Here is a 57,671-nt window from a genome sequence, read left to right on the forward strand (position 1 = left end):
TTGGGATAAGGTCGCGGCTATGCGCGGCCTATCCTTATTTGTTAGGTGTTTTTACTAGTTTGCTTTCCTTGTCGATAGATACGCCGAATCATTTCATTTGCTTCGAACGTAGTACCCGAAAGATTTTCTCCTGTCCAATTTGGTCCGATACGTATATTTGACGCAACCAAATCAAGTACCCATTCAGCTTCAAATTCATCGAGTTCTATTGAAGTCGGTACTCCGCTATCAAAATCTTTAAGGAGCTCAATCACTTTTGTTACTCTGGATTCAGAAGACCAAAATGGAAGTACCTGTGAACCATCTTCTTCAAACCACTGCAATAAAGATTCATCTTCAAATTCAATAGTCCAAAGCAGTTTCGTCTTGTACACCTCTCTGCAGAATGCTGCCACCTGCGACATCATACTCATAAGAACACCTAACAGTGTATTACCCGCTCTTCTACTAGAAACCAACGAATAGAGTTGAACATTGGAATTAGCTGAGTAAATAATTTAATTATTCTAAGAAGTTAGCATCAACCTCAGTATGGTATCAACGTTTTTCATCCTGAAAAATCGAGTCCCTATTAACCGAGAAGCATTTTGGCTTGTTAAAAAAGGAGGTGGATATCATTTGGTATTTCCTCTTACTTAGGAAATACAGTAAGGTGTAACAAGAGTTTGTTTCCTTTGACCAAAAACCAGCGTAAATCAGCTTCTTAGAAAACGTAGAGAGGGTTCGACTCCCTCGATACGTTTCATGCATTCAAGATAGGTTTTCAAATCAATAAGAAAGATGGAATAGGCACAACTCTTTTGGGATTAACAGCCAATACCGAGACTACAGAAGTTCATCCTCCCCTCGGAGTTGCCGCTGGGCATTTGTGTTCGTTGCGTGAGCGAGGCATGGATGCCGAGATAGCGTTAGTCGAATCAGGGACGAGCGTCTGACGCGATAGCATAAGGACGCTAAATGCCCAAGGGGCTTTCAACTCCGTTAGGGGCGTCTTGGCTGATGTGAAAATAATAGGCAAGGAGGATAGGACGAGCAGTCCTCCTTGGTCGGCTCTTGATTTAACATCAGGGGGTGAAGCCCCACGACCTTGATTCACCTCGGCCGTAAGGCCGCCGAAAGATGACGAAAGATGGGACAGGCAGAACTCTTTCTATTTATACTGTCCTCGCTACTTAGTCTTGAGCTATTTACTCAAAGTGCTATAGCTTGGACATTTAACGCAGTGATAAGCGGGCTACACGACGTGTTTCGCAGCTCCGCTTATGTGTGATGCATAATTATAAATGCTAACCCGTGGTTAGACTAATTAGGGACAATGACATTGACATGTCCATCTGGAACAAACTCACATGTTCCACCATCAAAAGATAGTGTCAATTGTCCGGTGAGGACCATACCGCCAACAATCTGGGCAGCGTCTTCAGGTTTCATGTCTGGTTGTGCGTTATTAATATCCTGCGCAATGACATAATAAGTCCACAAACCGCCATCCTTTGTAGAGAAATACATTCCTCCTGTATAAATGCCGTCATTCGCCTTTTGATCATCACTTTGACCATGATCCTGTAGCTGAAACCTCCGTAGCTCGCCATTGGGACCTACCGCATAACATTGGACGAAAAGCTCAGAACCTTTGAGTATTTTTTCATTCTCATCAAAAAATGAAGCCTGCACTATAAATCGCTCGCGTTTATACACTTTAATGACATCTGGAGCATCAATATCGTAGTGCGTAAGAACATGAACGTTTTTATTCAAATCTGTTGCACTATACGTATAACTGGCACCTGTTGTGATCCGCGTATAAAGCCATTTCAAGCCGGCGACAAAAGCCGTTCCAGCCTTGACGGGTTCTGGGTATGCAAAAGACATTTCCAGTGTTTCACCTATCGTGATCTCTCCGGCAGCGGGTATGGTATTTTTTTGACCACGCCGGACAGGATCGATTTTATCAGAAGCTGCGGCAATCGTAGCTACTACTGCGGCCGCAGCTAAAAGCCCGGCGGCAACATAGCTACTACCGCCTCCACTGACCGTCACACCGACATCACAACAGTCGTCAGGAATGCCATCACCATCGATGTCCGTCGCGGTTCCAGTTCCGCTAGTAGTTAAATCACCTGAGCCATCAATAGCTTCGGCAATTGCTGCACCAAGTGCCAGCAATGCAGCAATGATTGCAATCAGAACTTTCCACCATGGGTCCTGAAAGGGCAGATCACCAAATTGACCGCTAAAAGATGGCGTAGGCACAATACTGAGATGCAGTTTACCAGGCAAGTAATAGGGTGAGCACAGTTTGAAATCGCGATCAAAAGTACCTTTTTTGGCCACTTCGCCTAGAATCGCAATGACATTTGGTTGCTCTTTTCGCTGATGTTTGTCCTTACAACAACTATTGTCTGGCTCTTTGGGGCTGTTAGGGCGTGGTGTACAACACCCGCGACTTGAAGGACCAAAGATAGTGTCAAAGACAACCGTCATTGCGCCTTCAGGAGTCACAGCGGTAAATTCTTTAGTCGCAGTGTTAAAAGATACGTGAGTCACAAAAATTTGCTTGATGATACGCTTTTTACTTGCACCACTTTCGACAATAAAGCTAACCAAATGTTTACCAGGGCTACACGCACTAAAATCAGCGTCCCAACCAAATAAGTGCGCAACATTGCTTTGTACATTATTCAGAGGAAAGGTTGCAGGTGTAATTACAATGCCCGGATGAGAAACACTTTCAATATAAACTGTTGCATTCGCGACAGGTGCCGCACCGCTATTTGTAAAATGGGCATTAATACGTTGTTTTCCGAGTGAAATTTCAAAAATACCATCAGGTAACATCATGCCTGTAATTGGTTCTGTAGAAAATGGACGGTTGGGTATAATCATTTGCAGGGCCATGACTATTCTCCTTTATTGCAGGCGTGCGCTGCTTTTTCAGACAAAACTAATACACTAAGACCACCGATAATTTGCTCGCCATCTTTTTGCAACACGTGGATAAGTGCACCATCACCTTCCAGCTTACCGACGAGTGTCATTCCTTTACGGCTACCCGCAGCTACTTCTATCGCCTGAACAACTGGTTTTGCGTTCTTAAACTCGGCTTCAGTAGGACAATGTTTGTCAATAAAGCCGACGAACTCAACTTTGCCTGCTTTTGGCGGAAGTTTCACATCGGGTAAAACTGTTTGCAAAGTACGAAGCTCTTCAAATTTTCCGAGCTGTGTCGCTACTTCAAAACGACGTGGTTTGCGACCCGGATTGTGGATTTCGAAAGCCATGTGGAACATCGAGTTGGCTGCTACAACGACCGATAGATTACGCTGTGCAACATGACGATCGGTTGGAACATTGAACACGGGGCTGGCAGGAAGTGGATCCGCACTGGGATGAAATGCCTCAGCTAAAATGCATTCATGGCCATTGTTGACAAAAACAGGGACCCAAGGTGTTAAACACAGTACTTCAGCTACTTCAGAAGCGGCAAGCGAGACAAAAGCCGTGCCAATGAAATTAGCTGTGTTGCGGTCAAAACCTACTGATGGGTTTGCCCAATAAAACCGAACTGTTGCATTACTTACAGGCGTAGTACCGTTATTATGAACTCGAGCCCATAGATAACAGTTATTTCCGACGACAGGAACTCCCGGCGAACCTTCAGGGTTATCACCCGGCACCGTCCATACATCATGACTAAGATACCAAGCAGGGTTGCCATCTTCTATTTCAAGTTGTATAGCCATTTTTAATTCTCCTCTATTATGAAACGTGAACAACCAATTGAGCTAGGCCCTATTGATCTTAAGGCTGTTTGGTAATGCGCTACAGCCCAAAGCGCTACAGAGAAAAAGCTTAAAATATGTCGAACCTTGAGTCTGAATCTGTCCGTTATTCAGGTAGACAAGATGACCGCCAATTTCACCATAAAGAGGGCGAAGGGCTACTTTTGTCGGATTGATATATACCAGATGACAGATTTGTAATGCTTGCAATGTCAGACTGATAACTCAGACACCAACTACATTCCCTATCCGGTCTGCAGATAACCATCAGGTAAAGCAATTGACACCCCGGTTGGGTAGAGTTTCTGAAGCGTTCTGTGTGTCGGTCGTTTAATTGCGGTAATTGAAGGGATAAAAGTTGAGCCGTAATAGTGCGCATGAAAATCTGCGATATCAGGCATCGCGGTGAGTAAATAACCATTGGCTGTTATGTTGAGATGAGCCATAGCAACACTCCTGTTTGACTAGATGAACCTCCATGTTCTCTTCGTTTTCGCTCGACGTAAAACGAGCTAAATGACTTCGCAGGACAGCAACAGCTAAAGTTATAGTTCATCCAACAGTACATTGCTAACATTTAAGTTAACTTTTAAGGTTAAATTTGCAGCTATATTAGTTTAATAAGCTAGTTTAATGAGCCACCATGGCTAAATTCTCTGTATTTTAAATCAAAGATGACTCAGTACAATTGACCAACACATGTTTGACCAATAAAAAAGCCAGCAAGGCTATAGGCTTACTGGCTTTTCTGCTTTATTTATTAACTCGCTTTATTTCACCGCACGAGCACTTAATCAAAGCGACTCAACTATGACTTCTTAGGGAAAATAGGATAGGCCTGAGTGCCTAGCACTTTGCCATCGACCTCGACACCATAGTAATCGCTGTCATTGTGGTATTTCTCCTGCGCCTGTTTCACATCACCCTTGTTACGTGGGTCCTGTGGACGTTCATGGGAGTTGATGTAAGCGGCAACGTCCCAAGCCTGTTGGTTCGTTAGCTGCATACTCTTACCAAAGGGCATGTTTTCATGGATGAAAAATGCGGCAGTATTGACCCTGTGCATGCCCGCCCCCCAGTTGTAACTTTGAGGTCCCCACAGCGGCGGCAACGCATACACGCCTGCAATCGCTTGACCTTGGCCATCGACACCATGGCAAGTCTGGCAATGGGCGACATAGACGGTTTTACCACGCTCGGGTGAATAGGCTTGCTCGGGTTTTGGGATCTCAGGATAACCACGACCCGGCAAGCTAGCACGCTGCTCGACGGTCATTGCTTTAGCTAATATCTCAGGTAGCGGAAAGTCTTCCCGTTTGCCACCTTTGACCAGTTCAGCATCGCTTAGCTCTGGCACTGAGTCATTAAGATTAGCTTCATCCATCAAGCCCCCCATGCCTAACCAATAGGCATAGGCAGAAAGTGCCACTAACTCAGGGCTACCCGCTGGCGGTGCTTTACCATTCATTGAATAGTTAAAGCAACCCTGAATGCGTTCTTCAAAGCTGCTGACTTTATTGTCTTTTTTTCGATAAGCCGGATAAGCAAAATACGCGCCCCATAGGGGTGATGCATTGGCTTTACGGCCCGCATCCATATGGCAGTTAGCGCAGTTAAGCTCGTTACCCACATACTTATCACGCAACTGTTGGGTATTCACAAACAGTTGATAACCCAAACGCACTTTATCACCAAAGGCACCTTCGGGGATCGCGCTCAAAGGCCTAGGGGTTAGATAGGTTTGATCTGCAACCTTAGGGAAAGAAGGCAGCGGGGCTTGTTTATCTGGGCGCTCTTGCACCGGATCCGTTTCGGCTTGCGCCTGCACGGTTAACGACCCCAGCGCGGCCAGTAATAACATTGCGGAATATTTCATGGCCAGCTCCTTATTTCAAATTAGCAAAGTAGTTCGCTAAGGCATCAACCTCGGCGGCGGTCAGCTTGTTGGCCACGTTCGCCATCATGCCATCGACATCACCTTTGCGCGTTCCCGACTGCCATGCCAATAATTGCGTTTTGATATAACTCGCCTGTTGACCTGCTAAGCGGGGAAATAAGCCGCCACCCAGTGCCGAAGGACCATGACAGGTCACGCAGGCGGGTAAACCACGGGACCAATCACCTTGGTAGGCCAAACGGGCGGTATCATCACTGAAAGTGACCTGTTCGCCACGGATAACGGGTTTGACATCATTGGTTGGCTTAGCGGAAAAATAACTGGCGACTTGTGCGATACCATCACCTTGAAGCGTCATCGCCATCGGCATCATGGTCGCATTTTGGCGCACACCAGCCTGAAAATGCTGTAATTGCGTCGTGATATAGTCCTTTGATAACCCAGCTAATCGAGGGCCGAGGGGTTCAATTCCCTCACCTTCCATTCCGTGGCAAGTCACACAGATTTGTGCAGGTTGTGGGATGGCGGTTGCTCCTGCGGCGAGGGCAACCGATGCCATAGCATAACCGCTTAATAGTGTTACGCCCGTGGCTAATATTTTAATTTTAATGTTCATTTTCTATCCTTGAAGAGAGTTAAGCTCTAAGCATAGGAGGTTGTATAACGTTAAGTGCTCACACGCCTAGCTGACGCTAAACGAATGCCAAGTACCTTACTACTCGAAGGGCCGAGGGACAAGCATTAAAAAAATCTAATATTAGTTTATTAATAACCAAACCTTGTCGATTCAAAACTATTCAATAACTTATGGATCAAATAACAGAGGAATAAGGTGCCGACTATCGCCACAAAAATACTGCTTACCCGATAGAGCGCACTGAAAATCAGGTCATTACCCGGAGTCAGATATTGGCCAAACAGGATACCGAGCATGGTCATAGCCCCGAAACCGACACCAGAGCCACTGGCCTCCCTGACATGGGCTTGACTAAAGATCATCAGTCCAATCCACAGCAGAGGTACAATTAATATCAATAACCCTGACCAATCATAGAGTAGCAACTGCACTAATACCCCAAACGACACGCCCAGCAGAGTCCCTATGGCACGCTTACGGGCATAGTCGAGTGCTCCATTCCAGTGCATTGGGAATAGCAACAACAGAGTCGTTGCCTGCGCCGACATCGAGTCCCGTAGATCAAATATTTGAAATACCAAAAATGATGCAGTAGCAATACTGGCACCGAGCAACGCTTCGTGGCGCATTCTATGTGGCGCCTTAGGTCCAGGTTTGTAAGCGGCCCTTGGCTCGATATCGGGCCAGAGTACCGTCATGGCGTAGGCGATGACCCCCGACAGTGCCGTTGCCCAAAAATTACTGAAGATTAAATCGTTTAAGTCAACACCGGGATAACTAGCAAAGTGCAGCATGATACTCAGGCTCAGCACACCGTTGGCGCCAAAGAGGAACAAACTGCCGCGGGACATGGCTGCAAAGCGGTAAAGAAACAATAAAAACACTAGGGGAGTCATCAAACCGGGATGGCTGCCAAAGAAACCGCCGAGTAACCCAACTTCAACCCCAGCCATCGCCGATGAGGCCAATAATTGGCGCATGGCGTGACCACTCATCACGGGCACTAAACCCAGTAACAACATAGGGGTGACAGTGAAAAATACCCCGTTACTCCAGCCAAAAATCTTACACAGGGTAAAGCCAATCGTCCCCCCCGTCGCAATGCGCAAGCACTGGCGTAAATCATTGGCCGTCAATGGGCTATGGCGTAGTAACATGCTCTTCGCCCTATATTAATAGATATAGTGCAACAGGCTAATCACCTTAATCTGCACCTTAGCAAGCAAACCAAATAGGCCGTTATCTGGCAGCAATTGCACTGTGGCGCGCGCCCCCGCTGGTAGATCTTTCATCCCATTGCCATCCAACATTAAGTGCAATCTGAGTCTTTGGGCATCTCGTACCCAACGATCCGATTCCTGCGGCGCCGCTAAACGGCCATTTGCATCGAATTGCCCTGCACTCACCCCCGCATCGACACTGCTCACCGTCGCCCGATATAAACGGCCAGGCTCACCATCGAACGCGATCAAAGCGGTCGAAGATGCGTTAACTCCGCGTAGGCTTTTTTCTCGGAAATCGGCAATAATATCAACTTTATCAGAAACTAATGCGAGCAAAGGTTGCCCCACAGTCGCAAAACTCCCGACTTCTAACTGCAGGTTAGTCACTATCCCATCCTGATCGGCATGGATTTGGGTATAGGACAAATTAAGCTCGGCTTGGGCTAGATGGTTTTGCGCCTGACGCACCTTAAGATTCTCTTCGCCATACATCCCACGGCTAACCTTAAGTTTTTCTAGGCGGGCATTGGCCGCTAGCAGATTGGCTTGTGCCGCGTCGGCATCGCTATCGGCCTGATCCCGCTGTTGCTGCGATACACCATGGGTGGCATACAGGGCATCGAGGCGCTTTGCTTCTCGGCGTTTTTGTTCTGCCGTAGTTTGGCTCGCATTCACCTCCGCCTTGGCGGCTAAGAGTGAAGCATCTAACTCGGCATTGTCTTGGCGGGCTTGCTCTAAGGCCAATTTAGCCTGTGATACGGCCAGCTCATAGGGCGTTGGGTCGACTTGAAACAGCAAATCGCCCTTGGCAACGGCTTGGTTATTCGTCACGGCTATAGTTTGAATTTTGCCACTGATCTGCGGTGTCACTTTAGTCACCACTCGGGTGGCCATCGCTTGGGGCGTTAATGGCATCATAGTGTCGGCAAACATGAAATAGCCAAATATCAGCACAAAACCGAGCATGGCAATTTTGACTAAGCGGGCAAATTGTTGATCCGGTGTCATTTTATTTCTCATTAAAGGTTTCGGTAGTCTTGGTCAGTTTGGCTAAGGCGTTATCGCTGATCAGGCCAATAATGCGTTCAAATTCGCTGAGCTCACTGGCACTGATCCCTGAGAGCAACTCACGCCGCACTTGAATAATCCGCGCTTCCATTTGCTTTAACACATCCCGCCCCGCGGGTGTCAGGCTCACAATTCTGGCCCGCTTGTCCTTGGCGCAGCAATGGCGCTCGACCAAACCTTGCTCCTCCATTTGGCCTAAAGTCCGCATCAAAGAGGCCAGTTCAATTTCTAACGCATCGGCCAACACTTTCTGGCTGATATTGTCGCCAAGGCGCAGCAGCTTCCACAGTGCCGTCCATCTAGGATGGGTCAATCCGAGAGGGGCGAGTTCAGTATCTGCGACCGTACGCCACAGCCGATGCAGACGCCCTAAATGTTCCGCGAGGGATAATTCCTTTAAACGCTCTAATTCTGTTTGCATCACGCTCACCACTTTACTTAGCCTGCTAAGCATTATACTTAGTTAGCAGGCTAAGTAAACTAAGATAAAAGCTACCATAGCCCATTTTCAGGGATATTTTTGAGCTAACTTAATGAAAAATAATTCAATTAATTTTTTTGAATATTATCAAAAATACGATTAGCAAGAAAAAGAAGAAAAGGTAAAACCGATACAATAGAAATGAATACCCAAGATGAAACATACATTTTGTTAGATTTTAAAAGCAAAAAAGCACCGATGAGGATCGGTGCTTTTAGCATAGTAACTTATTAAACAATCACTTATTTAGGACGCACACCTAAAGTGTGGCAAATAGCATAGGTTAGTTCGGCGCGGTTTAGGGTGTAGAAGTGGAAATCCTTCACACCTTCACGGGATAAAACCTTCACCATATCGATGGCGACATTGGCCCCTACTAATTGACGTGTTCCCGCATCGTTTTCTAGGCCATCGAATTGCTTATGTAGCCAGCTCGGCAAACTCACATTGGTCATGCCCGCGAAGCGTTTTAGCTGGGTAAAGTTAGTCACAGGTAAGATACCGGGGACGATTTCAACGTCGATACCCGCCGCGACGCAGCGGTCACGAAAACGCAGGTAAGATTCCACATCGAAGAAAAACTGGGTAATGGCGCGGCTCGCACCCGCATCGATTTTACGTTTAAGGTTGATCAAATCTGCCTGTGCATTGCTCGCATCGGGGTGCACTTCTGGATAAGCCGCCACCGAAATATCAAAGTCCGCCACTGAGCGCAGTAAACGTACTAAATCCACCGCAAAGCGGGTTGGCTTAGGGCTGCCCGCGGGTAAGTCACCCCGCAGCGCCACTATGTCACGGATGCCCGACTTCCAGTAATGCTTAGCTAGCTCTAATAGCTCTTCATCGCTGGCATCGACTAAGGTTAAGTGCGGCGCGGCAACGAGGTCGGTCTCCTGTTGAATACGCTCAATCACGCCGTGGGTGCGATCACGTACGCCTGAGTTAGCACCATAGGTCACAGACACAAACTTAGGGTTAAGCGGCTCTAAACGACGGATAGAATTCCACAGTATTTGTTCCATTTCGGGGGTCGATGGCGGAAAAAACTCAAAAGAAACATTAATATCGCCATTAAGCTCAGACAAGCTCTGGTTCAGCGAATGTGAATGTTGTGCGTGATGAAAAGCCATGTGTAATTCCTCAACCGCCCTTGGCACGACACTAACCGCCCATGGCACGACTCTATTGTTCAGTGGTTCTAATTAAATGGACGTTTGGACGTCCATATGTCCATATACTAGAGAAACTGAGGTGTAAGTCAAGCCCCAAAATGCCCATAAACCGCATTTAATCTCTGTTAACTCGATAGATTTATTCTAGCCAATAAAAAAGGACTCGAATGAGTCCTTTAAGTTTTTGAATTTAAATCTATTCCTGCAATAGATCGCGGCAGATCTGCGTCAGATCCGACTGCACCGCTGCCGCCGTCACTTCCCGCCCTGCGCCCGGTCCACGGATGATCAGAGGGTTGCCTTGATAGAAGGCGCTGCGGATCACAAACACGTTATCCCCCGGCGTTAAATTAGCGTAGGGATGATGGGCATCGATCCATTGCAAACCGACTTCAGCTTTAAGCTCTGGCCCGCTATTATCTAAGGATGCCACGTATCTGAGCACCTTATTTTGCTCCGCCGCCGCGCCATATTGTTGTTGTAATTCATCGTCTAATTCAGCGATCCGCCCAAGGAATTGCTCTAAGGGAATATCCGCCAAATGTGCAGGTACTAATGAGCGCAGTTCAATATCTTCAAGCTCGATTTCAAGACCGATCTCGCGGGCCAGAATCAACAACTTACGCTGCATATCACGACCAGACAGGTCGTCGCGGGGATCCGGCTCAGTAATACCTAAGCCTCTAGCTTCAATCACTAATTCAGAAAAAGGCTTACTGGTATCGTATTTCTCAAATAACCAACACAGAGTGCCAGAGAAAATCCCGCCTACAGCCTCAACGCTATCACCGCTATTACACAGATCATTTAACGCATGCTGGATGGGTAAGCCCGCACCACAACTGGCGTTATAGCGCCAAAATAAGCGACGATTACCCAATTGCTGCTTTAACTCACGGTAGAAGGGCAATGGGCCAGAACCTGCGAGTTTATTCGCGCTCACCACATGGATGCCGCGCTCAAACAGCTCTGGATATTGCAGCGTTAAACTGGCGCTGGCACTGATATCTAAGGCCACCAGCTCATCGCAGTTAACTTGCTCTAACTGTTCGAACAAGTGCTCATACTGCCAAGGCGTTGCTTGCGTATCGAACTCAGCCTGCCAATTGGCTAAGTTAATGCCGGCAGATTTGATCAGAGCCTTGCTCGAGCTAACTAATCCCACTAACTCAACCTTAGCCTCCAACTCATGGTCAAGTGAGGGCGATACCGACTTAAACAGATTGACCCAAGCCTCGCCGATATTGCCCACACCGAGCAGCAGGACACCAATGCGTTTACGCGGCCCCGCACAGCGGCGGTGCACCTTTTGCGTTAACAGATTCACCTGCGACTGTGGCACTAGCGTTACTAAACTTAAATCACCACTAAACAAAGGTTTAGCATCGCGGCTCAGTAAACGGGCAAAACCGCGGCGATAGTGTTCGGCATCGGCACTGACTAATGCCACTAGGCCAAGATCGGTATTGATCTGCTGATCGCTGATCCCTAACGCTTGTGCCTCGGTATCGAGTAATCTTTGCACTTGTTTTTGATTCTCAGCGGTATAGGCAAGCTCAACCCTTTGGTGAGCAGAGGTCCAATGGGCTAATGGCGTTAAACCCGCGGCGATCAATAGATCTAATAGGCTTGTTAATTCGCCCGTGAGCTTAAAGCCGAATAAGACGACTGCATTGAGGTTAGTCACCACGGGCGCGCTCGCCGACGAGCTGTGGGGCGCGATCAAGGTAAAGTCAGTGTGGGACGCATAACTTGAACGCACCGCTAAGCTCACTTCAGTATTAAACAGCGGCTGCAGAGTGCGCGAATGCAATACTGGCGAGCCTAAACGCGCTAGGCGATCGGCTTCGGCAAGTGACATGCTTTTCAATAGCTTGGCATCGTTGATTTTATTCGGATCGGCGTTGAACACCCCTTCCACATCGGTCCAAATGGTCACCCGCTCGATATCGGCAAGGCTAGCAATTAAGCTGGCACTAAAATCTGAGCCATTACGACCGAGTAACAAGGTATCGCCACGCTCGTTAGCACAGATAAAACCTGTGATCACTAAGCGTTCATTGGGATGGGCGGCTAATAGGGCTTGTACTTTAGTGCGGGATTCCTGCACCCGAATTTGCGGCACGGCAGCTTCATCGGCCACTAAGATTGAGCAGGCATCCACATGGCTTGCGGCCACGCCAGATTCGCGCAGCAGCGCCGCCATTAAACGCGCCGACCAACGCTCGCCAAAACTCACCACCTGGTTAACTTGGTAGTCATTACGCTCGTCTAAGGACAATAAACTGATAAGCTGCGCTTTATCCGTGGTTAAGCGCTCACGCAGATCCCGGGCCTGTTCATTCGACAATAACTGCTCAATCAACCCCTGCTGGTAACTGATCAGCACTTGTAATTCTTCCTGCCATAGCTGACCCGCATCACGCAGCGCTAATAATTTATACAGGAAATTCGTGCTCTTACCCGCCGCAGAGACCACCACAAGATCATCACTATGACCGTGGGTTAACAGGATATGGGCGACTCGGCGATAACAATCGGCATCCGCTAAACTGGAGCCACCAAATTTATGTAAGTGACAACGTGCCATCTATTATTCCTCTACTGACAAGCCGCAGCGGCGGCTAATCCTGCTTGAATATCTGCAACTAAATCGGCGGCATCTTCAATACCCACCGATAAACGCAATAGGGTGTCCTTAATGCCCGCCTCGAAGCGCGCCTGCGGCTCCATCGCTCTGTGGGTCATAGTTGCGGGCACGGCCACTAAACTTTCGACGCCACCTAAACTTTCCGCCACGCTAAATAAGCTGAGTGCACCTAAAAAGGCCACCACTTCGGCCTCGCCGCCCTTGAGCTCAAAACTCAGCATAGCGCCAAAGCCCTTCTGTTGCTTGGCTGCAATGGCATGGCCCGGGTGATCCGCAAGCCCTGGGTAATAGACTCTACTCACCACAGGGCTTTGGGTTAATACCTCAACAATGCGCTGGGCATTGGTTTGATGTTCGCGAATGCGCACCGCTAGCGTACGTAGGCCGCGCAGGGTTAAGTAACTGTCGAAGGCCGAGCCCGTTAGCCCTAGAGTATTCGACCACCAGTGTAAGCTTTCACCGATTTGTGCATCTTTGGCGACCACAGCGCCGCCAACCACATCGCTGTGACCATTGATATATTTAGTGGTGGAGTGGATAACGATATCCGCGCCTAACAATAGGGGTTGTTGCAATATCGGCGATAAAAAAGTGTTATCGACCACCACCAGCGCGCCGACACTATGGCTCGCCTTAGCAATGGCCTCGATATCCACCACTCGCAATAGCGGGTTAGACGGGGTTTCGAGCCACACCATCTTAGGATTTTGCGCAATCGCGGCGGCTAATGCCTGACTATCGGTTTGATCGACCACAATCAGCTTAAACTGGCCTTTCTTCGCCAAGTTAGTAAATAAACGGTAGGAACCGCCGTAACAATCGTGAGGCACGACCAATAGATCATCGGGGCCAAGCAAAGTGGTCACTAAGGTGATGGCCGCCATGCCAGTGCAGGTCACTATACCAGTCGCGCCCTTTTCTAATTGGGCTAATGCTTCACCTAAAATGCAGCGCGTTGGATTGCCTGAACGGCTGTAATCAAACTCACGGGGATTTTTATGACCATCGAAGGCGTAATTAGTCGACAAATAAATCGGTGGCACAACTGCGCCATATTGAGTATCGCTTTCGATACCCTGACGCACTGCCAGTGTGGCTAATTGACGCTCTGCCATGGGTGGACTCCTAAATTCGGTAGACTGATAGAGATGTCTGGACGTCTAAATGTACCTAAGCCCAACCCTATCGTCAATAGGCGTTAAGACGTTTAGACGTCTAAACATAAAGAAATCTGTTTGCAATCCCCAAGAAATAGTAGCAATAATTTGACTGTTGTTTGTAAGGGTTTAAAATCTGCCCCGAATTTAGCGTTATAACAGGTGAGTCAATGACTGAATGGAATGGGGAATACATCAGCCCCTATGCTGAACATGGCAAGAAGAATGAACAAGTAAAAAAAATTACTGTGTCTATTCCGCTCAAGGTGCTTAAGGTCCTCACGGACGAACGCACTCGTCGTCAGGTCAATAATTTGCGTCACGCCACCAACAGTGAACTGTTGTGTGAGGCATTTTTGCATGCCTATACAGGCCAGCCTTTGCCTAACGATGAAGATCTGTCAAAGGACAGCCCCGACAGCATTCCCGCCGAAGCCAAGTTGCTGATGGACGAAATGGGAATCGAGTGGGAAGACATGGAATAGCGACTCGTCGCTTCCAAGACTGCAGTTACTTTCAAGATCACAGTGCTCATCAATAGGGATCGTTAACGATCCCTATTTGTTTATATGGAACCCTATGTTTTCTATGATAGATCCACAGACACTCGCCTTGGCCTCGCTGATTGTGTTTCTGGGCGCCTTAACCCAGAGCCTGATTGGCTTTGGCCTTGCGGTGGTCGCCAGTCCTTTGCTGTATATCGTCGACCCCGATCTCGTGCCCGGTCCCGTTATTGCCATGGGCTTTTCGATCTCCCTATTGACCCTGATCCGTGAACGAGGTCATTTAGAATTCAATGGCTTGCAATATGCACTCCTAGGCCGCGTGCCCGGTGGTTTTATCGGCGCGAGCCTATTGCTGTTTGCGCCTCAGCCCATACTCGGGTTATCCATTGCCGCCATTGTGGCTGTCGCGGTGATCCTCAGCCTGTATAAATTCAGCCTGCCCGTGAATAAGAAAACCCTCTTTGGAGCGGGGGTGATTTCAGGGATTTTTGGCAATATCGCCGCTATTGGTGGCCCGCCGATGGCAATTTTATTATCGGGTAAGGATGTCTCGCAATTTAGGGCCGCACTATCGGCATTTTTTATTTTTAGCTCCACCATAGCCATAGTGATTCTCGCCGTAACGGGTCTGCTCGAGATCAAACATGTATGGCTATCCCTACTGTTATTACCCTCGGTGCTCCTAGGTTATCTGGTGGCCGGTAAACTGGTAGGCAGAGTCGATAAGCATAAAACCAAAATAGCGACCTTATTGCTGTGTGTGATAAGCGCACTGGTGCTGACCATTAAATCTGTACTTGAACTATTACCCCAGTAGTTGCCACACGCCCTATAAAATCCTATTAAAAAAGCACCAATAGCATTGGTGCTTTTTACTTTATATCAATCAGTTAACTGCATTGCATTCAGCTTAAATAGCTTTGCCCTGCGTACACAATAAAGTGCCTTAAGGCGAGTACGCCCGTTAAGCTCGCGCAGGCCACCATAATCATCGCGCCCTTAGTGTGGCGAGTCGCGGCGGGTAGCAGCATAAACAGCAATGGAATACCAAAGCCGATACCGACAACGCCAATCCAGAACACGCTTGCCCATAGCCCAGAGGTTAACGATGCCAGCGCCGCAGCCGCTGCGCCGCCCTTGAAGTACAAGGCGCAGAACAACATAAACAGAAACAGAATTTCAATCGCCATCACAGGCAATTCTAAACCGTGCATCTTCACTAAAGTTTTGTCGTGGCTGTCAGTCTTAAACATCAGCAACGCCAGTACCGCATTGGCCGCAGCGCCCGCCGACAAACCCGACACTAAAAACAGCGCAGGCAGTACCGCAGTGTTGAGCATAGGATAGGCATTCATCGCCGAAATTAAGAAGCCAGTGTAAGCCCCTACGCCAATCGCGAGGACAAACAACAATACTTCAATCAGCTTTCGAAATGGCATAAGTAACTTAGCGATAGGCGTGAGGAAACCCAAACCCCATTTTGGTAAGTCATCCCGCAGCACAATAATGGCGTATGCAAAGGCCAAGGGAGAATACGCCAGCAGCGCCAGCACCCCGATTGCCATCACAGACTGGAAGTTATAGTGAATTAAGATCAACCAGAAGTGGAATGGTTTGGTTAAGTCAAACACTAAGCAAGCTAGACCTAAGCTAATTGCCACAGGCCCAATAATGGCTGCCGCCTTAAGAATGCTGCTTTCGGCTCCCGCGCTGAGCTCCTTATTCGCCCAGCGCAAACCAATGCCAATCAGTAAACTGCCCGCGGATAACCCCGCCATAAACAGGTAAACGGCGATGACCCAGTGCCAAGTGACAGGATCATATTGCGCCATGTCGCCCCAAGTATTGTTCATAATCAAATCCCCCCTCTTTTGGTAGGAACGCGATATACCCTAGGTTTTGTGCCCAAATGGGGTTTATCTTGGTAAGTGATTTTTGTGTTGAGCATGATGGCCACTTCACTGCGTGGATCATTAGCATCACCAAACACTAAGGCATCGGTTGGACACACAGTCACACACGCTGGCTCTTCGCCCCGTGCTAAACGACTGTCTTTACAGAAGTTACACTTATCCGCCGCCTTAGTTTCTGGGTTCATAAAGCGCACTTTATAAGGGCACGCTGCCACACAGTACATACAACCGACACACTTATCGGTATGGATAGAGATAATGCCATCTTCACCCACATAGGCCGCGCCTGTTGGGCACACTTTAACGCAGGGCGCATCTTCACATTGCTGGCAAGATACCCTGTGATATTTGAAATGCAGATTGGGCATCTCACCAAAGGGGCCTTCCACACGCACTTGCAGACGAGTTACGCCTTCGGGTACGCCATTTTCACTGCGACACGCCACGTTACAGGCTTGGCAGCCGATGCACTTATTCTCGTCGTGCACCATTACATATCGTTTATTCATTTAAGCCTCCGATTAGCGCTTTGCCAGCGTGACGCCCGTGGTGTGCACTGTCATGCCACACACAGGAGCCGTCACGTGCGGCAGTAAGTTACCGCAGTGGATACCTTTGCCCGTTGCTCTGACCAACTCTTTGTTTTTAGAACCAAAGCCCATGTAAGCAAACACAGTATCCTGGCGAATACCCGGCGTGACTAAGGCATGGCCTTCTTCTGTGCCAACACTGCTGGTGAGGCGGATTGGGTCGCCATTGCTGATGCCTAATTTGCCCGCAGTGACGGGGTGAACCCACACAGCGTTATCCGACATCAGGTTAGCGAGCATAGGCACATTGTGGGTGGCGCCATTGGTGTGCACCGCCACTTTGCCTTGGATAAAGTACAGCTCATCTGCTTTTTTAAGATTCACTTCGCGGAACTTGATCACCCCACGGCCCGGTGCCATGGCTTCGACTTTCGCGGAGGTGAGTTCAATCTTGCCACTCGGGGTTTTAAAGGTGAGTGCACTGGCGTAAGTGCCGTCTTCATCGGCAGGTCGCGCATTGGGGTATGCCTTAATAAACTCGGCAACCATCTTAGGCTCGCACAACATAATTGGCTTACCAAAGCTCACAAAACCTTCGTTTTTGATACGGCGCAGCAGGTCAGTGTCGCGGTTCACCTGCAGCATTTGCAGGGTTTCCATGTTTTCCCATGGATAGAACTCGCCAAGGCCCATAGCCACACCCACATCCTTAAAGATCTGCCAAGAAGGCTTAGTATCACCTAAGGTTTCAACGACCCGTTGGCGCACATAATAGGCGGGATTTTTACCTGACTTATCGGCGATTTCTTCATCACGTTCAAGATAAGTCGACTCAGGTAAAATCACGTCCGCATAGGCGGCGGTTTCGCTGATATACACATCACACACGGCGATAAAGTCGAGCTTTTTCAAAGCTTCAACGACACGCGCTCTGTCTGTCATGGTTTGCATTGGGTTAGTGCGTGACATCACCCAGCCGTGTAACTGGTAGGGCACTGCGCTTAAGGTGGCATCGAGAATGGTTTGGTAAACGCCGCCCGATGTCCACATCATGGCGTACTGCTCTTCCACCTGATCGATTCGTTTCGCTGCTGGTTTTGGCATGTCTTTCACGCCAGGTTTTGCCAATACGGGCGCAACCGCTTCACCGGCAAGCTTGTTGTAATCACCGGGTTTCTGGCCGATATAAATCCCGCCCTTACGCTCAATATTACCAATCAAGACGTTGGCGGCGTACAGGGCGCGGCGCATCTCAAACTCTTCGGTGGTGAAGGTGGCTCTGTGACCAAAATCGACCACGGCATGGGGCGCTTTAGCAGCATATTCGTGGGCGATACGACGAATGTCTTTGGCAGGCACATCGGAAATGGTTTCGGCCCATTCAGGAGTATAGGCTTTCACTTCGGCGGCAAAGGCTTCGAAGCCTTCTACATAGCGCGTGACAAAGGCCTTGTCGTAAAGATTATCTTCAATCAATACATGGCATAACGCCAATGCGACGGCCACGTCGGTACCGGGACGAATGGCGTACCATTCATCGGCCTTGTCGGCCACGACGGAGAATCTTGGCTCGAACACCACTAGCTTGGCACCTTTGTCCATTTGCGCCGCCATCATGCCGCGGGTTTCGGACATATTGATGCCTTCGTACAGGTTATGGCCGAAGTTAATGATGTATTTAGAGTTACTTAAATCTCGTTTGACCTTAGTGCCAAAAATAGCCTTAGCGGCAATTTCATAACCGCCGGGGCAAGTCGACGCGTGGGTAAAGGTATTGGGACTGCCAAAGGCGGTCGCAAGGTGAAACAAATGCTTTTCCTGTGAGCCAGATTTTGACGAGAATGCCACGGCTTCTGGGCCATGTTCTTTTTTGATTTTATTGAGGTTTACAGCGATTAATTGATAAGCCTCATCCCAACTGATCTCGGCCCATTTGCCTTCGCCGCGCTCACCGACCCGCTTTAACGGTTTAACGATACGCTGTGGATCGTACAATAAACTATGGCCTGCGCCGCCACGGGCACACACTTTACCGCCAAAGGATTTAGCGGCCTTATTGCCACTAATGAATACGTTTTTGCCCTCAATCACCCGCGCCGAAATCGGGCAGCGAGTCGAACACATCTCGCAAATACTGGCAATGTCTTTGCCTATGCCCTTTAGCTGCTTATTCTCTAATGCCGCTAAGCTGCCCGGCAGCAGGCTGGCCAACGCACAGGTGGCGCTGCTCGCTCCCGCTCCCTTTAAAAAGGTTCGCCTATTAAGCTCAATCATGGTTACCTCCATCACGCTCATCCCACCCGTCAGTCGCCATTTTTGGCGCCATCGAGCCGAGGTTTGCTCACTGATTTGATTACTTTTTTAGTTATAAAAGCGTAAAAACAGCGCCGCCATATCTTCAAAATACAGGCATCCGCTGGATCCGCTGCTTATCGACTAAGATTGTTATCCCGAAAGAGGTAGGCGGATATTGTGGTAAACCACATGGGGAAGCTCGGTGTGATCTATCGCAACTAAAACCTAAGACTGACGCTGAAATACGTGAATAAGATCAATAGGTCTTAAAATATGGGCAGAAAAAAGCCGCCAGCTTGGACACTGACGGCTTAGAAGAAAACTGACATTTTAGTCAATTGCGATAACCCTAGCAGGATAAGAACATCGCACTAGCGGGCGCAAACTGATTACAATCGCATTAATCCATTAACTCTATATCGAGGCAGTTGAGCAGCCGAATCGCTTCGTCGCGGCTAAACTTAGCGCCTTTGATTTTATTGTTAAAAATGTCGATATCGTAATTTGATGCCTCGCTGAAATCCGCCTCCAATAATTGAGTTCGGCCAAACAGACTATGACTAAAATCCGTGTAGGTGAAATTGGCTTGATTAAAACTGCCCTCGCGAAAATCGACATCGTGAGCCTTGCACTCTTCGATGATGATTTCATCGAGCAACAGGCCCATAAATGAGCTGTCATTGAGAATGCATTGCTTAAAAGAAAAGGGCGCGGCAAAGGATAAACGCGACCACGCGGCGCGGGTCCAATCGATACCGACTAACTTACACTCTTCAAACTCGACCCCACTGAACTGGCACTGGGGCACTTTCACTAAGCTCAAGTTGCAGCCCACAAAGCGACAATCGATAAACTTACATTTACGAAAAACGCTCTCGCTAAAATGACAATCTTGAAAGCAGCAATCCTCAAACTCGATGCCCTGCCACTCCTGCGCATTCTCGGATAAGCCACTAAACTGCTCAGATAAAAAATGGCTACCCTGTGGTGCCGCCCTTTGGCCAATCCTAAATGCCATTACCTACCCCTTGATAAAATGATCCCAATGCCATAATTCCACAGACATTATTCAACGGCCAATTGCGCCATCATCAATAAACCTTAGGATTTTGTCCACTGCGTCGCACAAATAGCCATGGTAAATTTCGTCAAAAACGGTAGAATGTCGGCACTTTTTCGCGGCAGTCTAGAACAAGGTTCTCTCGGATTAATGGTTAGCATTTTCGAGCAAAATGACACGGGCCCAGCCCGCTTTAGCAGACCACTTCCACTGTGGTGCCAACCTTGCCCTGCGTTTATTCCATCCCTTACCTTATCTCCAACAAACACAATTCAAACACCGCCCGAAAATAAAACTTTTGCTGTTCAAGATTTAATATCAAATCCTACCAACGGACTCACCCTATTAAATGGTAAGACTTTGGTAAACAATAAAAAGGTTGTACTAAACAAGGCGCTCGCTCGAAGCATGGCCCTAGTGCAAACCGATACCTATAAAAACCTTATCCCTACACTCTCTATCCTAAGGAATACTCGTCATGAGTCTTGCTGATTCCGTATTAGCCGTGAATAACGATTTGCCAATCCGCACCGACAGCCCAGTCCACAGCGGCAAGGTTCGCAGCGTTTACTGGCTAACCGATGCCGACAGCCGCCGTTTAATCAAAACCAAGGGTTATAACGTCCCCGAAGATACGCCACTCGCCATCATGGTGATTAGTGATCGTATCTCGGCCTTCGACTGTATCTTCCACGGTGAAGGCGGCCTCAAGGGCATTCCCGGTAAAGGCGCAGCATTAAACGCGATTTCAAACCATTGGTTTAAACTGTTCGCCGAAAACGGCCTAGCCGACAGCCATATTTTGGATATCCCGCACCCGTTTGTTTGGATAGTCCAAAAAGCTCGCCCGATTAAGGTCGAAGCCATTTGCCGCCAATACATTACCGGCTCAATGTGGCGCGCTTACTCTAAGGGCGAGCGCGTATTCTGTGGTATCACACTGCCAGAAGGCTTAGAGAAAGATCAAAAGCTGCCAGACTTACTGATCACCCCTTCGACCAAAGGCATTTTAACCGGTATCCCAGGTGTGCCCGCGCAGGACGACGTCAACATCAGCCGCAGCGATATCGAAGCCAACTACCAAGCCTTTGGCTTTGAAAAGCTTTCAGATATTGACCTGTACGAAAAGCTGTTAAAAGATGGCTTTAAAGTGATATCAAAAGCGCTGGCCGACATTGACCAAGTGTTTGTCGACACTAAATTTGAGTTCGGCTATGTCACCGATAAAGATGGCAACTCAAAACTGATTTATATGGATGAAGTGGGCACCCCAGACTCATCACGTATTTGGGACGGCGCCGCCTACCACGATGGCAAGATTTTAGAAAACTCTAAAGAGGGTTTCCGCCAGTTCTTGCTGAATCATTTCCCCGATCCTGATGTGCTGCTTAACAAAGACAGAATGCCAGAGCGTGAAGCCCTAGCCCGCGACAATGACCTGCCACTCGAGGCCATGATGCAAGTGTCACGCACTTACACCGGCGTTGCCGAGAAGGTGACTGGCGCGGCGATTCCACTGCCAGCGAATCCAAAGGCAGATATCATTAAGATCCTCAAAGAGGAATATGATTTGATTGTTTAATCAAATCATAGGTTTTGGGTGATGCCCATAACTGAATAGTAGAAAAGGCGCTTATGCGCCTTTTTTGTTTTTTAAACTTGGGTTTGGATTTATTTGTATGAGTCGATTTAACTCAATTCTGAAATGTTAATCTGAGAAAAATCAAAGCTAAAGTCAAAGTCGTGGGTCTTCAACCCACACCCGACCAAGGAGGACTGCTCGTCCTATCCTCCTTGGATGCTCCATGACGCCCCTAGCGAAGTTACATGCATTAACGCTTTATTTATAAATCAGGCCTTGGTCTTATGGATAAATTGCTATCGCTTCCGAAGGCAACGTCCCTGTACCTACGGAAGCTAGCCAGCCATGGCTGGACTCACGCAATTTATTCCAACGCCCCGCGGCAACTTCGCAGGGGAAGGTGAACTTCTGTGACTTCTGTGTTGACTGTAAATTCAGAAAGAATTGTGCCTGTCCGATCTTTCTTTTGCCTTATTAATGTTATTTTTCATTTATAAAGTGTTCAATGAAAAAGCTAGCGTATGGCAAGTTGCACAAAATCGCCATAAACAACGTGGCAGGGACAAATACTCACAGGGCTTCACCCTACAACGTTCACATTTGTCTATTGGCAATAGTGTTAAATGATTCTGATAGAACAGTGGTAAATATTTATGAATGATTTTTATAGTAGTTTAGAGAATAAGCTAATAGGTTTTGATGGTGGCAACATTAGTGCCCCCTTGTGGCTATCAGGTCTAGAATGGGGTACATCTGACGAAGAAATCACTGATGAAATAACAAGGCCAACTTACATTAGTTCAAACTATGTCGTCCCCCACCTTTCGCCTGAATGGAAAGACAATAATCCAAATTTTTACAAATGGCAGTTTGACCAAAAGATTGCAAAAATCCTCTGTCATGTCTTCGATTTTAAAGGACATTACAAAGAGTACATGCAAAATCATTACTGTGATAAAAACTCAAACGAGTTTAAAATTAATTTATTTCCCCTACCCGCAGCCAACATCGATTCTTGGTTAGATGATCACGTTTTGCTAACAAAAACAAAGATTAAATACCATTATAAAACATATTGTGCTAACACAAGGTTTAAACTACTAAATGACTTAGTTAGTCAGTTTAAACCACAAGTTATTGTCTGTTTCGGCCAAGGCCACACAGAAGAATTTAAACTGGCATTTTGGGATGAAGAATATTCTTCTCAGGTTAATGAACAAACTGTGACCATCAGTGAACGAAATACCATAAAGATTCTAAGTTCAAATCATGCCACAAAACTAATCATCGCACCGTTTCTAGGCAGAAATCTGACTGCTGATATTGAACTAAATAGAATTGCTGAAGAAGTAAAAAATCATTTAATTGGGTAGCCGGAGGTCTCTAGCCTCCAGCCCCCACACCACCCGGCATGCGGCTCCGCACAGGGCCAAAAGATCGGACATGCATTGCTTTACCGAAACAGCTTTACCGAGACAGCCATTATTAAATTTAGTCACAGGTATACTTGGGAATTAACGAAATTAAGCACTAATATGGAAGTGACCATTGGCGGCGTGTCACTGGAATAACAGTGCTTAATGTTGACGTTGGTTGCTAAAGGCAAAGAGCCCAGCTACCAAAAACGAATGGGCCATGAAATAGTTCGCCAAACTCAGTGCTGAGCTTGAGCCAATTTTTTTGGTGGATATTCAATCTTGTTAGCAACTTAGCCTACTTGTTCTTAAGCTGGTGGTAGTGCGATTTTAAACTGAGCAATTTGCTTGTTGAACACTGCCACCCCATCATCAGGCAGCTTATCAGCATAATGTGTCTCTAATGTACTTCTGGCGTCACCGTAGTCTTCCCACCCGATTATGCTGGTGTAGGCTTGCAAGTCTGCGAATACTTTACAAATCGTTCTGAACCGACCGGAACGACTCGCTTGGCGCAAGCCATTCAAATAACTATCCCTGTGAACAGTTGGGACAATAATTTTGTATTGTTCATGGGACGCTAACTCGGCATTCATCATGATCCTGGCAAGACGGCCATTTCCATCATCGAAAGGGTGACATTCTGTGATCATAAACTGTATAAAGATGGCGCGAGCCAAACCAGGATCTAACTGTTGGTAAAAGGTAAAAGCCTGGGCTAATGTTCCTTCAACATGATCCGGTAGTACAAACAGCGTATCCCCTGCTTTGTTGGGTTTTACTTTGAGTTTACCTGGGCGCTTCTCTGGTCTCGCGTGCAAAATGAGTTCATGGCGCAAGCTAAGTAAGTGCATCAGATCATCAGCAGACTCAGGCACAGTGACCATTTCAGTGTAATCATGTACTACGTGATAAACTGACAATATATCGTGACTGTCCTCGTGGCGATTGGATATCTCCTGTTTAGCAAAGATAATCTGCTCAGCTTCATCGATTTCAAACTCAGTCCCTTCTATATAGTTGGAAAAGTAGCTCTCATAAAAGGACAAATTGCGCCAACTTGCCTTGCCGTCGAGATCGCAACAGGGGAGAGCAGTACTTCTGCAGGTTGTGTTGATAGCAATGCCCCGATCAGACCATCAAGTTGATGGCATTCCTTTTCCATTCCTAGCAGCAGAGAGTGAGTCTTAGCCGCATCCCGTAAAGCATTTAAGTCTGCTTCTCCATAACGCTCTAAACGTTTCAGCAACTCCTGCTCAACCCATCGTTGACCTAGCGCCTTTGGCAAAGCGACATCCTGATGAGAAAGCTGTAAGTTCTCCATGAGAAAGCGTGCAGGCGCACTGCGTTTCAACTGAGGTACAAATAGTTCGGTGAGTTCAGTAACGTTACCTGGATGCACATCAATAACCAATGCATCACTGATGCTAATCTTACGTTGTTTACCCACTTCGGCGGTGATATGCACGGTATTATGTTCAGGTTTTAGCTTTACTGCGGTGACATGCGAAGCAATGGCTGTAGGAAACAAATATTGGACTACCTCATACCATCGACTATGCAGCAGTTGTGGGATTTCTTCCCAAGCTGCATCCGTATAGATGCCTTGACGGATCCGCTTCAACCTGCCCTTTTGTACCTCAACAGAAAGCCTTTTAGCATCGGCTATGTCTTTTGGAAAAGTTAAAATTGGCATAGTCCACCTATAAAGAGAACGAATTAAAGAGGATAAATAGACATTAAACAGGAATTACTACGGATAAAAACACAAAATAGTGAATTATTCAAGATAAAAAATGAATAAGTGTGGAGAAAAAGATGAGATATCCACAATTCTACCATTTCCAGATTTTCTTTGATTTTGACAGATATACTCGGGGGTTAGCGAAATTAAGCACTGACTTGGGGGCAATAATGTGAGCGGGGCTATTCACGCCGAGCTAATGAGATTGATCTCTCGCGCCGGGCCACTCGTAATGCAGGGTCGGTTTATACTCGAACTCCATATAACGCTCACCGAGTATAGCTTTCAAGCTACCATCTTGGTGCATCTCCTGTAGCGCGGGAGATATTTGTTCGACAAAAGCCTGTCCAAGAGGCGTCTTCCAGACGGTCAAGTAATCGTAACCGACACTGATAGGAAAGTTGGGATCGTAGACGAGGGTATCGGCGAAAATGAGCCAGTCGGGCATAAAACCGACAATTGCATCGATCCGACCAACACTGAGTTTTTTAAATTGCAGATCCTCATTACCCACATAATCTAACTTAACACCGTAGGCCAATAGCGTGTGATAATAAGCCTCATAACCTATAACGCCCCCCACTCTCAGCCCTTTCAACTGCTCAACACTGGAAATAGCCGCGCTGCCCTTGCGAGTAAATACAAACAGCTTATAGACCCCGAGTGGATAACTGGTCAGTATCTGTTCATCACCAATCTCATCGACCACCGCACTTGTCATGCCATAAATGGCAAGGACTTCTTTACTGGTAAAGGCCTTCACCGCTCGTTTCAATGGATAGACCTGCTCGTTCAGGGAAACACCACTGCGTCTGGCGGCTTCGGTCAAAATCTGCTGATAGGGACCATCACCCTGCTCATTAATTATGCCAATAAAAAGACCCGCAGCCACTTTGATTTCCTGTGCCACCGCTGGCGAAGCCATACATACTAAGCATAATGCCGCTAACCATTTCATCGTTATCCCTTCACTGTGATACTCAGTACATGCCCAATTCCATTTTGTATCTATCCCTATCTGCAAAGCCTCAATAACGGGTATTCAACGGATGAAAACCTAGGACCTGTTATGGGGATGCTCGCCTAAGTTCACCTGAGTGGCATAAAGATCTCACCGCGCCTAATGGAGCACACCTTATCAAAGCACTGACAACCATCAGAGTTATTTAATTATAGGACGATAATTTTTTCTCACCTTTCAAAGATAGCAACGGGTATTCCAGTAGAGTTAATCAGGTCGCCCATTGTTAACACTCGCTAAAGGTATGCTCAGGGATTAACGAGATTAAGCATTGCATGCTAGTAACCGGGCGACATGGCCTCTCATTCATATCGGAGGTAACTAATGTATGTCACTTCGCTAGGATGAATACTGCACAGCAGCGTTAGGACGAGCACCATGGATGACGAACGGGCAGTTAAACATGGAGGTTATTCGCGGGGGGATTCCCCAAAGGGGGACAGACGCTTTAGTCCTTTAGGTTAAATCTTCACGCAGACAAATAGCGCATTGCCGGAGGCTAAATCCCAGGGGACGATTCTTTCATAATCGTGTTCGAAAACATGCACTTCAAAATAGGGCGCTAACAGCGTCTGTAGCTCAGTAAAACTGGTGGCAACCATGGCATGTTGATCCTGCCATAACTCGGTTTGGCGCAGGTTATCCTCGGCATTCAGCTCTACATCAGTGAGCCGACCGAAGGGCTGATTGCTCTTCTCAATACTGAGATTTAGCGACTGTTTCTCCCCCTGTCCACTGTAATGCCAGCCGGATTCGAAGGCGAAATGGCTGCCATCAAACTCGGCAAAATGCTTAATCGAGGCAGTGTTATCGATCCTGTGCTTATCGACAGTATTAAAACAAAACAATCCGCCCTCATTGAGCGCACTGTGCACACTCGCAATGCAGCTTTTAAGGCGTTCTATCCCCGCACTGTAATGGATGGAATATAAAAAACAGGTAATCAAATCAACGGGCTGTTCTACGTAAAAGGCCGTCATATCCTGCAGTGCAAACTGAGCCTCAGGACAGCGGCGCATGGCCATATCGAGCATAGGCTGATTGATATCGAGGCCACTACACTGATAACCAAGATCGATAAAATGCCGCACATGGGGGCCAGTACCGCAGGCTAAATCGAGGTGTTGTTTACCATTATTGCCCAGGAACTGATGCAGACGATGGATGCTCGCACTCTGTTGCTGGTAGTTAATATCGGCACACATTAAATCGTAATAGCCGGAGAGATCGGTATAAAGCGCGTTGGAAGACATAGCTGTGAATAGGTGGCATGGGCAATTAAGGGTGGCGCATGATATATCAGTTAGTCGATATCAGAAACAAACAATTGCCCCCATGACTGGACTACCTATGGGAAAATAGTGAACTCACAGCACACATCGAGCTCACACTCACGATTAACTACTTACAGGCACATCTCGCGGATTGCTCACAGGGCGGCGCGGCGGCCACTTCACACATACCCGCGGTTTTACCCTCACCGACACACCAAGCATTACAGTCAAAGGTATCGGGATGACCTAAGTCATCACTGTGACCGTGTATCACATCTTTGCCGGGATTAGATTCGACTAACAGGCCATCGGGCAAACACGCCTCGCCAAACATTCTGCCATTCGCAGTGCCCTGTTCATCGGTGCCGACATGGCAACCGGCAACACCGGGGGCAACACCATCACTGTCCTTCCACCAGCTCTGTTTGTTCTCTTGCCAATCTGAGGGTTTAAATTCTATGGTGCCCATGGCACCGGCCATTCCCTTGGCGCCATCCGAGGGTTCACCGATTTCACCGTGGGCAAATACTTGGCTAGCTAGCAGCAAGGAACAAGATGCAAATAGGGCTAAAGCTGTAAACTGTTTCATAACACCTCCTTTGTTTGAGTCAGAGTAAGCTTAGTCTGATGTCTCAATATCGCCACCTTTTAGGGGCGATAACCTAGCAAGGAAAGAGCAACGAGATAATTCAGTTCGGCTTCAATCTCAACACCCTCGGCCAAGACTCTGGTATTAAGTTCTAAACAAATACGCAGAATTTCAGCTACCGCCAGCGGTTTTTCTTTATCGATATCACAGAGCAAAGTCATATCGAGTTTTAGTACTTGGGCATACAGCGCATCCAGCCAACTTAAATCAGACTTAAGCAGTATTCGCGATTTTAACCCGCAAAATCTAACAAATGTAAATGATAACGAATATCATTAACTTAACCGTACGCTTGCGTTATATTGTGCTCACTTTTCCATCCTACCCAAAAAATATCAGGCTTAATGATGAACACACTGCGCTTGTCCACACTCTATTCGGCAATAATCATTGCACTATCTACAGCTATGCCAAGCTATGCCGATGATGCCGCTCCCAATGAAAATGTCGATGAAAAAATTGAAAAAATAGAAATCAAAGGCAGTTATATTGCAGGTTACAACGCCAGTACAGCCAGTGGTGCTTCAAAATTAGAATTGCCAATCAGTGATATTCCGCAATCTGTCTCTGTAATTACCAGCGCGCAAATGAGCGACTTCCAACTCACTAATATCAACACGGTTTTAGATACAGCGACGGGTGTCAATGTTGAACGTATCGAGACTGACCGTACTTATTACACGGCCCGCGGCTTTGATATCACTAATTTCCAGATTGATGGTATCGGCCTACCATTAAGCTCCGGCAGTAACCATTCTGACGAAGATACCGCCATTTATGACCGCGTCGAAGTGATCCGCGGCGCCAATGGTTTAATGACAGGTGTGGGTAATCCCTCTGCCACGGTAAACTTTATTCGCAAGCGCCCAACAGCAGACAATCAACTTAATATTAATGCCAGCTACGGCAGTTTTGACAATGCTCGCCTTGAACTCGATGGCACAGTGAAACTGGGCGAAAAAGTCGCCGCCAGAGCGGTGGCGGTGAAGCAAGTTCAAGACTCCTATCTTGATCGCTATCAACAAGACAAGAATGTCCTGTATGCCATGCTTGAGGCACAATTATCCGATAACACCACTCTTTCACTCAGCCATGCTTATATCAAAAATGACACAGATGGTGGCCTATGGGGGGCATTGCCGCTGTATTATACCGACGGTAGCGCGACCAATTATGATCGCTCTACTAGCACCTCGGCCAATTGGTCATCATGGCTAGTTGAGAAGCACAATACTGTGGTTGAGCTAAGTCATTACTTTAACGATGACTGGCACCTACGTGCGACTTACTCGCATAAATCAACCGATGAAGACACCCAGCTTTTTTATGTTTATGGTACACCGGATAAAACCACAGAGTTAGGTCTGACCGGTTACGGCAGTGAATACGATGCAACGGAAAGCAGCGATTTGGCCGATGTGTACGTTAAAGGCGATATCAATTTGTTTGGCCGTGATCACCAGTTAGTTTTTGGCCTAAACTACTCAACGTCAGACAAACAAGAACACTCACTCTACGACTACACCACAGGCAATGGTTTCCCTGCCATGCCAGACCTCAATACGTGGGAGGGCAATACGCCCTATCCCACCTTTGCCGACAGTCCATTGGGGAGCGATGTTAACTCAACCCAAAAAGCCGCTTATTTCACGGGACGGTTTAATTTGTTTGAAGACATGCACTTAATTGCTGGTGGCCGCTTTAACCAATGGGAAGCAGAAGGTGAATCCTACGGTGAATCGCGGGATACCGATGCACAAGATTTCATCCCTTACCTAGGGCTTGTCTATCGTTTTATGCCCGAACTGGTGGCCTATGCCAGCTATACGGAAACCTTCCTCGCGCAAATTAAAAGAGACAGTAACAATCAACTCATTGACCCTGTGACAGGCGAAAGCCGCGAAATAGGCTTAAAGAGCGAATTATTTGAAGGTAAGTTAATCGCCAGTCTCGCCTACTTCGATGTAGAGCAAGTGAACTTGGCAATCCCGCTGAACAGCAATCCTGATAACATGTTTATTGCAGGTGATGGGATCAATAGCAAAGGTTACGAACTGGATATAGCCGGAGAGGTTTATCCAGGTTTGCAGGTGAGCTTAGGTTATACAGACTTCAACATTAATGGCCGCGATGAGGTTGCCAAACTGGTAAAAGAATACACGCCAAGTAAGTTATTTAAGTTAAGTGCTGTCTATGATGTTGAGCAACTCGAAGGCTTAAGCTTTGGTGTTAACATGCGCTGGCAGGATGATATTTCCCGCTACCAAGGTAATGTTGGTGAAAGTTTTACGAATGCTGGCGCAGCCATTATTACTCGCCAAGACGCCTATGCCATCGTCGACTTGATGGCGCGCTACGCCTTTACTGAAAATATCAGCCTAACGTTAAATGCCAACAACGTGACCGATGAGAAATATATCAACAGCTTATACTGGGCACAAGGTTTCTACGGCGCACCAGCCAACTATAGTGCAACTGTGAGCTGGAAAATGTAACGCTATTTAGGATGGGTCAATCCCAATAAAAAGGGCTAATCAAAAGGGCAGACTCGATTTAAGTCTGCCCTTTTCTATTCTTCAGCATCTATTACTTCAACACTTGTTACTTCAACACTGGTTACTTCAACTTATAAATCACTTCGACCCTATCTTCTATGCTCACTTGGCCATATTGATAGCTCTCGGCGGCGCCCATGGCATCGGCTTTGGCATTCATACGTAACATGACAGGTTGCACAGGGCGTTGATCGTAATAACGGATCTGCCAGATCTTACCTAGGTTCTCACCAAAGCCTTTAGCCAAAGACTCGGCTTTTTGTTTGGCATCCACAATCGCAGCTTGACGTGCCTTGGCGACGTATTCCGCTTCTTTGCTCGACTTAAGGGCGATATTGTTCACCCGATTCATGCCCTCTTCTAAGGCCGAATCTAAGATAGCATTTAAGCGGCTTAAGTCTGTTACCGTCACGGTAATTTGACGACTGGCGGTGTAACCCGTCAGCTCAGGTGCCTTATCCTGCACATAGGTGTATTGCGGCTGAAGATTTAAATTCGCGCTCTGGATCTGGTCTTTAGCCACACCAGCTGCCGTTAAACGGGCGATAAACTTAGCCACGGCGGCATCGGAATTATCCTTGGCGGCTTTAGCGGTTTTTTCGGTCACGGCCACTTCCACATTCACATCCGCCATATCGGGCTCGACTCGAATTTGGCTCACACCCATAGTTTCAATATGGGGGAAATCGACCCCAGCGGCGAGCACTTGGGGCGCCATAAACGCACTCGAAAAAAGACCACCCGCCACCAATACCGCTAAAAGAGAACTTTTCATAACTTACTCCAAAATAATGTGCTTATAGCTAAACCACTTCAAATAGAACGCATATCCAAACGAGACGGCTAACACGACTGTGTCGCTTATTTAGCGCTTAGGCTATCAGTAAAAAGTGCCAATACCTGTGCCAATATGTAACAGCATCAACAAACTGTTTCTTGCTCCCTATAAACGCGACGAATTTTAAAAAGGGTTATTTTTTCTGAAAAATATTTAGCTCGTTTTATCCCTATGGATTCGACTGCGGATCTCTAGCGGATATTTCTATACCCATACCCAAAATAGGCTTTAGGGTTAACTGGCATATTCAGCGCCCCAGTTGTACACTTTTCAGCCAAAGCTACTGTACCTTTTAATCACTTCAGGTATAATCCGCCATCTTTTTTAAGGCGGCTTATACCTCAGCGAGAAACCATGACAGTTGAAACTTTTAAACCCAAGCAAACGACCACGCTTGATATCCCAGTCAAAACATTAGAAGCAACAAGCACTAATGCTGTTACCACTGGGAATCGCATCGGTTTCGTGTCTTTGGGCTGCCCAAAAAACCTCGTGGATTCAGAGCGTATTCTGACTCAGTTACGCATCGACGGCTACGAAGTGACTAACAGCTACGACAATGCCGACTTAGTTATCGTCAACACCTGCGGCTTTATCGATGCTGCGGTTGAAGAATCTCTGGACGCTGTGCGTGAAGCACTAGAAGAAAACGGCAAAGTGATCGTTACTGGCTGCCTTGGCGCCAAAGAAAACCAAATCCGCGAAGTGCACCCAGATGTGTTAGAAATCACTGGCCCACACAGCTACGAAGCCGTGTTGAAGCACGTTCACAAATATGTGCCTAAGCCAGAGCACAACCCTTTCACGTCATTAATCCCACAAACTGGGGTTAAGTTAACGCCTAAGCATTACGCTTATTTAAAGATTTCAGAAGGTTGCGACAACCGCTGTACTTTCTGCATCATTCCTTCGCTACGTGGTGACCTCGACAGCCGCAATGCGGGTAGCGTCTTAGATGAAGCTAAGCGTTTAGTAGAATCAGGCGTGCAAGAAATTTTAGTCGTGAGCCAAGACACCTCGGCCTACGGCAAAGACAAGGGCGGTCGTACCGATTTTTGGAACGGTATGCCAGTCAAGCAAGACATTACTAGCCTAGCGCGCCAACTGGGTAAAATGGGCGCTTGGGTGCGTCTGCATTACATCTACCCCTACCCATGGGTTGACGATCTGATCCCGCTAATGGCGGAAGGTTTGATCCTGCCGTATTTGGATATTCCAATGCAGCATGCAAGCCCGCGCATCCTCAAGATGATGAAGCGTCCAGGCCGTGTTGACCGTCAGTTAGAAGCGATCCAACGCTGGCGTGAAATCTGCCCAGATCTAGTGATCCGCTCGACCTTTATCGTCGGCTTCCCAGGTGAAACCGAAGAAGACTTCGAAATGTTGCTCGACTTCTTACGTGAAGCTCGCCTCGATCGCGTGGGTTGCTTTAAGTATTCAGAAGTGGATGGCGCCGTCGCCAACACCATCGCCGAGCTTATCAGCGAAGAAGTGAAAGAAGACAGATACCACAGATTTATGGAAGTCCAAGCCGAGATCAGCGCCGAGCGTTTAGCCCGTTTCGTTGGCCGCATCTTAGACATTCTGATTGACGATGTAGACGAAGAAGGCGCCATTGGCCGCAGCTTTGCCGATGCACCAGAAATCGACGGCATGGTGTTTATCAATGGTGAAACTGAGCTGGAACCTGGCATGTTGGTTCGTGCTCGCATCACCCATTCAGACGAACACGATCTGTGGGCCGAAGTGGTCGACGCAGACACCCAAGACTAAGCTAGATTCTAGATTCTCGCAGCTGCGCTCTTTGCAGCGTCCTAGCAGGGCGAAGCCTGCCCTGCTTTTTACCTTCACTAGACATCTGGCCCCAACATCTTATTGGCATCGACCCAAAGCTCGAACTCTTCCGCCGTGACGAACTCAAGTTCCAATGCCGCTTGGCGCAGCGTCTTGTGCTCACTATGGGCTTTTTTGGCGATCTTAGCGGCCTTTTCATAACCGATATGTTGATTTAGCGCCGTGACTAGCATAAGTGAGTTTTCCAGATGCAGAGCAATCTGCGGCTCATTCGCCACTATGCCGACCACGCAATGATCATTAAACGACTGGCAAGCATCCCCCAATAAGCGCCCCGATTGCAGCACATTGGCGATAATCATCGGCTTAAACACATTGAGCTCAAACTGACCATTGCTGCCGCCAATGCTAACGGCGACATCATTGCCCATGACTTGCGCGCACACCATAGTCATGGCCTCAACCTGAGTTGGATTGACTTTGCCCGGCATGATGGACGAACCGGGTTCATTTTCAGGCAGTAATAACTCAGCGATACCGCAGCGCGGGCCAGAACCTAACATCCTAATATCATTTGCTATCTTCATTAAACTGACCGCCGCCACTTTATAGGCCACCGACAGCGCGACTAATTCATCGTGGGCAGCAAGGGCGGCAAACTTATTCGGCGCCGTCACTAAGGGCAAGCCCGTGAGCTTTGCGATATTGTCCGCCACCTTAACGGCGTAATCCTTATGGGTATTCAGCCCAGTGCCCACGGCGGTCGCACCTAGGGCTAACTCGGCCACCCGCTTGAGACTGTGCTCAATGCCTTCGATGGCATGACTTAACTGCGCGGCATAACCCGAAAACTCTTGGCCTAAGGTTAACGGTGTCGCATCCATAAAATGGGTGCGGCCAATTTTGACTAAGTGCGCAAACTCCTCGGCCTTATCCTGCAAGCTCTGCTGCAATAACTTCATGCAGGGCAAAACCAGCTCAACGGCTTGGCGATAGGCGGCAATGTGCATGGCGGTGGGAAAGGTATCGTTGGAGGATTGCGAGCGATTAACATCGTCATTGGGGTGCAAGCATTTAACCGCATCGGTGAGTTGCCCGCCCGAGAGCACATGGCCGCGATAGGCGATCACCTCATTGACGTTCATATTGGTTTGCGTGCCCGAGCCCGTTTGCCAAATCACCAAGGGAAATTGCGGATCGAGTTCGCCAGCAATCAGCTCATCGCACACTTGGGCAATCAATTGGGCTTTAGCTTGAGCCAAAGTGCCAAGTTGTTGATTGGTGATGGCGGCGGCTTTCTTTAAATAGCCAAAAGCGTGGATCACTTCAATCGGCATTGACGCTTCGCCCCCGATCCGAAAGTGCTGCCGCGAACGCTCGGTCTGCGCGCCCCAATAACAATCTGCGGGGACTTGTACCTCGCCCATAGTGTCGTGTTCGATTCGATATTGCTGTGCCATGCGCATCTCCTTCGCTATAGGTTAACCATACTCGTTAGAGGCAAAAGTACCAATTAATCCCAAGCTAATGTGTTCGAAGCAAACAGGCTAGCGAGAATAAGGATGATTTAAGCGTAAACACAGGTACTGAGGCTAGGAACGGCAGAATTAACGAAGGATAAAAGCAAGCGGACTAAAACGGGGGAAGCAACAGCTTAACAAAAGCTTAGGCGTAGAAAGTCGAAAGGGGTATCGCCCTTGTGCTGATACCCCTTTTGGTTACTCATTTTGAATGCCTTTCCTTTACGGTTATAGGATCCTTTGCCCTTTTTCGCCTTTTCGGTGCGTGTCCGAAAGAGAGGACTGGTCACGATAGCTTTGAGTGCATTGTCTGTGATAGTGCCTCGCCCACTGTCGTGTTCCATCGCCACGACCGCGATTTTTTGTTTGCCCATAGCAACTCCAAATAGAATGAATCAACTCGCTAATACGTTAAGCCATAGACTTAACGGCGTTACTATAGCGCAATATTTTGCGATGTACATAGTTTGTACAAATCAGCACATTTCCAGTGTGCGACAATATGCCGCACCTGTATCACTTGGATGATCTTTATAATGCAGCGCAATTTCTCTAAGTGAATGGAAAACAACAAAATGGCTGCAAATTCTGCGTATTTATCCCACCCGTTTAACACTTCAGTGCTCTACTCATCCCTCGCAATCGCGATGGGCTTATCCTTAGTGCCACAGGCAATGGCCGATGACAGCGGATTAGCCAATATGGAACGCTTAGAGGTCCACGGCCAACAGACAGAAAACCATCACACTTTAGGTTCGGCTGAAAATCTGCTGAAAGGACAAGGGGTAGATTTCTCTGAGGCGGGTGGCGTATCGGCTCTGCCTATCCTCAATGGCATGATGGGCGATCGTATTAAAGTGTTGGTTGATGGCGCGGACATTACCGCTTCCTGCGCCAACCAAATGAACCCACCGCTGTCCTATATTTCCGCCAATCAAATCACCACCGCAGAAGTGATTGCAGGCGTGTCACCCGTCAGCGCGGGTGGCGACAATATCGCGGGTGTGATCAAGGTCAGCAGCCTTAATCTTAAATTTGGCGAAAGCGACAGCATTAAATGGAATAGCGGCGATATCTCAACGGGATACCGCAGTGTCAGCGACACCTTACTGCTCGGAGCGAATGCGGCCGTTGCCAGCAAAAATATGAGCCTAAGTTATCAAGGCGCCTATGAAGATGCCAACAGCTATAAAGATGGCAATGGCGATAAAGTCATAGATACCCTGTACCGCGCCCAAAACCATGCCTTCTCCGCCGCTTGGCGCGACGACACTCAAGAAGTCGCCATCAAACTGACCCATCAGAATATTCCATTTCAAGGTTTTCCTAACCAATACATGGATATGACGGATAATAAGAGTTACGGTGCCCTCGTCCGTTATCAACTTAAACTCGAGGATGATGGTGAGTTCAGCGCCCAAGTAAACTGGCACGGCGTGAAACACGAGATGGGCTTTTTCACCCCAGAGAAAACCGGCAAGATGCCGATGAACACTGAAGGCGATGACTACAGCTATCAACTGCATTGGCGTCTGCCGATGGGTGATGACAGCACCTTACTGGTCGGTCAGGAATACTATAGCTACCAGCTCGACGATGTGTGGCCAGCGGTCCCCGGCACTATGATGGCGCCCAATGACTACATCAATATCAAGGATGGTGAACGTCGCCGCGCCGCTATTTATGGCGAATGGCAGCAAGATTTGAGCCCTAGTTGGTGGTTATCGGCGGGTGTTCGCTTTGAGTATGTCACCACTAATACCGGTGAAGTCCAAGCCTATAACGACATGCCAATGATGGGTAAACCCAATGTCGACGCCGAGGCTGCCGAGGCGTTTAATGCCATGGACAGAAAACGCGATGATAACCTTATCGATGCCACCTTACTGGCGCGCTATCAATTATCGACCAATCAACAACTTGAATTAGGATTAGCCCGTAAAAACCGTGCACCGAATCTGTACGAGCGTTACAGCTGGGGTCGCGGCACTATGGCAACCACTATGATAGGTTGGTATGGCGATGGTAATGGTTATGTGGGTAATCCAGATCTTAAGCCAGAAACCGCCCATACCCTGAGCGCAGCCTACAAATATAACGGTGATAGCTGGCAAGTCTCGACCACAGCTTGGTACACAGCTGTGACTGACTATGTCGATGCCGAAGTGATTGGTAGCTTTAATCGCACTAGCTCACCCGATGGCAAACGCAATATTCTTCAATTCACTAACTTAGATGCCAATCTCTATGGCGCGCGCTTTAATGCGCTCTATCAGTTTGCCGAAACCAGCACAGGTAAATGGAAAGTGTTAGGCAAAGTGAATCTAACCCGTGGCGAGCGAGATGAAGGCAATGAGCCTTTATATCAAATCAAGCCGTTGCAAACCGAGTTGGCACTGCAACATCAACTCGGTAACTGGGAAAACAGCCTTGTATGGCAATGGGTGGCGACCAAAGATCGCGTGGATGACCGCCGCCTTGAGAATAAAACCGACAGCAACTCCTTACTTAACTTGAATAGCAGTATGAAATGGCAGGATCTGACCCTCACCTTCGCCATCAATAACCTGTTCGATAGCTACTATGAGCTGCCACTGGGCGGCGTGAGTGTGGCGGAATTTAGGGCCGATAACACTAATGGCTTTAATCAAGTGGCTGGCGCGGGACGCTCGTTCGAACTCAGCGCAAGCTATGCGTTTTAGACGCAATCGATAGGCACAAAAAAGGGCAAACGATAGTGCGTTTGCCCTTTTCCCCATCGGGATCTTGCGGTTAGATCAGTTACCCGCGACTTTCATCTCAGATAACAAGATACCGCCGGTACGAATCGACGAGCGCAGATCAAAATCCTGACTCACGGCTTGCACGCCACGGAACATCTCTTTCAAGTTACCCGCGATGGTGATCTCTTCCACTGGATATTGGATCTCACCGTTTTCAACGTAGAAACCCGCCGCCCCGCGGGAATAATCCCCCGTCACCATGTTCACGCCTTGGCCCATGACTTCGGTCACAATCAAACCTGTGCCCATGTCTTTCACCAATTCGTCGAAGGTTTGGCCCGTGTGGCCGAGTGTCCAGTTATAGATCCCGCCCGCATGGCCTGTATTAGGTAAGCCTAACTTGCGCGCCGAGTAACTGGTTAACAGATAGGTTTCTAACATGCCGTGGTCGACAATGCGTCTATCCTGGGTCGCCACACCTTCGCTATCGTAGTTGGCACTGGCTAGGGCACCCAGTAGATGCGGCTGTTCCTCAATATTGAACCAATCGGGGAAGATTTGCGTGTGGATGGCATCCAATAGGAAGCTGGATTTGCGGTATAAACTGCCGCCACTAATGGCACCAATTAAATGGCCGATCAAACCCGTTGCTATCTCGGGGGCCAATAAAATCGGTAAGCGGGTGGTGGCAATCTTGCGGGCACCTAAACGACTGACCGTCTTCTGCGCAGTCTTTAAACCTACGGCTTCTGGCGCAAGCATCTCGCTGAATTTACGGGCAATAGTGTAATCGTAATCCCGTTGCATATTGCCATCACTGTCTTCACCGATTACGCTGCAACTTAAGCTATAACGCGAACTGCAATAACCGTTTAAGAAACCGTGGCTATTGCCATACACTTTGACCGAAGTATGGGCGTTAGCACTCGCACCATCGGAGTTATTGATACGAGGATCGGCATCGAGTGCCGCGGTTTCGGCGCGGATCGCCAGTTGGGCTAATTCCTCGGGGGAAATATCTTCAGGATAATACAGCTGCAGATCGCGGATCTCGGTCGCCATTAAGGCTTTATCGGCAAGGCCACTGAAGGGATCGGGCGAAGTGTAACGGGCGATATCGTCGGCTGCTTTTACCGCGAGGGCGATGGCTTCAGGACTTAAATCCGACGTCGATGAACTCCCCTTGCAACCATCGCGGTAAACCGTAATCCCTAGGGCACCATCTTTATTAAATTCAACGGTTTCAACCTCTTTTAAACGGGTTGAAACCGATAATCCCTGTTGCTTACTGATCGCCACTTCGGCAGCGTTCGTTCCTAATTTATTGGCATATTCGAGCGCCACGGCAACCGCATCTTTCAGCGCGCCCAATTCACTATCGATTCTGTTCAAAGACACAAAGCTACTCTTTCGTTGTCGGCAATGGCCCTAGCATAACAAACACAAATCCCATTCACATTAATTATTAGCATGACACTGAGTCGCAGCCCAACACTAGGCTAAGGCGCAAAAGGGCTCTGGTCTTTGTTTCAACACATTCACCTAGGTGATTTTTGCTTGGAGATGTTATTATTAGCAGGTTTTTTACTTGAGGTTTTATCTATATGAAGATTGTTGGTGATTCAGAGCATTTTAAACAGCCCTACGACATTGATGAAGATTATGTCAGTAGCAAAACGTCGGACAAGCGTGATAGTGAGGCTGTTCAAAAAATTGGTATGGAACTGGTTTCACTGAGCAAGACTCAGCTAGATAAAATCGAGCTGGATGAGTTTTTGTATGACGCTATCCTGCAAACGCGCAAAATCAAGGTCAATACTGAGGCGTATCGTCGCCATATGCAGTATATCGGCAAATTGATGCGTAATTTTGATGTTGAGCCTATCAAGGCCGCCCTGGCGATTGTACTCAACAAAAACAACAACGAAACCGCAAAACTGCAGATGTTTGAGAAAATGCGTGAGCGTTTGTTGACCCAAGGTGATGCTGAAATCCAAACCTTAGTGGAACATTATCCACAATTGGACCGACAAAAGCTGCGTACTTTGGTGCGTCAAGCGACCAAAGAACTGGCCAAGGGCCCTGAATCAAAATCATCTAAAGAGCTGTTTAAATATCTACGCAGCGAAATCCAAGACTAATTAATTTCAGCCCCACAAGGATGTTGCTTATGCGACTTAGCAAAACGTTAGCGGTATGTTCTTGGGCATTACTGGGCGCTATCGCGCTCAGTGGTTGTAATGGCGCCGCCGATGGCACCGACACTGACGGTACGACCGACAGCTACAGCTTAACCTTAGGCTATAAAACGGTCGTCAATGGCAAGTGTGCCGATTCTACAACAAATCTCAGTTTTGCTACCGATGCGAGTTTTTGTGCCGTCGCCAGCTTAAAAAAAGGCTCGAGCAAACTTAGCGGGCAACTGATTAGCTTCGCTGCGACCTTAGGTACTGTTGCGCCAGCAACAAAACTCACCAATGCCGATGGCGTTGCTGAAGTCATCATTTCTAACCCGGTATTAACAGCAGAAGCTGGTACGGTAACGGCGAGCTATACGCCGTCTGATGCAGACGCATTAACTGCAAGCCGTAACTACGAGTTCGTTGGTTCAGGCAATGGCAACACCATTGCAACACCTAAACTTAGCGCCAGTATTTTAAGTAGTTCAGCCTTAGTGACTCGCTTCAAAGTCGATGAGGCGGTTCAACTGCAGGCCATATTACTCGACAGTGAAAGCCAAGGCATTGCCGATGCGAAAGTGACGTTTAGCGCAGGTTCTGCTGTGCTCAATCCCACCAGTGCGCTCACTAGTAATCAAGGTATCGCCCAAGTCACTTATACCCCTAGCACCACAGATTTAGGGGGCAAATACCCTAACGGTAACAGTGGATTATCAGGGGCAATCGCTACAAAATAGCAGCCTGTATGAAGTGCTAAGCAAAGATGCCGTCAACCAAGAAGGAACGCTAAAATTAGGCTCATTCAATGGCGCTGTCTTTACCGAAGGTAAACTGGCGAGCACCTTAACCGCCGATGCCAATGGCGCATACAAAATCAGCGCGGGCGGTAGCTTTGGAGTAACTGCGAGTTTAGTGCTAGAGGCCAATGATGGCACTATTACCCGGGTGCAGACCCCCTCTTCGATTAGCTTTAGTTCAGACTGCACGACAAACAATAGTGCGACACTCGATACGCCAGTCACTACGCTATCGGGTAATGCCAGCTCAACCTTCCAAGACACAAGTTGCAGTGGCAACAGTGAACGTAACGACCAAATTATCGCCACAACCGTCGTGGGCAATCAGACGCTAACGGCAAATTTCCCATTCACACTGCAACGCCAAACCCTTGCCAGCTTAAGTTTTGAGTCGGCCGAGCCCGCCCAAATTCGCATTAAAGGTGCGGGCGGCACAGGTGCAAGCGAATCCTCTTTAGTCAGCTTCAAAGTCACCAGCGCCAACGGCCAGCCCGCAGCGCAGCAAGAAGTTAGCTTCAGCTTAGATACAGTGGTCGGCGGTTTAAGTTTTGCCAATGGCACAGCGAATGCGCAAAGTCTGACCAACTCCCAAGGTATCGCCAGTGTGCGCGTATTATCCGGCACTGTACCCACACCCGTGCGCGTGGTGGCCACTGCCATTGATGCCGATACTAAAGAAGTGATCACTAGCCAATCTGAACAACTCACGGTGAATACGGGTCTGCCGCAACAGCTCGGATTTAGCTTAGCGACCAGTAATGCCAATCCTGAAGCGGGCAATATCGATGGTGAGAAAGTCACAGTGACAGCCAGACTGTCCGATAGCTTTGGTAACCCAGCGCCCAACGACACCACAGTGAACTTCACCAGTGAAGGCGGCCAAATAGAGCCAAGTTGCCTAACCCAAAGTGGCGCCTGTAGCGTGACGTGGACCTCAAGCGATCCTAGACCGCAGGACCATCGCATTACGGTATTAGCCTATGCCCTAGGTCACGAAACCTTCTTCGATACCAACGGTAACAACCAATTTGATAGCAACGACGGCACTGCGATTGCCAAGGCCTGCTTATTCAATGGCACTCCCGTTGCTTGTAGTGGTAATGGTTTAGGTGTGGAAACCTTCCACAGTCAAGGCTTTAGCGATCTGCCCACCGCCTTTCGCGATGATAACGAAAACTTTACCTATGATAGTGGCGAACGCTATTTCGATAACCTCGCCAGCAGCAGCTACAAAGGTGCCGATAATCAATTTAACGGCCCACAATGCCAAGGTACGCTTTGCGGCACAGGCCAGGCCAATAAGACCTATGTTCGTAAGGCTGTGGTGATGGTTATGTCGGGTTCGAATGCCTATTTCTCACTCTGGCAGGATGACGTTAAAGTCTATGAAGATCGCCAAGGACAAAATATTCTCAACAATCTTAATGCATTAACGGCAATCCCCGCAGGCCAAACCTCGGTATTTAGGGTCAAACTCTACGACAGTGCCGACCAAATTTTGCCATCGAGCACGACGCTGAATATTGCTGCGAATAAGGGTGAATTGGTCTCAACCGCTTATACTGTGCCTAAGACGACTAACGCCAATACGAGCGTGACCGAGTTTTCCCTTAAGAATACCGGAGCCGCCAGCAGCCAAGTCGTGCTCACAGTCAAAACCCCAAGCGGGGTCGAAACTCTCTTAAAATTCAATGTGCTATTAGAGTAACCGCTAGAATAGCGACAGAGAAAATAGACGAGTCTGTGGTGGCTAATATCTAAACAATGATATTTAAAGATATTCCACCACAGGGTATTGCACCTAAATTGCCTGTATCTCTTTACACTTTGATTATTGGAAGCTCAAGTGGCTTTTCAATAACCTAGCTCTGCGCTTAATGCCCTGTATAGCTAAGCCGAAAAAAACCGCAAATAAGCCCCAGAGTTGTAGCCACTTGGGCATCACACTCGCCCAACTTGCGCCCATTTGATTGAGTTCTAACATCCCCATAATCGCGGGTACGGCGGGGATAAACTGCGAACCTAATACTAACGGTTCGGGGATGAGTGCTATCGGCCAGACAAAACCCGACACGAATAGGATCGGCATTGAAATCAACAGCAATACTTGGGTCGGTAAATCGCGGCGGGTAAACAAGGTGCTCATGGCGACCCCAGCGGCGGCGGTAGCCAATAAAAAAGGCAACAACCATAATGCCACTGTGCCAAGGCTCGCTTGAATACTGACGTGATACCAGTGGTAGCAATAGCCAACGTAGAAGCTAGTAAAAAAGAGATAAATCAACATGAAGGCGAGTATTCGCCCACATAAGAGTTGTACGGGAGGGACCTGCTGCCAATAGCCCTTCTGGCGCCACTGCCCCGCCCCAAGGATCCCTGTACCGATCAGCAGCGTTTGATGCAGGATCAGCAAAAACAGCCCGGGCACTACATAGGGCGTATACCCAAGACTTGGGTTAAAGGCGGGCACGCTATTTAAGTGCACCGAGTTCAGGCTCTGCTCGGCCTGTTTAGGATTTGTGCCTTGGGCCAACATGCCAATCAATTGCACTTGCTTACCCGCATCCATCCCCGCGCTCACTAAGCCTTCGGCCACCGCGGAGTAAATCAGGAAATAACTGGCATCGCCGCCATAGCTCAACGTTACTCCCTTACCCAGCATTAAGTCACGGCGAAATCCTTCGGGGATCACCAATAAACCATGGGCTTTACCGGTTTCGATAAAACGCTTCGCCTCGGTAATCGAACCAACTTGGCCTATGACTTGGATTTTTGCACTGGCGTCGGCGTGGCGGATCAACTGTCGGCTTAAGGACGAATGATCTAAGTCCACCACAATCAGCTGTTGCTCGGTCGGCACTTGGTTTAAATAGGGTAAAGGATACAAAATCGAATAAAACAGCACGCCGCCAAACAAGGTCACTGCGATCGCTTTATCGCTAATAATGGCCTTAAGTTCAGTTAACATCAGTCGCCAGATATTCATCCTATTGCCCCTTCGCAGGCAGAGCTGCGTTCGAGTCAACTACTGCCACCACATTATTAGCACTAACCGTGATCGGCAGTAATTGACGCGATAGCAAATAGATCAAAGGCAGCAAACAGATAAAGCCCCAATAACTGCTGAGTTGGCCCGCCACGCTCGGCCAAGTAGCGCCATAACTGACGACGCTCACATGGGACTCAATATAGTGGCTCGATGGCATGATCAGCCGCCACCACTGGGCTAATTGCGGCATATCATGGGTGGGGAAAGTGATCCCCATAAAGGCAAAGGCGGGCGCAAATAAAGCGGTACAAAAACTGATGACCCGCGCACTGTCACGCATCACTACAAAGATGAATAACACCAGACTCCAGACCGCCAGTAACATCACCAATTGTGCCACCAGCAATAGGGCTAAACTGCCCGCCATCGGCAGCGCCAGATACAAGTACAGCCAAGTTAAAATAAAGCCGCCTTGCAGCATCAATATCGGCGTAAACAACACCACTTTCGCCAGCACCTTAGGCCAAAAATGCTCGGTTAAGGTATTTGCTATACCATTGACCTGAGTCGTAGGCGCGAGATGCAGCTCTCGATTTAAGCTGTTGGCCATCACTAACATAGATAACAACTGCCACAGCGCAATCAGCACTGGCGGCACTAAGAAGCCTATATAGTTGTTATTTCGGTTAAAAAGCGCCGTTGTTTGGCTCTTGACTGGGCTTAAATTGACTGCGACTTGGGATTTAGGTGTACCGTTGGCGAGCTGTTTTAAGCCCGCTATTTGCAACAAACCATCACCCAGACTCAGCTGAATTTGGCTTGAGAGTAACTTACCCACCAGCAAAAATTGACTGTTGTAGCGCACATCTATGGTGGGCTTGTGGCCAGTGAGCAAATCTTTTTTCATATCATAGGGAAAGACCACAATGGCGTAGACTTTCGCCTGCTGCATCGCCGACACAGCCGCGGCTAAATCGGTGAAGTTTTGTAGCTCAGTCACAGGATTTGCCTTCAGCTGACGGGTCAGCATACGGCTTAACTGACTGTGGTCTTGATCGACAATCGCCACCGGTAATTGCCTTGGTAACCCCGCACTGAATAACCACCAGAGGCATAACATCCCAATAAGCGGAATATAACTGATCAGCGCTAACTGCCAAGGGTCGCGCCACAGCGCAGTGAGTTCACGGCGAACTAACGCGATGAGCAAGGCCATAAAGCTTCTGCTCGATGGCGGTGATTCACCCTTAGTCTTGTCGACCGTATTGGCGTTGGGCGTGCGTTCAGTCACGGCTGTTACTCACTGCGCAGCAACACAGACATACCGACACGCAGATCGGCAATCGGCTGGCTTGGACGCAATTCCACTTCGAAGGTGCGCATATCAAAATCGTGGCCACTTTCGGTCGAACGCCAAGTAGCAAAATCGCCCATCACGCTGATATGGGACACAGTAAAGTCCACATCCTGCCCGAGTGCTGGAATATTCAACTGAATTTTTTGGCCTTGCTTGAAGCGCTTAAGTTGATCTTCGCGCACTTGGAACACGGCCCAAGCATCCTGCATATCAATCAGGCTCACAATCGGAAAACCACTCGGCGCTAATTCACCCGCCTGCAATAACACGTCGCTGATTTCACCCGATTTAGGCGCGCGCATTTGGCTATCTTGCATAATGGCGTTAACTTCTTTTACCGCGCCTTCGGCCATACGGGCGTTACCGGCAGCAGCGGCTTTGGTTTCGACCCGCGCGCCTTCCTGCGCCATTTGATACATGGCTAAAGCCGCTTGCTCTGTGTATTTCGCCGCTTGCCATTGGGTAAAGGCTTCATCGCGTTTTTGTCTCGCTGCCACACCTTCGTTGAAGAGGTTTTCAACGCGGGTATAAGTGGTTTTAGCCAGCGTTGCCGCTGCCTGTGCCTTGAGCCATTGCTCTTTGGCCGCCATCACTTCTTGGCTACGGGCACCGTTGTTGGCTTCAAGCTGCATCGCTTGAGCGGCATCGCGGCCACCTTCGGCCTGCATCAACTTAGCATCCAACTCAGGGCTGTGGATGGCGAACAGCAAATCACCTTCGGCCACACTGTCACCACGGCGCACCAGCACTTGCTCGACGCGACCTGGCACCTTAGAGGAGACATTGTATTCGCGGGCTTCAATCTGGCCCTGCAACAGACTCGGCTGCGGACTGTAAGCCAGCTTGAGGCCATAGGCCAAGATAAGGCCTAATGCGACCAACGCCACAAGGGCAAGTATTCTGTTAGCGCGCATTGTTTGTCTCCTGCACTTGGGTAGGGGCTGAGTTTCGGGCTATGGTACGACCGATAAATTCATCTAATTGACCACTGATGGCCATTAATCTGGCATAGGCTTGCACATAACGATAACGGGCGGCCAGTTGTTGAGTTTTAACTGCGCTGAGTTTCAGCTCGGCATCGACTCTATCTATAGAGGTTGAAAGCCCTTGATTAAAGGCGATTTCCCGCAGGCGCAGGTTTTCGCTGGCGAGTTCGAGTGAGGTATCGAGCGCCTTCACTTCTTCTTCGGCCTGTAATAATTGGCGATAACTTTGATCCAGTAACAGACTCAAATCTTGCCGCGTTTGCGCCTTGGTATAACGGGCCTGCAAGAGTGCACTCTTGGCGGCTTCGACCTTACCACTGCGACCGTCGCGGCTGAGAATAGGCACTTTCACACCGACGCCGACCATCCAATCGGGCTCTACCTGGGAAAACAGGCTGTCGTCTTCGTAAAGCGTGTAATTACCAAAAAGGAATACTGTGGGGTGATATTTACCCTGTTCTAATGATACTAAGCCATTGGCCTGCGCTTCCTTCGCTTCGAGCAATTTAAGCGCTGGATGTTGGCTCAGCGTCACTTGAGTCAGCTGGCCTAAAGACGGTGCGTGCGGCAAGACAAATAGAGGTGACTCAGTACCAACATCGCTTTGCTGCAACATGCGCGACAGGGCGATAACCGCCATTTCATGTTGACGGCGAGCGCTACCTAAATTGACTTTGGCATTGTCTAAGGCGACCTGCGCATTGAGGCGCTCAACCTTAGCGATTTGCCCTTCTCGCTCTAACGCTAGCGCATGATCGACATGCTTAGTTAAAGAGCCGACGAGATCGGTTTGGGTGTTCACCAGCGCCAGCGTGACATCGACGGCATAGTATCTGTCGACCAATTGGGTAAATAAATCCCGAGTGGCGAGCTGTAACTCTTGTTGCTTCTCGGCCACCATAGCCGCGTGTATACCTTGGGCTGCGGTGATCTGCCCGCCCGTGTAAATCGGCCACATGGCTTGTAAACTGGCGCGGAAGATATCTTGCTCGGTAAAAGGCGTGACAAACATTGACCCCGGAATACTCGCCAGTGCCCCACCAAGGGCGGGTGGCAAAGTTGCGGGATCAAGGGAGGCTAAGGGATTGAGATCCCGAAGATCGAGTTCAATGGGTTTTTCGAGGTGGGTATAACTGCCATTAAGGCTCAAGGAGGGCAGATTCAAGCTCTCACCCGCCTCTTCTTCACCTTTAGCGCGATTCACTTCCTGGGATTGCGCTTGCAACTTGTCGCTCACCTTCAGCACTTGTTGCCAAGCGTCGGTAAAGCTTATGGGCTGGGCATGACCAACCAAAGGCAATGAAGATAATAGGCACAGCCAAGCCACACGTGATAGTTTCATTAACACCTCTAGAGTAGTTACTCTAATTTCCTTTGCGAATGATAACATTCATAGCAGGCAGCGGCTAGAACTCGCCTCCTTAAGTGTGGCGTAAAGCTTAGGCTCTAGATTCTAGATCTTATGCTGTACCACCCACAGTTAAGCGATCTAACTTCAAGGTCGGCTGGCCGACACCGACGGGCACACTCTGGCCATCTTTACCACACACACCGACACCTTTATCCAGAGCCATATCATTGCCGACCATGGAAATTTGCCCCATGGCTTCTGGGCCGTTGCCAATTAAGGTGGCGCCCTTAATCGCTTGAGTCACTTCACCATTTTCAATCAAATAGGCCTCAGATGCCGAGAACACAAACTTACCCGAAGTGATATCCACTTGGCCACCGCCGAAATTAGGCGCATAAATGCCCTTCTTGACTGACTTGATGATCTCGCTTGGATCCGACTGCCCCGCCGTCATATAGGTGTTAGTCATACGTGGCATAGGTAAATGGGCGTAGGATTCACGGCGACCGTTACCCGTGGGGGCGACACCCATCAGGCGGGCATTCAACTTATCCTGCATATAGCCCTTTAAGATACCGTCTTCGATCAACACGGTTCTTTGGGTCGGAACACCTTCATCGTCTATGCTGAGTGAACCGCGACGATTAGGCAAAGTGCCGTCATCGACCACAGTCACTAACTTAGAGGCCACCTGCTGGCCCATTTTACCGCTGAAGGCACTGCTGCCCTTACGGTTAAAGTCGCCCTCTAAACCGTGCCCAACCGCTTCGTGGAGCAATACGCCCGGCCAACCATTACCTAACACTACTGGCATTTCACCCGCTGGCGCATCGATGGCATTGAGATTGACCTGCGCTTGGCGCACGGCTTCACGGGCAAAGGCGAAGCACATAGGTAAACCTGTGTCATCGCTTGCCATTAACACGCCGTAGTCATGACGACCACCGCCACCGGCGCCGCCACGTTCACGTTTGCCGTTTTCTTCTAAAATCACGCTGCAGTTAAAGCGTACCAACGGGCGGATATCCGCCGCTAACGTACCATCGCTCGCGGCCACAAGAATTTCTTCATGTACGCCCGCAAGGCTAACAACCACTTGGATAATGCGGCTGTCTAAGCTGCGAATATAGGCATCAGCCTCTTTCAACAGACTGATTTTTTTAACTTCTTCCATCGCCGCTATCGGATCTAAACTATCGTACAGCGCTAAGGCTTGCTGGCGTTTAAAGGCTTGCACTTGTGTTTGTTCGCCGGCACTGGCAATACCACGGGCCGCTTCGGCTGCGGCACTCAGCGCGGCGGGAGTGATATCATCGGCATAGGCAAAACCGGTTTTTTCACCGCTGATGGCGCGTACACCCACACCGCGCTCGATATGGAAACTGCCATCTTTGATAATGCCGTCTTCCAGCACCCATGATTCATGGCGACTGCCTTGGAAATAGAGATCGGAAAAATCGATTGTGTGCTGATGTATGATGTTTAAATAGGTTTGTAGGCCATCTAACGCTAACCCGCCCTTCAATAAACTCTGCTCTACTTGTGCTAAAAATGGCATCGATGCTCTCTTTGACCCCAAGGGATCTTACTATTCTGAGTGTAAATTCGCTGTACGAGTTCTGTACGTAAATCGCAGTCTAATTCGGTATGGTTTATTTCAAGCTTGGCTCAAGGAAACGATTATGCTGCATAACGGGCATTTTACTACGAATGCTGTGCACTTCGGCTAAATCGATCTCAGCATGTACCCAACCTGTTCCCGTCTGGCGCTGGGCGATAATATTTCCCCAAGGACCGACGACCATGCTCTGCCCCCAGGTTTCCCGGCTACCTTCATTATGGGCTCCCCATTGGGCAGCGGCTAAAATAATGCATTGGGTTTCGATGGCCCTTGCCTGTAATAACACCTGCCAGTGGGCTTCACCCGTGACTTTAGTGAACGCCGAGGGAACAGTAATGATTTCGGCACCCGCTAGGCGCATCGCCCTAAAGAGGTCGGGAAAGCGTAAATCATAACAGACGGTCAGGCCAATTTTGCCAAAAGGTGTGTCGATAACACTAATGTGATCGCCGGGGCAAAAGGTTTCGCTCTCGCGGTACTGCTGAGTGCCGTCGGCGACATCCACATCGAAGAGGTGCAGTTTATCGTAATGCCCTAAGGTATCACCTTTATCATCAAACAAATAACAACGGCTATACACGCGGCCATCCTCGGCCAGTGCCGGAATAGTGCCCGCGACCATAAAGACCTGATATTTGGCGGCCAATGCACTTAACGCCGATTTGAGCGGGCTCTGATGAGCATCGCCCGCATAGGCAAGTTGCTGACTTTCGTGGCCACCAAAAAGCAGACTGCATTCGGGCAACACCACTAAATGGGGCGTATCGACATCCCGCTTTAGGTCCTTAAGCTGCGATTCGATAAATAGCAGATTGGCGCTGACGTCGCGGCTGCTCTGACATTGCAACAGGCTGATGTGCATTGTTATCTCCCTGAAGTTGCTTAATCGGTTCTACTACTGGCTGATCCTCTGGAGTGACGGGCGTGGCGGGAACTTCTGGTAAAGGCGTCGCTTGAGGTTGAACTAAATTTAAATCGGGCACTCTAGGCTGATCTGTGACTGGTTTTGGCTCTTCTGATCTAACCTCTTGGGGTTTTGATTCAGTTGATTTGGTTTCAGTCGGCTTAACGTTTTCTGGGTTAGTGACATCGACGTTATGGTTCTCGCCCTCGGTCGGTATCGCCGGGCGCTCAACACCAACCATAGGCAGAATCGACTCTGGAATTTCTATTTCTTTACTCTTGCGTTCCAACTCTTCGACCACAGGCTCCGCCATAGTGCCCGTCACCCTAAAACGAATTTCGGAGATCACCTCGATTACAGGCTCAAGCACTTTGGTTAGTGCGAACGCCCCTAGGCCCAATGTCCACGCACTGGTACTGAGCAGCACAACGGTCGGCACACTCGAGGCCAACTGCGGTACAAAGCGGATATCGTAATTTAAACTTTCAGTGGTGAGATCCGTATAGCCGCGAACCTTCATATTGCCCGCAATCGCATCCATTTCTGTGTCTGTCGTTTTCACTACGCCGTTATCAATTTGCAGATTGCCGCTGAAGGAGTTGAAATACATGCCCTGTCCAAACACATCACTGAAATCCAGCGACAATTTACGCACTAGAGAATCTAAGCTGAACAGGGAGAAAATCCGCGCGCCCTTGTCACTCACTTGAGATAAATAGCCTTTCCCTAACTCAAATTTGACCTTACCGTTTAAACTCTCGAGGGAAAATGCATAGGGGGCACCTTGCCAAGCAAGGTCGGCATTAACCTTTAATGGCGCCTCGTTTACGCCGGGATCAATCCCCAGCAGGTCACTCAAGTGGTTAAACTGGCGGGCATTTAAGCTCACAGATAACTCGGTTTGGTTTTGACCATTCTGCTGCTGCCAAATACCATTCCCCTGCAAAGACACCTCGGGAGTCGTCAAAGACAACGTCTGGATACGGTAACCTGATGCCTGTGGGCCCGCCTGCAACACTAGCTTGCCAAAGGGCTTATCGAAGAAGCGAAAATCATCCACATTCACCGCCACAGGCGGTAAGTTCGTTAGGACTTGGTCCGCACCAAAATCCGCCTCGGCCTCTTTTTTAACTTCAGGGGCAAAGTAAAACTTACTCGCCACCACCTTAAGCCCTTGGGTCATCCAATTAGGGTAAAAATCGACCCAACCTTCGAACTCACTGGCACTCGCATTAAAGCGCCAACCTGTATCATTAGGTTTAGCGTGCAATACGAGCCCAGTCAGACCTTGGCCCAATAAATCAAATTTGCCGATATTAGCATCAATCCCCACAACGGCTGGGAATAAATGCTGCCGAGGATCTTCATCGGCCAAAATCTCCGAGTTTACGGGCTTAGCCTCCTCCGAAACGAAGGCGTTAATCACGGACAACCAATTGGCTAATTTGCCACTGGTCACATCAATTTGGATATGGCCTTGCTCGGCAATACGGGCCTCATCCGCATCGAATAACCGCCCGAGCAGTAGATCAAAATAACTAAAACGTGCACCCGCATCCGCCTCGAAACCACCCACAAACTCAGCCTGTTTGTCGAGTCTGGCCGTGAGCGTCGTGCTGTGTTGGTCACCAGTAAACTCAGCCAAGAGTGGCCTAGGCTCATCCATAGGTTTAGCGAAAGCGCCCGGCAATGTTAACGCTGTGCCCACGAGGTCCGAATCCACTTTGGCCTCTATCTGATAGCCTTGGTCATTAAACAGCATATTGAGAGTGCCATTCCAGGTGAGTTTGCCTAGGTAGAAGTCGCTCAGAGGATTATGCAGTTCTATGGGCAAACGGCTAAGATCCCAGCGGCTCTTCAGCTTCACATTCAAGCCATAATCTTTACCCACTGGCTTAGTATCAAAACTGAGATCTAAGGGCTGCTCAAAGAGTTTTGCCTTAATGCCTTTACCCTCAACCTTCTCATTGGCAAATTGTACTGTTCCCGTCACCGCAGCAAGCGAAATACCAGGCTCGGCAATATAGACAGGGGTATTATTAAAAGCAATTTGGCCACGGATATCTTCGGCCTCCCCTGCGTATAACGGAATGCTGATATCTAAACTGCCAGTCACGGCGCCTTGAACCTGCACCACCTTCAAGGTATCGCCCACAGTATCCGCCAGTGGCGATGCCTGTAATACCTGAGTCGCCGCACGGCCCTGGGTAGCGAGTTCCGCCTGAATTTTTAATAGGGAATGCTTGCCCAGCGCCGGAATAAACACATGGGCGCCATCGGCGACCACATCCATTAACTTGCCCCGATTGACCCAAATATCCATGCGAGCATTCTCAAATAGCGCATCGAGGGATAAGTCAGTCACGGCGGGCCAATCGGGTTGAAATTGGTACTCGGCATTGTCTAGAGTAAATGCCGCTTGAAATACCCCGCTATTATCTTCGAAGGGAAAACGCGTTAACGCCCCCTGCCATAACACCTGCGCGTTTTGACTCTGCCCCGCCTTAATCGCACCATCGAGATATTCGGCTAGGCCGCTACCCATCGCCTTGACGGGAAAATACTTATCGGCATTGGCGGCGTTTTTCACTTGTACATTGGCGGCCAGTGACATCGACATAGCCGCACTAAAATCCAGTTTTAGGGCCGCATCGATACCTATATCTTGGTTTTCAAACTGCACCTTAGGCAGGCTAAGACTTGACTGCTCTATATCAAATAGGCCAGTTAATTGACCGACATTGAAGCTTAAAGGCGCGTTAAATTCATCGCCTAAATCCACAGTATAGGCTTGTTTGGGTAATGAAAAGATTAAGCTGTTATCCTGCCAGACTAAGTTAATATCCAATGGGCTGGTATTGGGGATCCCGTCACGCTTTAACCAATGTAGCTGCTTAATATCCGTGCTGGCGAGCCAGGGTTGTCGCTCATCTTGGTATAAACGGATCGGCCCAACACTGCCCTCTGGCGAGAGATGGAACCACTGTTTGAGCGCGGCCAAATCGACACCCGGGGCGAGGGGCAGAAGAGGAAAGAGCGTCTGCACATCGAGCCGATTAATATAGCCAAATAACGCTTTATCTTGCCGTTTAAGACCGAGTTTCAGTGCCGGCCAATGCTCACCATTGGTGATAAAATCCAGATCTGAGCTAACCAGCTGCCATCCTCTAGATTCAGGTATCCAGGCAATACTGCCCGATTGGATCTCAAATTTCTGTGGTTTATCCTCCATAGACCACTGCAACCAACTTGGCTCGAACTGCACCACACCTGAGCTTATACTGCGATGGGCAAAATCAAACCACGCCTTGAGGTTCACTACCCCTTCTAAGGGTAACTTTTGTTTAGGATTGTAGGGGTTTTGCTGACGGGATGCCCATTCGCCTAAGTCTAAGGATTGGGCGGCAAGGTAAATTTGTCCGCTTAAGGTGTCCGGCGCCGCGCCGTCACCCTTAATATCCAATTGCAGGCCAAGGGACTCATTGTCGGAGGCATTATTATCGAGGTAAATCTCACCGGCACCGCGGTGGCGCTCGCCGCTATTGTGCCAATTTAAACGCCGAATATGGATAGGACGATATTCATGCTGTTGACTTAACAGCTGCACCGAGGCATTGCTTAGGGAAAAACGGTCGAGTTGTTTTAGCAGTAACTTGTAGAGCCAGTCGATTTGCGCGGCTTCACTGGGCGCACTCGTGGAGGAGGTATCGGTTAATTTATCGATATCGAGGGCGACACTCACCCCTTCAAAATTCACATCTTCAATCCTTGGACTGCGCGCCAGTACGGATTGCCAAAAGTCGAGCTTGATTTGGACATTTTTGACTATCACAGTAACGGGCAATTTATCCTGGGGCGGGATGATCAGATTATCGATCCTCACCGCTGGCCCAAAGGCTTGCCACTGGGCGGATAATTCCTCGACTCGCACCTCGATTTGATATTCGCTTTTGACATAATCGACCAGCCGTTGCCGCACCCCATCAACCTGAGGCAGTAATCCGCGGATCAGGCTAACGGCGAGCGCGCACAGTACTAAGATTACCGCTAGCAGTTGCCAGCAGAAACGGCTCAGTTTTTTAGCGGTAAAAAGCGTTGCCACTACATCATCACCACATCGTATTTATGCTGGGAATACATGGGCTCGTTCTGCAAACGAATGCGCTTACCTATGTAAACCTCGAGTTCGGCCACTAAATGACTCTCATCGCCACTTAAGCTGTGGTAAACGGCGGGTGAGCAATAGAGTAAGAATTCATCGGCATCGTATGCCCGATTTAAGCGAATAATTTCACGGAAGACTTCATAGGATACAGTCTCAACCGTCTTCATGCTGCCCGTGCCTTGGCAGGCCGGACATTCGCCGCACACCACATGCTCTAAGCTCTCACGGGTGCGTTTACGGGTCATTTCGACTAGGCCTAAACCTGAAAAACCGCTCACATTGGTTTTCACCCTATCCTTGGCTAAGGCGCTATTTAAGCTATTGAGTACACGGGCCTTGTGGTCATCGCTCTGCATATCAATAAAATCGATAATGATAATGCCACCGAGGTTACGCAGGCGCAGTTGGCGCGCAATGGCTTGGGTGGCTTCAAGGTTAGTGTTAAAGATGGTTTCTTCAAGATTGCGGTGGCCGACAAAGGCGCCGGTGTTGATATCGACCGTGGTCATAGCTTCGGTTTGATCGATAATCAGATAACCACCGGATTTCAGCTCCACCTTACGCCCGAGGGCACGCTGGATTTCATTCTCGACATCATAGAGATCGAAAATAGGCGCAGGCCCCGAATAATGTTCAATCTTCTCGGCAATTTCCGGCATAAACTCTTGAGCGAAGGATTGCAACTCGGCAAAGGTGCGACGGGAATCCACTTGGATCCGGTCAAGCTCAGTGCCGACAAAGTCACGTACAATCCGCACCGGTAGCGCTAAATCTTGGTATAAGAGTGCCACGCCACGGCGCTGACGCCGCTCACTCACCTTGGACCAGACTCGACGCAAAAAGGCGGCGTCCTGGGCAAGCTCATCCTCCCCGACACCTTCGGCGGCGGTGCGAATAATAAAACCACCGTCTTCATCCACATAGGGTAAAGTGATGTTCTTGAGGCGACTACGCTCTTCTTCAAGTTCGATACGCTGGGAAACGCCCACATGGCTAGAGCCGGGCATAAAGACTAAATAACGGGAAGGCAGGGTGATATCGGTCGTCAGGCGTGCCCCTTTAGTGCCCAGCGGATCTTTCACCACCTGCACCATAATATCTTGCCCCTGACGCACTAGCTCGGCGATATCACGGACCACGAAATGGCCCTTCTCCACATCGGCGACGCATTCGGTATGCGGCACTATATCGGAGGCATGTAAAAAAGCGGCTTTATCTAAGCCTATATCCACAAAGGCGGCTTGCATACCGGGCAACACACGGCTGATTTTACCCTTGTAAATATTGCCGACTAACCCTCGTTTCATGCGGCGTTCAATATGCACTTCTTGCAATACACCGTGCTCGACTAGCGCCACGCGTGCCTCGGATGGGGTTACGTTGATCAGTAATTCTGAACCCATCTTGCGCTGTATTTTATTCGGATTTAAGCGGCTGGTATTCACGACTCACCCCATTCGGGAAATTAAATTAATTAATCGAAACAGTAGATTCTCTAAGCATGAAAACACTTTTAGGCAACTGAAATGCTCAGGGTTACGCTAACCCGGCACTCGCCAACAATTCGCGGGTTTCGACCAAAGGTAAACCTACAACGCAGGAATAACTGCCTTCAATAGATTCAACAAAACAACCCCCGAGCCCCTGAATGCCGTAACTGCCCGCCTTATCCATGGGCTCCTTCGAGGCCACATAAGCCTCGATATCCGCATCGGTTAAGGTGCAAAAACGCACTTGGGTCTCGACTAATCGCACTTGGGTGTGCTCACCGCAGGCCAAGGCAACCGCAGTCATCACTGTGTGTGTCTTACCCGATAATGCACGCAGTGCACGTTTTGCATCGGCGTCATCGATAGGCTTGCCTAAAATCTCGTTTTCAAGCACTACGATAGTATCAGAACCTAATACAGCAGGTTGTGACATACCATGACATAATTTGCGTCCAGCCTGAGCTTTTTCGGCGGCAAGACGCTGCACATAATCCTGTGGCGTTTCAGCTTCGAGGGGAGTTTCATCAATGTCGGGAGCGACTTGAGCAAAACTAAAATCGGCGCGCCCCAAACCAATATTGGCCAGCAATTCTTTACGGCGGGGAGACGTTGAAGCTAAAACTAAATTCACCGTTAACGAACCTTATAATGACGTCGAACCCGACGTAAAATCCAAAAAATCCAAGGCCAAATCACTAAACCCGAAATCGCGGGTAAGAAGAGATCCGTATGAAACACGGCGCCATCCATCACAAACTCAACCCAGTAGACGACTAAGTGATAAATACAAATCAACAGCATCACTACCAGCGACTGTTGCCACTTAGGAAAGTTTCGCAGCCGCTGACAATGCAGAATTGCAATGTAGATCACAAGCGACATGGCAAGGGAGCGCACACCTAAGGTCGCGCCAAGCAAGATATCCAACGCGAGCCCTAGCACCCAAGCCGTCAGTATGTTGTACCTGTGGGGTAAGGCAATAGACCAATAAATAATGACCATCAATAACCAATCGGGACGCCAAGCCTCCACAAGCGAAGGGAGAGGCATGATCTGGCTCAATAGCCCGATAAATAGGGTCACCCAAACGATGAGTCGACCATTAGCGGCTTGTAAACTCATTAATGCACCTCTGCTGGCGGTGGAGTGGTCGCAGCGCCCGTTGCAGCATTCGCACCATTCACATTAGTGCCGCCATTCGCATCTGTTGCAGCGCCCTGAGCCGTGCTCGCCGCGCCTTGAGTGCTTGGTGCACCATTGGTCGAATTGGGGTCCGGCTTAGCCTCTTCAGGCGGATGATCCGCCGCAGGCACAGGCACTTGGTGCGGCAAAGTCACACCCGAATCGGGGGATGGCCAAATCAGCAGTAAATAACGAATGCGGTCGAGGGCGGCTAAGGGTTGAGCCGTCACCCGTGCGTAACTCTGTCCATCCTCGGTTTGTACTTCTATCACTCGAGCGACGGGATAACCTTCTGGAAAGCGATTACCTAGGCCCGAGGTCACTAACAAATCGCCGACTCGAATATCGGTACTCTTAGCCACATGACGCAACTCAATCTCATCGAGTTCACCCGCGCCATTGGCGACTAGACGCACATCGTTACGGGTAATACGCACGGGTAAACCGTGGGACACATCGGAGAGCAGCAGCACGCGACTGGTCATCTCACTCACCTGCACCACCTGTCCAACAACGCCCTGAGCATCCACCACGGGCTGCCCTACAAAGACACCACTACGGGAACCGTGATTGAGAACAACATAATGGTGGGCGGGATCGCTAGCGACCTCCATCACCTCGGCCACCATCTTGCGGGAGTCCTGATAGGCGGGCGAGCCGAGCAAGGCGCGCAAACGCTCGTTCTCCTGACGCAGGTGTTCGAAGCGCTGCAGGCGCTCGCTCATTAATAACTGTTGTCTTAACAGCTCTTTATTTTGCAACGCCAACATATTACGAGTCGCAAAACTCTCAGACGACCAATCGAGCATAGCGCCGGGAAGACTGGCGAGATACTGAATGGGGCTTAAGGCCGATGACAGGGATTCACGGGCGGGATCGAGGCGGTGATTAGCGACGAGCAAGATCACCGACAAAATAATTGCCAGTGTTAAACGGAATTGGTTCGAAATACCACGAACAAAAATTGGCTTCATAGGAAAGCTAAGGCGGTGATTAACCGCCCCATACCGAAGTTAGATTAGGTTTCTTCGGAGAACAGATCGCCGCCGTGCATATCAATCATTTCGAGGGCTTTACCGCCGCCGCGGGCTACGCAGGTCAGAGGATCGTCCGCCACCATGACCGGAATACCGGTTTCTTGCATTAATAAACGGTCTAGATCG

Annotated in this window: 46 protein-coding genes and 1 pseudogene (1 of these 47 running past the window's edge); 9 read left to right on the plus strand and 38 right to left on the minus strand. The window is 48.8% G+C overall.

The features are described from left to right. Nucleotides 1-41: 41 nt before the first annotated feature. The 12 genes from COW15_RS14675 to metB form a co-directional block, all read right to left on the minus strand. Nucleotides 42-413: a DUF2750 domain-containing protein gene (locus COW15_RS14675; protein WP_011626036.1), complete on the minus strand. Its 372-nt coding sequence runs from the start codon at nt 411-413 to the stop codon at nt 42-44. An 889-nt stretch (nt 414-1,302) separates the two neighbouring features. Beyond that, nucleotides 1,303-2,898 (minus strand): hypothetical protein, encoded by a 1,596-nt coding sequence (locus COW15_RS14680; protein WP_293633254.1) that lies wholly within the window; start codon nt 2,896-2,898, stop codon nt 1,303-1,305. A 2-nt stretch (nt 2,899-2,900) separates the two neighbouring features. Next, nucleotides 2,901-3,743, minus strand: a complete 843-nt coding sequence (locus tag COW15_RS14685) for a hypothetical protein (protein ID WP_293633255.1) — start codon at nt 3,741-3,743, stop codon at nt 2,901-2,903. Nucleotides 3,744-4,027: 284 nt separating this feature from the next. Further along, the gene (locus COW15_RS14690) at nt 4,028-4,228 is read right to left on the minus strand and encodes a hypothetical protein (protein ID WP_293633256.1); all 201 of its coding nucleotides are present in this window, start codon (nt 4,226-4,228) and stop codon (nt 4,028-4,030) included. Nucleotides 4,229-4,590: 362 nt separating this feature from the next. After that, nucleotides 4,591-5,658 (minus strand): c-type cytochrome, encoded by a 1,068-nt coding sequence (locus COW15_RS14695; RefSeq protein WP_293633257.1) that lies wholly within the window; start codon nt 5,656-5,658, stop codon nt 4,591-4,593. Nucleotides 5,659-5,668: 10 nt separating this feature from the next. After that, the gene (locus COW15_RS14700) at nt 5,669-6,295 is read right to left on the minus strand and encodes a c-type cytochrome (protein WP_293633258.1); all 627 of its coding nucleotides are present in this window, start codon (nt 6,293-6,295) and stop codon (nt 5,669-5,671) included. Between the two features lie 149 nt (nt 6,296-6,444). Beyond that, nucleotides 6,445-7,473, minus strand: coding sequence for a DUF2955 domain-containing protein (locus COW15_RS14705; RefSeq protein WP_293633259.1), 1,029 nt, complete (start codon nt 7,471-7,473; stop codon nt 6,445-6,447). A 15-nt stretch (nt 7,474-7,488) separates the two neighbouring features. Beyond that, complete coding sequence (locus COW15_RS14710) at nt 7,489-8,547, minus strand: HlyD family secretion protein (RefSeq protein ID WP_293633260.1); 1,059 nt, start codon at nt 8,545-8,547, stop codon at nt 7,489-7,491. Between the two features lies 1 nt (nt 8,548). Further along, nucleotides 8,549-9,028, minus strand: a complete 480-nt coding sequence (slyA, locus tag COW15_RS14715) for a transcriptional regulator SlyA (protein ID WP_293633261.1) — start codon at nt 9,026-9,028, stop codon at nt 8,549-8,551. A 302-nt stretch (nt 9,029-9,330) separates the two neighbouring features. Next, complete coding sequence (gene metF, locus COW15_RS14720) at nt 9,331-10,218, minus strand: methylenetetrahydrofolate reductase (protein ID WP_293633262.1); 888 nt, start codon at nt 10,216-10,218, stop codon at nt 9,331-9,333. 238 nt (nt 10,219-10,456) lie between these two features. Next, on the minus strand, nt 10,457-12,850 hold the full coding sequence (locus COW15_RS14725) for a bifunctional aspartate kinase/homoserine dehydrogenase II (RefSeq protein ID WP_293633263.1): 2,394 nt from the start codon (nt 12,848-12,850) through the stop codon (nt 10,457-10,459). A gap of 11 nt (nt 12,851-12,861) precedes the next feature. After that, nucleotides 12,862-14,025, minus strand: coding sequence for a cystathionine gamma-synthase (gene metB, locus COW15_RS14730; RefSeq protein ID WP_293633264.1), 1,164 nt, complete (start codon nt 14,023-14,025; stop codon nt 12,862-12,864). A 212-nt stretch (nt 14,026-14,237) separates the two neighbouring features. Here metB and metJ point away from each other — a divergent pair, with 212 nt between their 5' ends. Continuing rightward, on the plus strand, nt 14,238-14,552 hold the full coding sequence (gene metJ / locus COW15_RS14735; protein WP_006083215.1) for a met regulon transcriptional regulator MetJ: 315 nt from the start codon (nt 14,238-14,240) through the stop codon (nt 14,550-14,552). A gap of 94 nt (nt 14,553-14,646) precedes the next feature. Next, nucleotides 14,647-15,390: a sulfite exporter TauE/SafE family protein gene (locus COW15_RS14740; RefSeq protein ID WP_293633265.1), complete on the plus strand. Its 744-nt coding sequence runs from the start codon at nt 14,647-14,649 to the stop codon at nt 15,388-15,390. Between the two features lie 88 nt (nt 15,391-15,478). Here the strand turns inward: COW15_RS14740 and nrfD are convergent, their stop codons facing one another. From nrfD to COW15_RS14760, 4 genes are all read right to left on the minus strand, one after another. Beyond that, entirely contained in the window at nt 15,479-16,426 is a 948-nt protein-coding gene (gene nrfD / locus COW15_RS14745; protein ID WP_105251317.1) for an NrfD/PsrC family molybdoenzyme membrane anchor subunit, read from the minus strand. A 2-nt stretch (nt 16,427-16,428) separates the two neighbouring features. Beyond that, a complete protein-coding gene (locus tag COW15_RS14750; protein ID WP_293633266.1) occupies nt 16,429-16,995 on the minus strand; it encodes a 4Fe-4S dicluster domain-containing protein in 567 nt (188 codons plus the stop codon). A gap of 12 nt (nt 16,996-17,007) precedes the next feature. Continuing rightward, nucleotides 17,008-19,290 carry a thiosulfate reductase PhsA gene (gene phsA, locus COW15_RS14755; RefSeq protein ID WP_293633267.1) on the minus strand — a complete coding sequence of 761 codons (2,283 nt, stop codon included), beginning with the start codon at nt 19,288-19,290 and terminating at the stop codon, nt 17,008-17,010. A gap of 421 nt (nt 19,291-19,711) precedes the next feature. Next, nucleotides 19,712-20,329: a pentapeptide repeat-containing protein gene (locus tag COW15_RS14760; protein WP_293633268.1), complete on the minus strand. Its 618-nt coding sequence runs from the start codon at nt 20,327-20,329 to the stop codon at nt 19,712-19,714. A gap of 520 nt (nt 20,330-20,849) precedes the next feature. Here COW15_RS14760 and COW15_RS14765 point away from each other — a divergent pair. Further along, nucleotides 20,850-21,953, plus strand: a complete 1,104-nt coding sequence (locus COW15_RS14765; RefSeq protein ID WP_293633269.1) for a phosphoribosylaminoimidazolesuccinocarboxamide synthase — start codon at nt 20,850-20,852, stop codon at nt 21,951-21,953. A gap of 653 nt (nt 21,954-22,606) precedes the next feature. Continuing rightward, the gene (locus tag COW15_RS14770) at nt 22,607-23,326 is read left to right on the plus strand and encodes a hypothetical protein (protein ID WP_293633270.1); all 720 of its coding nucleotides are present in this window, start codon (nt 22,607-22,609) and stop codon (nt 23,324-23,326) included. Between the two features lie 350 nt (nt 23,327-23,676). On the opposite strand, the gene COW15_RS14775 is transcribed toward COW15_RS14770, so the two are convergent. The 6 genes from COW15_RS14775 to COW15_RS14800 form a co-directional block, all read right to left on the minus strand. After that, nucleotides 23,677-24,417, minus strand: coding sequence for a Fic family protein (locus COW15_RS14775; RefSeq protein ID WP_293633271.1), 741 nt, complete (start codon nt 24,415-24,417; stop codon nt 23,677-23,679). After that, nucleotides 24,381-25,064 (minus strand): hypothetical protein, encoded by a 684-nt coding sequence (locus tag COW15_RS14780; protein ID WP_293633272.1) that lies wholly within the window; start codon nt 25,062-25,064, stop codon nt 24,381-24,383. Before COW15_RS14780 ends, COW15_RS14775 begins: the two co-directional genes overlap by 37 nt. A 244-nt stretch (nt 25,065-25,308) precedes the next feature. Next, nucleotides 25,309-26,070: a transporter substrate-binding domain-containing protein gene (locus COW15_RS14785; RefSeq protein WP_293633273.1), complete on the minus strand. Its 762-nt coding sequence runs from the start codon at nt 26,068-26,070 to the stop codon at nt 25,309-25,311. A 524-nt stretch (nt 26,071-26,594) separates the two neighbouring features. Further along, complete coding sequence (locus COW15_RS14790; protein WP_293633274.1) at nt 26,595-27,386, minus strand: class I SAM-dependent methyltransferase; 792 nt, start codon at nt 27,384-27,386, stop codon at nt 26,595-26,597. 148 nt (nt 27,387-27,534) lie between these two features. Beyond that, nucleotides 27,535-27,996, minus strand: a complete 462-nt coding sequence (locus COW15_RS14795; RefSeq protein WP_293633275.1) for a hypothetical protein — start codon at nt 27,994-27,996, stop codon at nt 27,535-27,537. A gap of 59 nt (nt 27,997-28,055) precedes the next feature. Continuing rightward, the gene (locus COW15_RS14800) at nt 28,056-28,280 is read right to left on the minus strand and encodes an EAL domain-containing protein (protein WP_363700446.1); all 225 of its coding nucleotides are present in this window, start codon (nt 28,278-28,280) and stop codon (nt 28,056-28,058) included. Between the two features lie 123 nt (nt 28,281-28,403). On the opposite strand from COW15_RS14800, the gene COW15_RS14805 reads away from it, so the two are divergent. Continuing rightward, the gene (locus tag COW15_RS14805; RefSeq protein ID WP_293633276.1) at nt 28,404-30,551 is read left to right on the plus strand and encodes a TonB-dependent siderophore receptor; all 2,148 of its coding nucleotides are present in this window, start codon (nt 28,404-28,406) and stop codon (nt 30,549-30,551) included. 121 nt (nt 30,552-30,672) lie between these two features. Here the strand turns inward: COW15_RS14805 and COW15_RS14810 are convergent, their stop codons facing one another. Next, nucleotides 30,673-31,386 carry an oxidative stress defense protein gene (locus COW15_RS14810; RefSeq protein ID WP_293633277.1) on the minus strand — a complete coding sequence of 238 codons (714 nt, stop codon included), beginning with the start codon at nt 31,384-31,386 and terminating at the stop codon, nt 30,673-30,675. 417 nt (nt 31,387-31,803) lie between these two features. On the opposite strand from COW15_RS14810, the gene rimO reads away from it, so the two are divergent. Then, nucleotides 31,804-33,222 (plus strand): 30S ribosomal protein S12 methylthiotransferase RimO, encoded by a 1,419-nt coding sequence (gene rimO / locus COW15_RS14815; protein WP_293633278.1) that lies wholly within the window; start codon nt 31,804-31,806, stop codon nt 33,220-33,222. 77 nt (nt 33,223-33,299) lie between these two features. Here the strand turns inward: rimO and fumC are convergent, their stop codons facing one another. After that, nucleotides 33,300-34,703, minus strand: coding sequence for a class II fumarate hydratase (fumC, locus tag COW15_RS14820; protein WP_293633279.1), 1,404 nt, complete (start codon nt 34,701-34,703; stop codon nt 33,300-33,302). A gap of 194 nt (nt 34,704-34,897) precedes the next feature. After that, on the minus strand, nt 34,898-35,137 hold the full coding sequence (locus tag COW15_RS14825; protein WP_293633280.1) for a ribosome alternative rescue factor ArfA: 240 nt from the start codon (nt 35,135-35,137) through the stop codon (nt 34,898-34,900). 201 nt (nt 35,138-35,338) lie between these two features. Between COW15_RS14825 and COW15_RS14830 the strand changes: the two genes are divergently transcribed. Beyond that, nucleotides 35,339-37,465, plus strand: coding sequence for a TonB-dependent receptor (locus COW15_RS14830; protein WP_293633281.1), 2,127 nt, complete (start codon nt 35,339-35,341; stop codon nt 37,463-37,465). 75 nt (nt 37,466-37,540) lie between these two features. Here the strand turns inward: COW15_RS14830 and pmbA are convergent, their stop codons facing one another. After that, nucleotides 37,541-38,884, minus strand: a complete 1,344-nt coding sequence (gene pmbA, locus COW15_RS14835; RefSeq protein WP_293633282.1) for a metalloprotease PmbA — start codon at nt 38,882-38,884, stop codon at nt 37,541-37,543. Nucleotides 38,885-39,090: 206 nt separating this feature from the next. On the opposite strand from pmbA, the gene yjgA reads away from it, so the two are divergent. Both yjgA and COW15_RS14845 read left to right on the plus strand, forming a co-directional pair. Continuing rightward, nucleotides 39,091-39,627 (plus strand): ribosome biogenesis factor YjgA, encoded by a 537-nt coding sequence (yjgA, locus tag COW15_RS14840; RefSeq protein ID WP_293633283.1) that lies wholly within the window; start codon nt 39,091-39,093, stop codon nt 39,625-39,627. A 29-nt stretch (nt 39,628-39,656) separates the two neighbouring features. Beyond that, a pseudogene (locus COW15_RS14845) lies at nt 39,657-42,171 on the plus strand (Ig-like domain-containing protein). Nucleotides 42,172-42,294: 123 nt separating this feature from the next. Here the strand turns inward: COW15_RS14845 and COW15_RS14850 are convergent. The 12 genes from COW15_RS14850 to COW15_RS14905 all read right to left on the minus strand — a co-directional run. Then, nucleotides 42,295-43,449, minus strand: coding sequence for an ABC transporter permease (locus COW15_RS14850; RefSeq protein WP_293633284.1), 1,155 nt, complete (start codon nt 43,447-43,449; stop codon nt 42,295-42,297). Nucleotide 43,450: 1 nt separating this feature from the next. Continuing rightward, nucleotides 43,451-44,668 carry an ABC transporter permease gene (locus COW15_RS14855; protein ID WP_293633335.1) on the minus strand — a complete coding sequence of 406 codons (1,218 nt, stop codon included), beginning with the start codon at nt 44,666-44,668 and terminating at the stop codon, nt 43,451-43,453. 80 nt (nt 44,669-44,748) lie between these two features. After that, nucleotides 44,749-45,723 carry an efflux RND transporter periplasmic adaptor subunit gene (locus COW15_RS14860; RefSeq protein ID WP_293633285.1) on the minus strand — a complete coding sequence of 325 codons (975 nt, stop codon included), beginning with the start codon at nt 45,721-45,723 and terminating at the stop codon, nt 44,749-44,751. Then, nucleotides 45,713-47,137, minus strand: a complete 1,425-nt coding sequence (locus COW15_RS14865) for a TolC family protein (protein ID WP_293633286.1) — start codon at nt 47,135-47,137, stop codon at nt 45,713-45,715. Before COW15_RS14865 ends, COW15_RS14860 begins: the two co-directional genes overlap by 11 nt. A gap of 118 nt (nt 47,138-47,255) precedes the next feature. Next, entirely contained in the window at nt 47,256-48,704 is a 1,449-nt protein-coding gene (gene tldD, locus COW15_RS14870; RefSeq protein WP_293633287.1) for a metalloprotease TldD, read from the minus strand. A gap of 94 nt (nt 48,705-48,798) precedes the next feature. Continuing rightward, nucleotides 48,799-49,629, minus strand: coding sequence for a carbon-nitrogen hydrolase family protein (locus COW15_RS14875; protein WP_293633288.1), 831 nt, complete (start codon nt 49,627-49,629; stop codon nt 48,799-48,801). Next, a complete protein-coding gene (locus COW15_RS14880; RefSeq protein ID WP_293633289.1) occupies nt 49,553-53,773 on the minus strand; it encodes a YhdP family protein in 4,221 nt (1,406 codons plus the stop codon). Before COW15_RS14880 ends, COW15_RS14875 begins: the two co-directional genes overlap by 77 nt. After that, nucleotides 53,773-55,239, minus strand: a complete 1,467-nt coding sequence (rng, locus tag COW15_RS14885) for a ribonuclease G (RefSeq protein ID WP_293633336.1) — start codon at nt 55,237-55,239, stop codon at nt 53,773-53,775. The genes COW15_RS14880 and rng overlap by 1 nt, the downstream gene beginning before the upstream one ends. Before the next feature lie 133 nt (nt 55,240-55,372). After that, nucleotides 55,373-55,957, minus strand: coding sequence for a nucleoside triphosphate pyrophosphatase (locus tag COW15_RS14890; RefSeq protein ID WP_293633290.1), 585 nt, complete (start codon nt 55,955-55,957; stop codon nt 55,373-55,375). A gap of 2 nt (nt 55,958-55,959) precedes the next feature. Further along, nucleotides 55,960-56,448, minus strand: a complete 489-nt coding sequence (gene mreD / locus COW15_RS14895; protein ID WP_293633291.1) for a rod shape-determining protein MreD — start codon at nt 56,446-56,448, stop codon at nt 55,960-55,962. Then, nucleotides 56,448-57,482, minus strand: coding sequence for a rod shape-determining protein MreC (gene mreC, locus COW15_RS14900; protein ID WP_293633292.1), 1,035 nt, complete (start codon nt 57,480-57,482; stop codon nt 56,448-56,450). Before mreC ends, mreD begins: the two co-directional genes overlap by 1 nt. Before the next feature lie 44 nt (nt 57,483-57,526). Beyond that, on the minus strand, nt 57,527-57,671 hold the 3' portion of the coding sequence (locus COW15_RS14905; protein WP_007651015.1) for a rod shape-determining protein. It continues 905 nt past the right edge of the window; only the last 145 of its 1,050 coding nucleotides appear in the window; its start codon lies beyond the right edge, outside the window; its stop codon occupies nt 57,527-57,529.

Source organism: Shewanella sp. CG12_big_fil_rev_8_21_14_0_65_47_15, assembly GCF_002783505.1.
Classification (GTDB): domain Bacteria; phylum Pseudomonadota; class Gammaproteobacteria; order Enterobacterales; family Shewanellaceae; genus Shewanella.

Coding starts and splice junctions, on each gene's coding strand:
- COW15_RS14675 (WP_011626036.1), bottom strand. CDS start 413: ATGAGTATGATGTCGCAGGTGGCAGCATTCTGCAGAGAGGTGTACAAG.
- COW15_RS14680 (WP_293633254.1), bottom strand. CDS start 2,898: ATGGCCCTGCAAATGATTATACCCAACCGTCCATTTTCTACAGAACCA.
- COW15_RS14685 (WP_293633255.1), bottom strand. CDS start 3,743: ATGGCTATACAACTTGAAATAGAAGATGGCAACCCTGCTTGGTATCTT.
- COW15_RS14690 (WP_293633256.1), bottom strand. CDS start 4,228: ATGGCTCATCTCAACATAACAGCCAATGGTTATTTACTCACCGCGATG.
- COW15_RS14695 (WP_293633257.1), bottom strand. CDS start 5,658: ATGAAATATTCCGCAATGTTATTACTGGCCGCGCTGGGGTCGTTAACC.
- COW15_RS14700 (WP_293633258.1), bottom strand. CDS start 6,295: ATGAACATTAAAATTAAAATATTAGCCACGGGCGTAACACTATTAAGC.
- COW15_RS14705 (WP_293633259.1), bottom strand. CDS start 7,473: ATGTTACTACGCCATAGCCCATTGACGGCCAATGATTTACGCCAGTGC.
- COW15_RS14710 (WP_293633260.1), bottom strand. CDS start 8,547: ATGACACCGGATCAACAATTTGCCCGCTTAGTCAAAATTGCCATGCTC.
- slyA (WP_293633261.1), bottom strand. CDS start 9,028: ATGCAAACAGAATTAGAGCGTTTAAAGGAATTATCCCTCGCGGAACAT.
- metF (WP_293633262.1), bottom strand. CDS start 10,218: ATGGCTTTTCATCACGCACAACATTCACATTCGCTGAACCAGAGCTTG.
- COW15_RS14725 (WP_293633263.1), bottom strand. CDS start 12,850: ATGGCACGTTGTCACTTACATAAATTTGGTGGCTCCAGTTTAGCGGAT.
- metB (WP_293633264.1), bottom strand. CDS start 14,025: ATGGCAGAGCGTCAATTAGCCACACTGGCAGTGCGTCAGGGTATCGAA.
- metJ (WP_006083215.1), top strand. CDS start 14,238: ATGACTGAATGGAATGGGGAATACATCAGCCCCTATGCTGAACATGGC.
- COW15_RS14740 (WP_293633265.1), top strand. CDS start 14,647: ATGTTTTCTATGATAGATCCACAGACACTCGCCTTGGCCTCGCTGATT.
- nrfD (WP_105251317.1), bottom strand. CDS start 16,426: ATGAACAATACTTGGGGCGACATGGCGCAATATGATCCTGTCACTTGG.
- COW15_RS14750 (WP_293633266.1), bottom strand. CDS start 16,995: ATGAATAAACGATATGTAATGGTGCACGACGAGAATAAGTGCATCGGC.
- phsA (WP_293633267.1), bottom strand. CDS start 19,290: ATGATTGAGCTTAATAGGCGAACCTTTTTAAAGGGAGCGGGAGCGAGC.
- COW15_RS14760 (WP_293633268.1), bottom strand. CDS start 20,329: ATGGCATTTAGGATTGGCCAAAGGGCGGCACCACAGGGTAGCCATTTT.
- COW15_RS14765 (WP_293633269.1), top strand. CDS start 20,850: ATGAGTCTTGCTGATTCCGTATTAGCCGTGAATAACGATTTGCCAATC.
- COW15_RS14770 (WP_293633270.1), top strand. CDS start 22,607: ATGAATGATTTTTATAGTAGTTTAGAGAATAAGCTAATAGGTTTTGAT.
- COW15_RS14780 (WP_293633272.1), bottom strand. CDS start 25,064: ATGCCAATTTTAACTTTTCCAAAAGACATAGCCGATGCTAAAAGGCTT.
- COW15_RS14785 (WP_293633273.1), bottom strand. CDS start 26,070: ATGAAATGGTTAGCGGCATTATGCTTAGTATGTATGGCTTCGCCAGCG.
- COW15_RS14790 (WP_293633274.1), bottom strand. CDS start 27,386: ATGTCTTCCAACGCGCTTTATACCGATCTCTCCGGCTATTACGATTTA.
- COW15_RS14795 (WP_293633275.1), bottom strand. CDS start 27,996: ATGAAACAGTTTACAGCTTTAGCCCTATTTGCATCTTGTTCCTTGCTG.
- COW15_RS14805 (WP_293633276.1), top strand. CDS start 28,404: ATGAACACACTGCGCTTGTCCACACTCTATTCGGCAATAATCATTGCA.
- COW15_RS14810 (WP_293633277.1), bottom strand. CDS start 31,386: ATGAAAAGTTCTCTTTTAGCGGTATTGGTGGCGGGTGGTCTTTTTTCG.
- rimO (WP_293633278.1), top strand. CDS start 31,804: ATGACAGTTGAAACTTTTAAACCCAAGCAAACGACCACGCTTGATATC.
- fumC (WP_293633279.1), bottom strand. CDS start 34,703: ATGGCACAGCAATATCGAATCGAACACGACACTATGGGCGAGGTACAA.
- COW15_RS14825 (WP_293633280.1), bottom strand. CDS start 35,137: ATGGGCAAACAAAAAATCGCGGTCGTGGCGATGGAACACGACAGTGGG.
- COW15_RS14830 (WP_293633281.1), top strand. CDS start 35,339: ATGGCTGCAAATTCTGCGTATTTATCCCACCCGTTTAACACTTCAGTG.
- yjgA (WP_293633283.1), top strand. CDS start 39,091: ATGAAGATTGTTGGTGATTCAGAGCATTTTAAACAGCCCTACGACATT.
- COW15_RS14850 (WP_293633284.1), bottom strand. CDS start 43,449: ATGAATATCTGGCGACTGATGTTAACTGAACTTAAGGCCATTATTAGC.
- COW15_RS14855 (WP_293633335.1), bottom strand. CDS start 44,668: ATGGCCTTGCTCATCGCGTTAGTTCGCCGTGAACTCACTGCGCTGTGG.
- COW15_RS14860 (WP_293633285.1), bottom strand. CDS start 45,723: ATGCGCGCTAACAGAATACTTGCCCTTGTGGCGTTGGTCGCATTAGGC.
- COW15_RS14865 (WP_293633286.1), bottom strand. CDS start 47,137: ATGAAACTATCACGTGTGGCTTGGCTGTGCCTATTATCTTCATTGCCT.
- tldD (WP_293633287.1), bottom strand. CDS start 48,704: ATGCCATTTTTAGCACAAGTAGAGCAGAGTTTATTGAAGGGCGGGTTA.
- COW15_RS14875 (WP_293633288.1), bottom strand. CDS start 49,629: ATGCACATCAGCCTGTTGCAATGTCAGAGCAGCCGCGACGTCAGCGCC.
- rng (WP_293633336.1), bottom strand. CDS start 55,239: ATGGGTTCAGAATTACTGATCAACGTAACCCCATCCGAGGCACGCGTG.
- mreD (WP_293633291.1), bottom strand. CDS start 56,448: ATGAGTTTACAAGCCGCTAATGGTCGACTCATCGTTTGGGTGACCCTA.
- mreC (WP_293633292.1), bottom strand. CDS start 57,482: ATGAAGCCAATTTTTGTTCGTGGTATTTCGAACCAATTCCGTTTAACA.